38 protein-coding genes and 1 pseudogene (1 of these 39 running past the window's edge) are annotated in these 57,671 nt (G+C 67.9%); 26 read left to right on the plus strand and 13 right to left on the minus strand.

All coding sequences use genetic code 11. From position 1 onward, the window contains the following. The 6 genes and pseudogenes from BLW84_RS29495 to BLW84_RS29515 form a co-directional block, all read left to right on the plus strand. A partial coding sequence (locus tag BLW84_RS29495) for a zinc-binding dehydrogenase (protein ID WP_143061144.1) occupies positions 1–534 on the plus strand: 534 nt, incomplete at its 5' end. A 19-nt stretch (positions 535–553) separates the two neighbouring features. Next, positions 554–709 (plus strand): annotated as a pseudogene (locus BLW84_RS50400) (hypothetical protein); the annotation flags it as partial. Between the two features lie 222 nt (positions 710–931). Beyond that, complete coding sequence (locus BLW84_RS29500; protein ID WP_281247462.1) at positions 932–2,446, plus strand: Re/Si-specific NAD(P)(+) transhydrogenase subunit alpha; 1,515 nt, start codon at positions 932–934, stop codon at positions 2,444–2,446. Positions 2,447–2,451: 5 nt separating this feature from the next. Then, positions 2,452–3,867: a Re/Si-specific NAD(P)(+) transhydrogenase subunit beta gene (gene pntB, locus BLW84_RS29505; protein ID WP_093271826.1), complete on the plus strand. Its 1,416-nt coding sequence runs from the start codon at positions 2,452–2,454 to the stop codon at positions 3,865–3,867. Between the two features lie 359 nt (positions 3,868–4,226). Continuing rightward, positions 4,227–5,567, plus strand: coding sequence for a serine hydrolase domain-containing protein (locus BLW84_RS29510; protein WP_245761467.1), 1,341 nt, complete (start codon positions 4,227–4,229; stop codon positions 5,565–5,567). 46 nt (positions 5,568–5,613) lie between these two features. Further along, on the plus strand, positions 5,614–6,312 hold the full coding sequence (locus tag BLW84_RS29515) for a M15 family metallopeptidase (RefSeq protein WP_245761468.1): 699 nt from the start codon (positions 5,614–5,616) through the stop codon (positions 6,310–6,312). Positions 6,313–6,405: 93 nt separating this feature from the next. Here BLW84_RS29515 and BLW84_RS50405 read toward each other — a convergent pair whose 3' ends face one another. The 3 genes from BLW84_RS50405 to BLW84_RS29530 all read right to left on the minus strand — a co-directional run bounded on the left by BLW84_RS50405 (position 6,406) and on the right by BLW84_RS29530 (position 8,698). Next, positions 6,406–6,831 (minus strand): transposase, encoded by a 426-nt coding sequence (locus BLW84_RS50405; RefSeq protein ID WP_143061146.1) that lies wholly within the window; start codon positions 6,829–6,831, stop codon positions 6,406–6,408. Positions 6,832–6,888: 57 nt separating this feature from the next. Further along, a complete protein-coding gene (locus tag BLW84_RS29525) occupies positions 6,889–7,452 on the minus strand; it encodes a dihydrofolate reductase family protein (RefSeq protein WP_093271833.1) in 564 nt (187 codons plus the stop codon). Between the two features lie 529 nt (positions 7,453–7,981). Beyond that, positions 7,982–8,698, minus strand: coding sequence for a helix-turn-helix domain-containing protein (locus tag BLW84_RS29530; protein WP_245761469.1), 717 nt, complete (start codon positions 8,696–8,698; stop codon positions 7,982–7,984). A 112-nt stretch (positions 8,699–8,810) separates the two neighbouring features. Here BLW84_RS29530 and BLW84_RS29535 point away from each other — a divergent pair, with 112 nt between their 5' ends. Beyond that, complete coding sequence (locus BLW84_RS29535) at positions 8,811–9,158, plus strand: DUF4345 domain-containing protein (protein ID WP_281247463.1); 348 nt, start codon at positions 8,811–8,813, stop codon at positions 9,156–9,158. Between the two features lie 343 nt (positions 9,159–9,501). Here the strand turns inward: BLW84_RS29535 and BLW84_RS29540 are convergent, their stop codons facing one another. Next, entirely contained in the window at positions 9,502–10,425 is a 924-nt protein-coding gene (locus BLW84_RS29540) for a GbsR/MarR family transcriptional regulator (RefSeq protein WP_093271937.1), read from the minus strand. A gap of 189 nt (positions 10,426–10,614) precedes the next feature. Here BLW84_RS29540 and BLW84_RS29545 point away from each other — a divergent pair, with 189 nt between their 5' ends. Both BLW84_RS29545 and BLW84_RS29550 read left to right on the plus strand, forming a co-directional pair. Continuing rightward, positions 10,615–10,863 carry a hypothetical protein gene (locus BLW84_RS29545; RefSeq protein WP_245761470.1) on the plus strand — a complete coding sequence of 83 codons (249 nt, stop codon included), beginning with the start codon at positions 10,615–10,617 and terminating at the stop codon, positions 10,861–10,863. After that, on the plus strand, positions 10,860–12,236 hold the full coding sequence (locus BLW84_RS29550; RefSeq protein ID WP_093271842.1) for a serine hydrolase: 1,377 nt from the start codon (positions 10,860–10,862) through the stop codon (positions 12,234–12,236). The genes BLW84_RS29545 and BLW84_RS29550 overlap by 4 nt, the downstream gene beginning before the upstream one ends. Before the next feature lie 133 nt (positions 12,237–12,369). Here the strand turns inward: BLW84_RS29550 and BLW84_RS29555 are convergent, their stop codons facing one another. After that, positions 12,370–13,206 carry a helix-turn-helix domain-containing protein gene (locus tag BLW84_RS29555; RefSeq protein ID WP_245761471.1) on the minus strand — a complete coding sequence of 279 codons (837 nt, stop codon included), beginning with the start codon at positions 13,204–13,206 and terminating at the stop codon, positions 12,370–12,372. A gap of 598 nt (positions 13,207–13,804) precedes the next feature. Here BLW84_RS29555 and BLW84_RS29560 point away from each other — a divergent pair. From BLW84_RS29560 to BLW84_RS29585, 5 genes are all read left to right on the plus strand, one after another. Then, positions 13,805–15,058, plus strand: coding sequence for a DUF418 domain-containing protein (locus tag BLW84_RS29560; protein WP_245761472.1), 1,254 nt, complete (start codon positions 13,805–13,807; stop codon positions 15,056–15,058). 234 nt (positions 15,059–15,292) lie between these two features. Next, the gene (locus BLW84_RS29565; RefSeq protein ID WP_143061147.1) at positions 15,293–15,793 is read left to right on the plus strand and encodes a CPBP family intramembrane metalloprotease; all 501 of its coding nucleotides are present in this window, start codon (positions 15,293–15,295) and stop codon (positions 15,791–15,793) included. Positions 15,794–15,805: 12 nt separating this feature from the next. Then, positions 15,806–15,973: a CPBP family intramembrane glutamic endopeptidase gene (locus BLW84_RS50410; RefSeq protein ID WP_093271853.1), complete on the plus strand. Its 168-nt coding sequence runs from the start codon at positions 15,806–15,808 to the stop codon at positions 15,971–15,973. 104 nt (positions 15,974–16,077) lie between these two features. After that, positions 16,078–16,581 carry an HC3 family zinc finger protein gene (locus tag BLW84_RS50415; protein ID WP_425441774.1) on the plus strand — a complete coding sequence of 168 codons (504 nt, stop codon included), beginning with the start codon at positions 16,078–16,080 and terminating at the stop codon, positions 16,579–16,581. Between the two features lie 902 nt (positions 16,582–17,483). Then, positions 17,484–18,995: an alkaline phosphatase D family protein gene (locus BLW84_RS29585; protein WP_093271856.1), complete on the plus strand. Its 1,512-nt coding sequence runs from the start codon at positions 17,484–17,486 to the stop codon at positions 18,993–18,995. Positions 18,996–19,386: 391 nt separating this feature from the next. Here BLW84_RS29585 and BLW84_RS29595 read toward each other — a convergent pair whose 3' ends face one another. Both BLW84_RS29595 and BLW84_RS29600 read right to left on the minus strand, forming a co-directional pair. After that, positions 19,387–19,803, minus strand: coding sequence for a DUF6463 family protein (locus tag BLW84_RS29595; RefSeq protein ID WP_093271857.1), 417 nt, complete (start codon positions 19,801–19,803; stop codon positions 19,387–19,389). 72 nt (positions 19,804–19,875) lie between these two features. Then, positions 19,876–20,511, minus strand: a complete 636-nt coding sequence (locus tag BLW84_RS29600; RefSeq protein WP_093271860.1) for a DUF2867 domain-containing protein — start codon at positions 20,509–20,511, stop codon at positions 19,876–19,878. Between the two features lie 224 nt (positions 20,512–20,735). On the opposite strand from BLW84_RS29600, the gene BLW84_RS29605 reads away from it, so the two are divergent. Next, positions 20,736–21,371, plus strand: a complete 636-nt coding sequence (locus BLW84_RS29605) for a TetR/AcrR family transcriptional regulator (RefSeq protein ID WP_093271863.1) — start codon at positions 20,736–20,738, stop codon at positions 21,369–21,371. Between the two features lie 767 nt (positions 21,372–22,138). Here the strand turns inward: BLW84_RS29605 and BLW84_RS29615 are convergent. Then, positions 22,139–24,574, minus strand: a complete 2,436-nt coding sequence (locus BLW84_RS29615; protein ID WP_245761473.1) for an SdrD B-like domain-containing protein — start codon at positions 24,572–24,574, stop codon at positions 22,139–22,141. A gap of 251 nt (positions 24,575–24,825) precedes the next feature. Between BLW84_RS29615 and BLW84_RS29620 the strand changes: the two genes are divergently transcribed. Next, the gene (locus BLW84_RS29620; RefSeq protein WP_245761474.1) at positions 24,826–25,605 is read left to right on the plus strand and encodes a hypothetical protein; all 780 of its coding nucleotides are present in this window, start codon (positions 24,826–24,828) and stop codon (positions 25,603–25,605) included. A gap of 7 nt (positions 25,606–25,612) precedes the next feature. On the opposite strand, the gene BLW84_RS29625 is transcribed toward BLW84_RS29620, so the two are convergent. Next, positions 25,613–26,935, minus strand: a complete 1,323-nt coding sequence (locus tag BLW84_RS29625) for a right-handed parallel beta-helix repeat-containing protein (protein ID WP_245761475.1) — start codon at positions 26,933–26,935, stop codon at positions 25,613–25,615. Between the two features lie 81 nt (positions 26,936–27,016). Between BLW84_RS29625 and BLW84_RS29630 the strand changes: the two genes are divergently transcribed. The 10 genes from BLW84_RS29630 (at position 27,017) to BLW84_RS29685 (ending at position 39,206) form a co-directional block, all read left to right on the plus strand. Beyond that, positions 27,017–28,168, plus strand: a complete 1,152-nt coding sequence (locus BLW84_RS29630; protein WP_093271871.1) for a Dyp-type peroxidase — start codon at positions 27,017–27,019, stop codon at positions 28,166–28,168. A gap of 353 nt (positions 28,169–28,521) precedes the next feature. Further along, positions 28,522–29,061 carry a DUF2020 domain-containing protein gene (locus BLW84_RS29640; protein ID WP_245761476.1) on the plus strand — a complete coding sequence of 180 codons (540 nt, stop codon included), beginning with the start codon at positions 28,522–28,524 and terminating at the stop codon, positions 29,059–29,061. Between the two features lie 136 nt (positions 29,062–29,197). Beyond that, positions 29,198–30,028, plus strand: a complete 831-nt coding sequence (locus BLW84_RS29645) for a class E sortase (protein ID WP_093271878.1) — start codon at positions 29,198–29,200, stop codon at positions 30,026–30,028. Beyond that, complete coding sequence (locus tag BLW84_RS47810; RefSeq protein WP_010694616.1) at positions 30,029–30,187, plus strand: hypothetical protein; 159 nt, start codon at positions 30,029–30,031, stop codon at positions 30,185–30,187. Between the two features lie 20 nt (positions 30,188–30,207). After that, a complete protein-coding gene (locus BLW84_RS29655; protein WP_093271881.1) occupies positions 30,208–30,684 on the plus strand; it encodes a cytochrome P450 family protein in 477 nt (158 codons plus the stop codon). Between the two features lie 89 nt (positions 30,685–30,773). Beyond that, positions 30,774–31,010 carry a hypothetical protein gene (locus BLW84_RS29660; RefSeq protein WP_093271882.1) on the plus strand — a complete coding sequence of 79 codons (237 nt, stop codon included), beginning with the start codon at positions 30,774–30,776 and terminating at the stop codon, positions 31,008–31,010. A gap of 222 nt (positions 31,011–31,232) precedes the next feature. Further along, the gene (locus BLW84_RS29670; protein ID WP_177226761.1) at positions 31,233–32,042 is read left to right on the plus strand and encodes a methyltransferase domain-containing protein; all 810 of its coding nucleotides are present in this window, start codon (positions 31,233–31,235) and stop codon (positions 32,040–32,042) included. Positions 32,043–32,730: 688 nt separating this feature from the next. Continuing rightward, positions 32,731–33,357, plus strand: a complete 627-nt coding sequence (locus BLW84_RS29675; protein WP_177226762.1) for a response regulator transcription factor — start codon at positions 32,731–32,733, stop codon at positions 33,355–33,357. A 140-nt stretch (positions 33,358–33,497) separates the two neighbouring features. Continuing rightward, entirely contained in the window at positions 33,498–36,317 is a 2,820-nt protein-coding gene (locus BLW84_RS29680) for a helix-turn-helix transcriptional regulator (protein WP_143061148.1), read from the plus strand. A 99-nt stretch (positions 36,318–36,416) separates the two neighbouring features. Next, positions 36,417–39,206: a helix-turn-helix transcriptional regulator gene (locus BLW84_RS29685; protein WP_093271893.1), complete on the plus strand. Its 2,790-nt coding sequence runs from the start codon at positions 36,417–36,419 to the stop codon at positions 39,204–39,206. A 93-nt stretch (positions 39,207–39,299) separates the two neighbouring features. On the opposite strand, the gene BLW84_RS29690 is transcribed toward BLW84_RS29685, so the two are convergent. The 4 genes from BLW84_RS29690 to BLW84_RS29705 all read right to left on the minus strand — a co-directional run. Next, positions 39,300–42,701: a right-handed parallel beta-helix repeat-containing protein gene (locus BLW84_RS29690; RefSeq protein ID WP_245761477.1), complete on the minus strand. Its 3,402-nt coding sequence runs from the start codon at positions 42,699–42,701 to the stop codon at positions 39,300–39,302. Between the two features lie 11 nt (positions 42,702–42,712). After that, complete coding sequence (locus BLW84_RS29695; RefSeq protein WP_093271898.1) at positions 42,713–43,681, minus strand: hypothetical protein; 969 nt, start codon at positions 43,679–43,681, stop codon at positions 42,713–42,715. Then, positions 43,678–46,962 (minus strand): hypothetical protein, encoded by a 3,285-nt coding sequence (locus BLW84_RS29700; protein WP_093271901.1) that lies wholly within the window; start codon positions 46,960–46,962, stop codon positions 43,678–43,680. Before BLW84_RS29700 ends, BLW84_RS29695 begins: the two co-directional genes overlap by 4 nt. Before the next feature lie 1,191 nt (positions 46,963–48,153). After that, positions 48,154–57,671: the 3' end of a scabin-related ADP-ribosyltransferase gene (locus BLW84_RS29705; RefSeq protein WP_093271903.1), read on the minus strand. 25,933 nt of this gene lie beyond the right edge of the window; 9,518 of the gene's 35,451 nt are visible here — the last part of the coding sequence; its start codon lies beyond the right edge, outside the window; its stop codon occupies positions 48,154–48,156.

Raw genomic sequence — 57,671 nt, forward strand, 5'->3', positions numbered from 1 at the left:
GCCGCCGGCGGAATCGGAACGGCCTCCATCCAGACGGCCAAGGCATTCGGAGCCGGCCAGGTCATCGCGGTCACCTCGACCGACGAAAAAGGCCGCACCGCAATCGATGCCGGCGCCGACGAATACGTACTGGCAGACGGATTCAAAGACCCGGTCAAAGAACACACCAAGGGCCGCGGCGTCGACATCGTCGTCGACCCGGTCGGCGGTGACCGCTTCACCGATTCGCTGCGCTCACTCACAACCAACGGCCGATTGCTGGTGATCGGCTTCACCGCAGGCTCGATCCCCGAAGTCAAGGTCAACCGCCTGCTGCTGAACAACATCGACGTCATCGGCGTCGGCTGGGGCGCCTACGCCCGCCCACGCCCGGGCTACCTCCACTGGCAGTGGTCAGAGATCGAACCCCACATCACCTCCGGCACCATCACCGCACCCATCGGCGGCAGCTACCCCCTCGACGACGTCATCAGCGCACTCAAGGCAATCGACGACCGGCAAGCGACCGGCAAGTTGGTGCTGAAGATCCGCTGACCAAAAATGGCAGGCGAAGATACCCTGGCGCCATTCTTGTAAGCGATGCCGTGAGCAGCCGCGATTCGCCAATGCCCGCAGCGTCCGCAACGCCATAGAGCGCGCCCGGTATGCCAAGAGACTGGTCGATGACGGTGTCGGAGCGCTGTCGAGGGACGATCTCAAGCGGCTGGAGACCGAGGACTTCTTCGCCAGCCGAGTGTTCGCCCGAAATTCGTTCGCGTACACGACAGCGGTCCGCGCACGCAGTTGGCAAAAAGGGTTAGACATCCCTGCTGATCAAGCCTGCGTTTCCCGGGGTGGGCTGCCACGGCCGGGCGGCGACTTCCGCTTCTCCGGAGTACAAAGTCCCAAGGCCTTTGCGATCAAGGATGGAATCATCACCATGCTCATCGGAGTGACCAGGGAGACCACACCCGGGGAGACCCGGGTCGCGGCGACCCCCACCACGGTCGGCCAGCTGATCTCGCTCGGGTACGACGTCGTCATCGAAGCGGGTGCCGGGCATGCCTCGTCGTTCTCGGACGACGCCTACGTCGCCGCCGGCGCCAAGATCGGCACAGCCGAACACGCCTGGACGGCGGATGCCGTGTTCCGGGTCAACGCGCCGACGCTGGAGGAGGTCGGCTGGATCGGTACGGGCTCGACGCTGGTCAGCACGCTCGCCCCCGCTCTCAACCCCGAGCTGGTCGACGCGCTCGCCGCGCGGCCGATCACCGTGCTGGCGATGGACGCGGTGCCGCGGATCAGCCGGGCGCAGTCGCTCGACGTCCTCTCGTCGATGGCCAACATCGCCGGCTACCGCGCCGTCATCGAGGCCGCGCACGAGTTCGGCCGGTTCTTCACCGGCCAGGTCACCGCCGCGGGCAAGGTCCCGCCGGCGAAGGTGCTGGTCGCGGGTGCCGGTGTCGCCGGACTCGCCGCGGTCGGTGCGGCGTCGTCCCTCGGTGCGATCGTGCGGGCCACCGACCCGCGCCCCGAGGTCGCCGACCAGGTGAGGTCCCTCGGCGGTGAGTACCTTGCCGTGGACGTCGAGCAGGAGGCCTCGACCGACGGGTACGCCAAGGCCACCTCCGAGGCGTACGACAGGAGGGCCGCTGAGATCTACTCCGAGCAGGCCGCCGACGTCGACATCATCGTCACCACCGCGCTCATCCCGGGACGTGCGGCGCCGCGCCTGATCACGGCGGCGGACGTCGCCAGCATGAAGCCCGGCTCCGTCATCGTCGACATGGCCGCGGGGCAGGGCGGCAACGTCGAGGGAAGCGTTGCCGGCGAGCGGATCGTGACCGACAACGGCGTGGTCATCCTCGGCTACACCGACCTTGCGGGCCGGCTGCCCACCCAGGCCTCGCAGCTGTACGGCACCAACCTGGTCAACCTGATGAAGCTGCTCACCCCGGACAAGGACGGCCAGGTCGTCCTCGACCTGGACGACGTCGTGCAGCGCGGCATCACCGTCGTCCGCGGCGGCGAGAAGCTGTGGCCACCGCCGCCGGTGCAGGTCTCGGCCGCCCCTGCTGCCGCCGCCCCCGTCGTAGCGGCCAAGGAGGACAAGAAGCCGCTGCCGGCCACGGCCAAGCTCGCATTGGTCGGCCTCGGCGCGCTCGCGGTCTTCCTGGTCAATGCCTGCGCCCCGGACCCGCTGCCGCGGCATTTCACCGTACTGGCGCTGGCGATCGTGATCGGTTACTACGTCATCGGCAAGGTGCATCACGCGCTGCACACCCCGCTGATGTCGGTCACCAACGCGATCTCCGGCGTGATCGTCGTCGGCGCGCTCCTCCAGGTCGGCCAGCACGACACCATCATCCAGGCGCTCGCGGCCATCGCGATCCTACTGGCGGCTATCAACATCTTCGGCGGCTTCGCGGTGACGCGTCGCATGCTCGCCATGTTCACGAAGGGCTGACCGACATGACCGCCACCTCCATCGCGACTGCGGCGTACCTCGTCTCCTCGCTGCTGTTCATCCTGGCGCTGGCCGGACTCTCCCAGCACGTGACGGCCAAGCAGGGCTGGACGTGCGGCGTCGCCGGGATGGTCATAGCGCTGACCGCCACCGTCGGCCTGGTGATCGACGGCCACTCGAGTGTCGGGCTGCCGCTGCTGCTCGGCGCGGTCGCCATCGGCAGCCTGATCGGCCTGTGGCGCGCTCGCGTCGTCGAGATGACCGGGATGCCCGAGCTGATCGCGCTGCTGCACTCCTTCGTCGGCTTGGCTGCCGTGCTCGTCGGCTGGAACGGCTATCTCGAGGTCGAGGGCCAGGGTCACGGGCAGTTCGCGGGCGCGCTGCTGCGCATCCACCACGCGGAGGTCTTCATCGGCATCTTCATCGGTGCGGTGACCTTCACCGGCTCGGTCGTCGCGTTCCTCAAGCTCTCCGCGCGGATCAAGTCAGCCCCGCTGATGTTGCCTGGCAAGAACCTCATCAACGTCGGAGCCCTGGTCGCCTTCGCAGCCCTCACCGTGGCGTTCGTCGTCAGCCCCCAGCTGTGGGAGCTGGTCGCCGTCACCGCCCTAGCGCTCGCGCTCGGCTGGCACCTGGTCGCCTCCATCGGCGGCGGTGACATGCCGGTCGTGGTCTCCATGCTCAACAGCTACTCCGGCTGGGCGGCGGCCGCCTCGGGCTTCCTGCTCGACAACGACCTGCTCATCGTCACCGGCGCCTTGGTCGGCTCCTCGGGTGCGTACCTGTCGTACATCATGTGCAAGGCGATGAACCGGTCGTTCATCTCCGTCATCGCCGGCGGCTTCGGCATCGAGGCGAACAGCGGCGACGATACCGACTATGGCGAACACCGCGAGGTCTCCGCGCAAGACACCGCGGACCTGCTAGCCGGCGCCTCCTCGGTCACCATCACCCCCGGCTACGGCATGGCGGTGGCCCAGGCACAGTACCCGGTCGCCGAGCTGACCCGGATCCTGCGCGAACGCGGCGTGAACGTGCGCTTCGGCATCCACCCGGTCGCCGGCCGCCTACCCGGCCACATGAACGTGCTCTTGGCCGAGGCGAAGGTGCCCTACGACATCGTCCTGGAGATGGACGAGATCAACGACGACCTCGCCGACACCGACGTCGTCCTCGTCATCGGCGCCAACGACACCGTCAACCCCGCCGCCACAGAGGACCCGGACAGCCCGATCGCGGGCATGCCAGTGCTCCGCGTCTGGGAAGCCGCGAACGTCGTCATCTTCAAACGCTCCATGGCCGCGGGCTACGCCGGCGTGCAAAACCCGCTGTTCTTCCGGGACAACAGCCAAATGCTCTTCGGAGATGCCAAGCAGAAGGTCGAGGAAATCGTCCACATCCTCGCACCCGCCCGCGTGTGAACGCTGTCCCGCTCGGAACTACGATTCTGGGTCTGGCCTGTAGGTTCTCCACGCAGGGCAACGGCCTCCAGGAGGCGCCGGGGCCCGGGATGATCCTTCGATGCCGCTGTCGATCGTCACCGCACTGGTCCGAAATCTGATCAAGGTGCCCGCTGCTGTGCTTCGCAGGCGCGTGACCAAGGATGCTCGCCGTCCTCTCCCGAAGCGCTCAACGCCGCCGCCGACACCAGCCACCTCGGCGATAGCGACTTCGTGCACTACCGCCCCGGCGAGTTCCTCGGCAACGAACAGCGCTGACCTGCGGGTCGCGGGGGGATAATGGGTCTGAGTCCTGATCCTTCGACCGGCGCGGGGCGCGGATGCGTGGGAAATTGCGGCACGGCAACGTTCCGCTGCGGGGAATCGCCATCGTGGCCATCCTGCTCGTGATCGCCGGGGCGGCCACCGCCTCGGCGACCCTGCTGTTTCTCGGTGAGCAACCCTCGCCGCCGCAGCTGGCCGCCCCGCCTCCAATCCCCGCGCCGGGACCCGAGCCGGACCATGCGTTGCGCGACGGCCAGCCCGGCGAGGTGGGTCTGAACCCCGCGCCGATCGCGGCGGCACAAGGACAGCTCGCTGCGGGGACCCAGCCGTCGCCGGGGCATCCGCACCCGTCGTATGCCGGTGAGGTCAGCCTGCTGGCGCGCGACGGGGTGGTCGTCAGCCGGCAGGCCACCGGATTCGCGCTGCGCTACGCCGACGCGCAGGGACCTGAGCTGCCGGCCGAGCAGCAGGAAAAGACGCAGAACGACACGATCTTCGACCTGGCGTCGCTGACCAAGCTGTTCACCTCGATCGCCGTGCTGCAACTCGCCGACGACGGCCGTGTGAACCTGAACGCGCCCGTGGCGGACTACGTCCCGGAATTCGCCGCCAGCGGCAAGCAGAAGATCACTGTTCAGGAGTTGCTCACGCACACCTCCGGCCTGCAGGCCAAGATCGAACTCTGGCGGCTGCCCCCGCCCGCCCGCCTCCCCGCGGTTCTCAGCGCGACACCGCAGAACCCGCCCGGTGCGGTCTACCGCTACTCCGACCTGAACATGATCACGCTAGGTGTGCTGGTCGAACGCATGTCGGGCCGGCCGCTGGATGCGGTCGTGCACGACCGCATCACCGCGCCGCTGGGCATGACCGACACCGGGTACCGGCCGCCCCGGGACAAGCTGCACCGCATTGCCGCCACCGAGTTCGAAACCGACCCGCCGCGTGGCCTGGTGCGCGGCGAAGTTCAGGACGAAAACGCGTGGTCGCTGGGCGGTGTCGCGGGTCACGCGGGGATCTTCTCCACCGCCGACGACCTGGCAGTGCTCGGGCAGGCCCTCCTCGATGGCGGTACCTACCGCAACCAGCGCATTCTCCGGCCGGAGACCGTGCGTGCCATGCTCACCAACTACAACACCGCGTTCCCCCGCAACGCGCACGGACTCGGCTTCGAACTCGACCAGCCCTGGTACATGGCCGGCCTCAGCGGCCCGCACACCGCCGGGCACACCGGATTCACCGGCACCTCCCTGGTGATCGACCCGGGCTCCCGATCGATCGTGGTGCTGCTGACCAACGCCGTGCACCCCTCGCGCACGTGGGGCTCGATCGGGCCTGCACGGCTGGAAATCGCTCAGGGCATGGCCTTGGCATTGGGACCGCCGGGCCACGACGGCTAGGCCCGGGAAGCCACGGCACGAGGAGCCAGCGATGAAACGACGCCGCGTGGTGCTCGCCGCGGGTGCGGCGGCGATCGTGGCAGGCGTGCTCGCCTGCGGCGGACCGCCGTCGGCCAATGCACCGCGCCCAGCACTGCCGGTCGCCACGACGCCGGCCCCGCCGCCAGCAACCGCCCAGCCTCCGCCCGCCGCAGCCGCTGTTCACCTGGTCGCCGCCGGCGATCTGGGGGCAAGCTGGCATCCCGGCTGCCCAGTGCCGCCGGAAAACCTCCGCCTGGTCGACGTGCCGTATCTGGGCATGGACGGAAAGCCGCACATCGGGCAGCTGATCGTCAACCAAGACCGGGTCGAGCAGACGATCACTGCCTTCAATGAGCTCTTCCGCCTGCACTTCCCGATCCAGCGCATCCAGACCCCGGACCACTACCCCGGAGCCGAGGACGAGTTGTCGATGGAGGACAACAACACCTCCGCGTTCAACTGCCGGGGCATTCCCGGAAGCAGCGAGTGGTCCCAGCACGCCTTGGGCAGAGCCATTGACATCAACCCACTGCTCAATCCCTCGGTGTACAAGACCGGCCGCTTCGAACCGACAACGGCAGCACAATATCTGGATCGCACGCGCAAGGACGCCGGTCTGCTGCATGACGGCGACGCTGCGGTGCGCGTCTTCACCGACCGCGGCTGGACCTGGGGCGGCCACTGGGCGGACCCCAACGACTACCAGCACTTCGAGCTGCCGTGATCAGCAACCGCCTCACAGCAGCGCGAGTTGCCCTTCCTGCCACGGTCCACATCGGACTCCGCAGCGCCACCGCCGAGGATGCGGGAGTTCTGCTCACGCGCCTTGCGCTCGATCCCGTATCACTGCTTCGCCTCCGCTAGAAGTGAAAGCACACTGCCCTGATAGGACTGGGTCGGACACGGCTACGAGACACCCGATGTCGTAGCGCGTCGCGAGTCCGCGCCATTGTTTGGTCAGGGAGAAGGAACGTTCGACGACGTTGCGGCGCTTGTAGGTCGCGGCGTCCAGTGCATCCCCGGCGTAGCGGCGGTGCCGTTTCCGCACCGACTGCCACGGACCGAACGGCTCACGAGGCAGGTCCCGCCACGGGATCCCGGTCCGGTACCGGTAGACGATCCCCTCGACCACCCTCCGGTCATTATGAAACGGGCGACCACGACGACCCTCGTTCGAGGACAGCAACGACTCGATCCGCTCCCACTGCTCATCAGACAACGACCGAAACCGCGACGAACTCACCCGCGCATCATGCCGTGATTTCGCGGATGAGTTCTGACCCGCGCAACGGAATCGCCCTCAACGCCTCTCGTACCTGGTCAGGACCACCCCACCGGGAAACGCCCGCGTCTCCACCAGGTTCAGGTTCACCCAGCTGTCCAGCATGGTGAAGAACGGCGTGCCGCCGCCCACCAGGACCGGATGGGTGACGATCTCGTACTCATCGACCAGCCCAGCCCGCATGGCCGCCCCGGCCAGCATCGCACCACCGACCCTCATCGGCCCGCCGTCCCCGGCCTTGAGCCGGGTGATCTCGGCGATCGCGTCGCCAGTCACTATGCGGGTGTTCCAGTCGACCTTGTCGATCGTCGTGGAGGAGAACAGCACCTTCGGCGTGTCCCGCCAGTTCCGCGCGAACTCGATCTCCGCCGGAGTCGCACCCGGCTGCTGGTCACCTGTCGGCCAGTAGGAACTCATCGTCTCCCACAGCCTGCGCCCGTACAGGAACAGGTCGATCGCCTGCTCCTGCTCGAGCCACCACTGGAACAGCTCGTCACTCGGCCCGCCCCAGCCAAGGTCGCCGCCGGCCGCGGCGATGTAGCCGTCCAGGCTCAGGTTCATACCGTAGATCAGTTTCCGCATGGCACCATCCTTCCGTCAGTCGGTCTGAGGCGTATAGACAGGCGCGGCGCAGGGAACTCATCGGTGCGAGCTCTCGGCTCGCACAGGTAGTCCTCATGTTCCGGACGCGGCGTGGCGTACGCACTCGAATCCCCACGGATCACAACGAACAGCTCCACCTTGCTACGACGCAAGCTCTCCCTTCAACTACCACAGCACACGCGTCATCCTCCGATGCGTGGGGCCACAACACATCCGGTCAAGCCCCGACCAATGCCACGCACCCCAACAACAAATTAGGAGACACGCCTTAGCGGCGTTGTCCCGGCTGATCCCGCGTCGCCGCTGGGTCGAGGTGTTCGCCGCCAACTGCTCGACAGGTTCCTGATCGTCAACGAACGACACCTTCGCCACATCCTCACCGTGTACGTGCGGCGCTTCAATGCCGCACGTCCGCACCGAACCCTGGCACACGGCGAGTACCCGGGCCCGGGTGCGGCCCAGGAGCGCACCGAGGGGGTCCGAAGCCGTTCTCACGGGCTCCGGCCGTTCAGCGGGTCGGTACGCAGATCTCCACCGGGGTGGCCAGCAGCCGGGACGGGCTCAGCCCGAACATCGCGTGGAACGCCGCGCTGAAGTGCGAGGGGTTCGCGAACCCCGCCGCAGTCGCCGCGGCGGTCAGGTCGGCCCCGCCCGCGATGTGGCCGGCCGCGGCGAGCATCCGGGACCAGAGCCGGTAGCGGCGCAACGTCGTACCCGTGTCCCGCTTGAACAGCCGCAGGAAGTGCGAGGTCGACAGGTGGACGGCGGCGGCCAGCCGTTCTGCGGACAGGTCCGGGTCCGCGCGCAGCAGCTCCAGCGCTTCCCGAGACCGATCGTCCACAGTGGTCGGCTCACTCCCGGCGGCGCGCTCCACCCAGCGCCGCACCGCGTTCGGATCGGCCAGCCGTCGGCCCAGCTCGGCCAGTTCCCGCTCGCGCTCATGCCCGTTGTGGATCTTGGTGGCCGGCCGCATCCGCGCTCGGCAGGACCGCTCCCGGGCCGAGCCCGGTTCGACGAAGTAGAACGCCATCCGGCGACCGGGCGAGCTGATCCGGTTCGGCAGCCGGGGCGGGATGAAGGCGCTGAGAACGCGCGAGCTCGCGCCGTCGACCAGCACGTCCAGCGCCTCGTCGACCCCGACCGCCAGGCATGACACCGAACCGGAGTGCGCGTCCAGGCGCAGCGACGGCCCGGCGTAAAGCGCCTCGCCCGGCCACAGCCACACCACTCCGCGCTCAGGAGAGCACGTTTCTGAAAGCGCCCCACCTCCCGCCTCGCGCATCGTTGCCGTCGATCGAGTCGGGAGGAACGCAGTGGGAACAGCATCACTTGTCATCGTGGCAACCTTCTTCGCCGGCATGGGCCTGTTCGGGCTCATCGCGCCTGCGGCGCTGGTGCGGCCGTTCGGGATCCGGGCGAGCACCCCGGAAAGCCGATCCGAAGTGCGCGCGGTGTACGGCGGGTTCGGCATCGCGATCGCGGTGCTGTTGGCGGTGGCGGTGCCGGACGTCGCCGGGATGCGCCGCGGCATCGCGGTAGCCGTCGCCGCGGCGCTGCTCGGGATGGCCTTCGGGCGGGTGGTGTCCAGGGCCGTCGACCGGCCCACCCGGTTCTACCCGATCTGGTTCTACTGCTGCGTCGAGATCGTCGCCGCCGGGATGCTGCTCGGTGCGGCGGCGGGGTGAGCTCACGACAGCGAGGCGAGCATCGCATCGGTGTCGGCGAAGGCGGAGCCGAAGCCCCGGGCGTCGATCAGCGTCAGGTCGATGTCCCACAGCACGAGTCGCGTCACCGCACCATCCTGCCAGCCGAACGCCCGGAGCCGGCCATCCCAAGGGTTCAGGACGCGAGGTCGCTGCGGGCCGTTTCCTTGACGATCAACATGCCCACCACCGTCAGCGCGACGCAGCGTCCGGCGTTGGAAGCGGTCCGATCAGCGCGAGCCCGCGCGCACCTACCGGGAGGCGCTCCGCCTGGGCCGACCTGCGCATGCCACGCCGCGGCGCCCCAAATCGAGGATGCGCCGACTCACTTCTCGAGTGCTGCGCGTTGCGCCGGGCTCAGGCGGTCTGGTCTCGCGCTGAGGGCGTACGTCTCGGGCCCGGTGGCCCGCAGGGCGAGGGGATCGGCGATCGCCGGTTGATGCCGGATCGCATCCAGCGCGGCGGTGGCGCGCTCCCGGGGCCAGTCGAGTGCGGTGGCCAGCGCGTCCAGGGTGAGCGGCCGACCGGCGTGCGCGAGGGCGGCGAGCGCGGTCAGCGCGTCGTGCACGACGGCCTCGGCGAGGTTGCTGCCGCTCATCTGCTCGCTGAGCCGGGCGAAGAACCGGCCCATCTTGCCTAGCCGGGCGCCGGCGGTCGTGTCGGCGCCGAAGATCTCGATGCCCCGCTGTGCGGCGGTCGCGATCTCGCCGTGTGCTCCGGTGTCGGCCTGCCACGCCCGGAGCCAGACGCCGTCGTCGATGGCGTACCGCTCGCGGCGCCCCCCGGAATCCTGTTGGCGCACCACCAATTCCATGGCTTCGAGGTAGCCGATGGACTTGGACACCGACGCCGGGCTGACCTGCAGCCGGTGCACCAGGTCGGCTGCCGTCAGGCCGCCGGCGTCGGCGGTGAGCAGGCAGACGAACACCCGGGCGGTCATCCGGGGCAGGCCGGTCGCGGCCAGCCGGGCCGCGAACTGGTCCACGAAGTCGCGCACCACCTCGGTCGACTGCCCGTCGGTCGCCGGCTCGGCAGGCCGGGCCGGCTTGCGCCGGCGGGCGCGGTGGCCGGCGGCCTGCTGCGCGTGGTCGGCCAGGTAGTCGCCCCATGCGGCGTTTCGCGCCACCTCGCGGCTGATCGTGGACGTCGGTCGGCCGAGCCGCCGGCCGATCTCTGCGTAACCGAGCCCGTCGGCCAGCCATGCCGCGATCCGCCGGCGGTCCTCGTGGGTCAGCCTGCCTCCTGGCACCGGCACACCTCCTCTTGCATTCATCGACAGTACATTGCAACGGCCTCTCCGAACAGTTGCATTTGTTCTCAATTCTGTTGCAACGATTGGCTTCATAGCGTCATTCTGCGCGTTCATTTCGTTGACTAATCTGTAAACGCAACGTAGCTTTTTCTCATTCGGAAAGAGAGGGGCACAACGATGCACGTGATGGCCGTATCGACCGTCTCGGAGGACGGCAAGTTCTGGAGTGGCCTGAAGAAGGCGCACGCCAAGCTCCCCAAGGGCGCCAAATGGAAGCTGGCGGTCGCGAGCAAGGACGGGGCCAAGGCGGTCAACGTCATCGACCACGACTCCATCGACGCCGTTCGGGACTTCTTCGAGGCGCACACCGGCGCCTACGCCGCTACGGAGTACTTCGAAGCGGACGCCGCGAACGCGGTCGGTCTCCCGCGATGACGCTCGACGTGCCGCGGATTCGAGCCCGGGTCGCGGAACTCCTGGCGGAGTACGGAATCCCGAGCGCCTCGATCGGCGTGCTCCACGACGGAGAACTCGTCGAGCTCGCGATCGGCGTCAAGAACGTGGAAACGCGGGAGCCCGTTACGACGGACACCCTCTACCAGTGCGGCTCCATGACCAAGACGTGGACCGCGCTGGCCTTCATGCAGCTCGTCGACGAGGGGAAAGTCGATCTGGACGAGCCGGTGCGAACCTATCTGCCCGGCTTCAGGGTCGCCGATCCGGAGGCGAGCGCCACGGTCACCCCACGGCACCTGCTGTGCCACACCAACGGCATCGAGGAAACCTACGGCGATCCCGGGGAAGAAGACGACGTCTACGAGCGCATGGTCGAGAACATCGCCGACGCGCCCCAGGTTTTCCCGGTCGGCCACACCCACGGTTACAGCGCGGCGCTCGGTTACGCGATCCTCGCGCGGATCCTGGAGGTGCACGACGGCAAGCGCTGGGACGACGCCATGCGGGATCGCCTCTTCGATCCCATGGGCCTGACCAGCACGAGCAGCCGACGCGAGCAGGTGGACGAAACCCGCGCCGCGACCGGCCACCTGATCCGTTCCCCGGAAGAAGGCCCCATCGTCACCCCGGTGGACTACCTGCCGCGCGCCTTCGACCCCGGCGGGGGCATCACCTCGACGCCCCGGGAGGTGCTCGCGATGGCGCGCGTCCTGCTCGACGAAGGCATGGCGGCGAACGGAAAGCGGATCGTCTCAACCGAGGGCACCCGGGAGATGATGCGTTCGCGGGTGCCCGTACCGGATCCGCACATGTTCGGGCCGGAATGGGCGCTCGGTCTCATCGCGTGTGACTGGCACGGCGAAACCGTCTACGCGGCCGACGGGAGCACGATCGGCCAGAACGCCCGGCTACGGCTCCTGCCGGACTCGAACACCGCAATCGCGATGCTGACGAACTGCGGACCGCGGGAAAGCTTCTACCGCACGGTGTTCAACGAGATCCTGACCGACCTCGGCACGGTCACCATCCCGGACCTGCCCGCACCGGACGCGACGCGGAACCTCGACCTGTCCAGCTACGTCGGCGTCTACGAGCGCCCCGGCGCGCGCTACGAGGTGTCGGCCGAAGACGGAAAGCTGCACCTGGCCCTGGTCCTCGACCCGATGGAGGCGGAGTTCCTCCAAAAACCGGACCGCATCGGGTACGAGCTGCTCCCGGTGAGCGAGACGCATTTCCTGATGCGGCCGGCGGATTCCTCGGAAGACACCCAGACGGTAGCGATCTACGACTTCACGAACGGCGCTGCCGGATACCTCCACACCAACTGCCGGGTGAACCCGCGATCGGGTTGACCGGGTTCCTGCTGCGGCTGGGGATGCGGCGTTTTCGCGCGAAACCGGCGTTTCGCACGCGTGGCGGCGCCGTTTTCGCGCGAAAACGCCACCTTCACCCGGAGGGGTCAACACCCGGGCAGAAACGGCGCCGTCAACTCTCTGCCGGATCCTCGCCTCCGTCGGCACCCCCCTGTTCCTCGAGGATGGCGAACGCCCCCGCTAGCGCCTTCACCTGAGCAGGGTTGAACAGCTCGACTATCGCGGTCTGAAGTGCCATCGCGGCGAACCGCTTTCCGCGGGGCGCGGCGGACAGCGAATCCTTCATCCACGGGAAGCGCGCCTGGTGCTGCCGGATGTCGACTGCGAGGCGCCGGGCGAGCTCCTCGATGACTTCGTCGTCGGCGTCCTCGGGCAGGTTGTCGAAGCGGTCGTCGTTCTCGCTCGACTCGGATAGCAGCACCCGGAAGTCTTCGAGCGCGTAGGCGTCGAAGATGCGGGAGTACACCGTGATCAGCCCGCGATCGCGCTCCGACAACGAGTCCGCGACCGGCTGGAATGGGGTCGGAGTGTCGATCGGTGCGCGGAACTTGAGGACGAGCGCCAGCTCCGAGCGAATGCGCTGCAGCCGCTCGATGGTCGCGGCGAGATCTGCGTCCAGCACTCGGATCGCCGCCTCCGGGTCTTCGTCCGCCCTTCCCATCGTGCGGATCTGGGCGAGCGGAACCCCGAGTTCCTTCATCCGGATGATCTGCAGCACCCGGATCAGGTGCGCGGTCCCGTACTGCTTGTAGCCGTTCGACGTGCGTTCGGGCTCGTCGAGCAGACTGACCTGGTGGTAGTGGCGGATCGCCTTCACCGTGGTGCCGGCCAGCTCGGCGAGTTGCCGGGTGCTCCAGCCCATCGCGGCGCCCTCCTGCTCTCGAGCCCAACGGCGAAGACCGTCGTGGGAACAGCATAGAGAAGGCTCATGGTCGTCGGCATTTAGCACTGAGCGAGATGACGGCGAGGATCCAGATGGGCAGCACCGCCCACCATCTCCGATAGGAGAACTTCCCCACTGAAGCCTTTTCATCCTGGTGAGCCCGCAGCCGCGGGTCGCAAAGCTGCACGTCGATGGGGTGCCGCAGGCGCCGCAGGCGCATAACCCACCTACGACACCTGCACCGCCACGGGTTCACGGTGCCCACCCCTTCGGGGTTCCCTCGGCGAGGACGGCCCTGACGCCGTGTATTGGCATACATATTATAAGTCAGGGCACCCACAGACCAGGGAGCCTCTGAGGTTCCGCCACCCGCACCGCCACGCAAACTGAGGTTGGAGAAACCTCACTCGATACAACAACGACGCCATCGATTCCTCCGTACTTCTGGTGCGCTTCGCGATGAGCGATCAGCATTGGTCGGCGCCAGCAGAAACGATGCCGTTGGGCACGGTCGAGTCGCGTTTGACCGTGCCCTTGGGGCAGACCATAGATTCCCGGCATGAGTTCTTCACCACGACCGATTTCCGTGGACCGGCACGAGGTCGCGGCACCGACTCCGGTCCGCGGGCGGCGCAGTATCGCACCCGATCTCGCACGAGGCTTCATGCTCGTTCTCATCGCGGTCGCGAACGTGCCCTACTTCATCTGGGGTCGCCCGCACGGCATCGGCGCGCATGCCGCCGGCGGTTCGCCGGCCGATCTCGTGGCACAAACGATCGCCATCATCGGAATCGACAGCCGCGTGTACCCCATGTTCGCGTTCCTCTTCGGCTACGGCATCGTCCAGCTGTACGGTCGGCAGACCGCGGCGGGCACCGAACCGAAGGACGCCCGGAGACTGCTGCGGCGACGGCACTGGTGGATGCTGATCTTCGGTCTCGTCCACGCACTTCTGCTCTGGTACGCCGACATCCTCGGCACGTACGCCATCGCCGGACTCGTGTTGGTGTGGCTGTTCTTGAACCGCAAGGACCGGACCATCAAGGTCTGGGCCGGACTGTTCGTCGCGGTGCCCGCGCTGGCGTCGGTGGTGACGATCGTGGGCGCCGCGCTCGGCTCGGCATCCACCCCGAGCACCGGTGGGGTCGGCGCCGGCGGGCCGCTGGACGCGAACGGGATCCCGGGCTACTTCGACGCCATGGGCGCTCGCCTCGAAGGATGGGCGGTGTACACCATTCCCACCGCCCTGTTCGCGATGATCGTCCCGGCCTCCATCCTGCTAGGCATGGTCGCCGCCCGACACCGCGTGCTCGACAGCCCCGCCGACCACGTGCGGCTGCTGAAGCGGACGGCCGCCATCGGGCTGACCGTCGGCTGGGGATCCGGGCTGCTGCTGGCGCTGCAGAACCTGGGCGCCCTGGGCAGCCACCGCGAGCTGGACTGGGCGCTCCTCCCGATGCACATGCTGGGTGGCCTGTTCGGCGGGCTCGGCTATGTCGCGGTCTTCGGCCTGATCGCTGTGCGCCTTGAGCACACCCGTGATTCGCAGCGGACCGGATCGTTCCCCTGGGCCGTGCAGGCGCTCGGCAAGCGCTCGCTGAGCGGCTACCTGTTCCAGTCGCTGGTCTACTCACCCCTGCTCGCCGCGTGGGGCCTCGGCCTGGGCCAGCACCTGTCCAGCTGGTCCGCCGCGCTCCTGGCGGTCGGCGTGTGGCTGGGCAGCCTCCTGATCGCCGCGAGGCTGGAGCGAGACGGGCGGCGCGGCCCCGCCGAATGGTTGCTGCGGCGCCTCGCGTACCCAGGTGAGAACCCGAGCCGGCAGCCTGACCGCAACCTTGGCCGTGGATCCGCCAGTACGCCGGTTGGATGCACTCGCCAGGAGCCTGCGCCGGCAGCTACGGACGGCCGCGTCGTCTGATGGCTGATCGGATTGGATCGACCGTTTCGGAGTCCCGGGGGGGGAAGTCTCCTCGACCCACTCGCAATCCCGACTCAAATCAGCGCCGGGGTGTCGAAGTCGCGGATACTCCTGCGGCAGGCAACCGCGATCATCATCTGGACGACACTGACCACCAGCATCGCAACAGGCGCGATTGCCCTTCTCACTCACTGACGGCCCACCGCAGGCCATTGTTAAGAAAAAGAGAACTCAATGAACGATGAGCAGACATCAGCACGACCCGGGTGGCTGCACGTGACACCAGCCGCCGTGATTGCGGTGGTGCTCTACGTGGTCGGCGGTATCGTCGTCTTCGATCTGCCCGTCACCCCCGAGATCTCCGGACTCTGGCAGTTCGCACTCTCGGCTGTGGTCCCCATGGCGGCATTCTTCGTTGCCGTGCTCGCCATGAGAAAGGGGTTTGCCCCGTTCGGCTTCCGCAGGGTCCCAGCAGTTTGGCTGCTCGCGGCAGCAGGAGTCGGTTTAGCGGGGATGGGAGCCACCACTCTGCTGGAGATCTTCATCCTCCACCCGCTCTTCCCGGACGCAGAAGAGGTCCAGGTCGGCTATAACGCCGCAGCCACCGGCGGGCTGCTTTCGTTCCTCGGTGTCATTGCGCTGGGCGGAGTCATCGAGCCCTTCGGCGAAGAACTGCTGTTCCGCGGAGTGATCGCAAATTTCATGAAGAGGTGGGGCCCGTGGGTGATGATCTAGGGCAGCAGTGCCATCTTCGCCCTGGCACACGGGGTCAACCTGGTGACCCCATCGGCATTCATCATGGGGCTCGGGAGTTCGATCCTCTACTGGCGAACCGGGTCGATCTGGCCCAGCGTCGTCGTCCACATGGCCTTCAACACGTCCACCTTGATTCTGCTGTCGACCGGGTGGTCATAGACCCGGGGAACCTCGGATCCTAGCCGGAGTGGTGGACTGAACGGGTGAAATTCCGCTCGTTGTCGTCACGAGCCCGGCGGGAACACCTCGCGTCTGCGGAGGTGATGAACGTGATCCGATCCGATCACCATTGGCATCCTGCGGAATCCAGACGGCACGCCATCCCCGGAATGCTGCCACCGGGAGAGAAGCATGAGGGGGGCGAGACGATCAAGACGTTGTGCAAGCGGTCGGTGAGAGCTGCGCAGCGAACCGAGTCGACCCGGCAGTGGCCGGTCTGCGACGAGTGCATGCAGGCGGCAAAAGAACTGAGCGGTGTGGTCTTCACAGGCGGGACTGTTGCAGTCCGGTTCGCCGCTGGTGTCGTCAGTGATTCGAAGCGCCAATCCCACACGGCGACGGTGCCCGAGGGCGGCGAGGTGCCCGCGTCGTGGCTGACTTTCTGCGGCCTGGAGATTCCGGCGCACCAGGCCGAGGTATCGCAACGTCCGACAGGGATGCCCTGCGTATGTTGCTTGTTCGAGTGCAGGGCGCACACCAGGTGCTCGGATCCGGGAACCTGTGACGACTCCATGCAACAGACGGCCCAGTCGCGGGAAGGGGAGTAAAGATCATCCCCGCCGGGCTGCTGGACAGCGCCGCCGGAGCTCGGCAACTTGCGCCTCAGAAACCGCTACTGGGGGACGAGCGGAGAAGAGCTAGGGCCAGCTGGAGGCGCGACCTGGGTCCGACGCTGAACCGCAGGGCCTGACAGCACTGTGGTCCGTTACTGGGCAGGATCAATTTCACGGATGCGAGGTTCCTAGTTCCCACTCCAGGTCAAAAGCGCTTCTGACGAGCGAGGAAGCCGACGCGTCTCGCAACTCTCGCCAGAGGTCGCCTGGTACCTGGCCGATCGCGGCATCCCGTTGCCGGACTGCCTGCCGCAGATCAAGACCCCGAGCCTCGCGACGCACCGGGCGCGGTGTTCGATGCCGAGCGCGTCGACCGCGTGTTGAAGGCGTTCGGCGCGCTGGTGCACACCCAAGGCCAGTGGGCAGGGCGGTCGCTGCGCCCTGACCCGTGGCAGGTCGCCTACGTCCTGGCTCCGGTGTTCGGGTGGGTCCGCTACGACGAGGCCGCCGGCGGGTACGTGCGCATCGTCAACCACCCGCACCGTCGAAATCACATGGCAGGCAGCATGTCCCGCCTCTCACTACGCGACCCCTTTTCGACCGGGCCAAACCGATCCTCCCAAAATCCTCCCAAAATTCCGGAAAATCGAGACGGCACCCATCGGGACGGCCCGAGCGGCTCTTCACATGAGAACCTTTCGCAGTCCTGTTCAGGTTGTCCGCCGGAAGTGGCGCGTTGTTCTTCAAGACAACACCGGACTTTCATCGCGCCTGGATAAACCTTGAGCGACGAACGTCGATCTCGGGGAGCATCCTTGTCTGAGCCATCTTCTTCTGTCCCTCGTGGCCAGTCCGGCCGCCATTTGAGTCGCCGCGCGGTGCTTCTGGGCGCCGGGATGACCGGAGCATCGCTCCTGCTGCCGTCGCAGGGGTTCGCCGCGCCGGCCCTGGTGCGTTCCGGTCGTCCACAGATCAGCCACGGCGTCCAGACCGGTGACGTCTCGGCGTCAAGTGGGGTCGTGTGGGCCCGCGCCGACAAGCCGGCCCGGATGTTCGTCGAGGTCAGCCCGACCGAGAGTTTCCGCAGCGTAGAACGCGTGCGCGGGCCGATCCTGGACCCCAGCCGCGATCTGACCGGAAAGGTCCAGCTGCGCAAGCTTCCCGCTGGGCAGGACGTCTTCTACCGCGTCATCCTGGCCGACCCGGACGATGACTCACTCACCGGCGAGCCAGCGTTCGGCCGGCTTCGCACGGCGCCAACCGGAGCTTCCGACATTCGCTTCCTGTGGTCCGCCGACCTCGGTGGCCAGGGTTGGGGCATCGATCCGTCCCGCGGCGGCTACCGGATCTTCGAATCGATGCGCGCGCTGAACCCGGACTTCTTCATCTGCTCGGGAGACCTGATCTACGCCGACGGCGTCATCCCGGCCGAGAAGCCGCTCGCCGACGGCACCACGTGGCGCAACATCGTCACACCGGAGAAGTCCAAGGTCGCCGAAACGCTGGACGAGTACCGCGGCAACTACCGCTACAACCTGCTCGACGAGAACATGCGCCGGTTCAACGCCGAGGTAGCGCAGATCAACTCGTGGGACGATCACGAAGTCGTCAACAACTGGTATCCCGGCGAGATCCTCGACGACAGCCGGTACACCGAGAAGCGAGTCGACGTACTGGCCGCGCGGGCGCGCCAGGCCTTCCACGAATACCTGCCGACCACCATCCGCGGCGATGAGGAAGGCCGCGTCTACAAGGTCAAGCGGTACGGCGAACTGCTCGACGTGTTCGTCATCGACATGCGTTCCTACAAGGACTCGAATACGCCCGGCCTGGAAACCAAGAGCGACGGTGGCGTTTTCGGACGTCGGCAGCTCGACTGGCTCAAGGACGAACTGCGCGCCTCTCGTGCCACCTGGAAGGTCCTGGCCGCGGACCTGCCGATCAGCCTGGTCGTTCCGGACGGCGCCGCGGTCGAGGCGATCGGACAGGGCGACCCCGGGGCCCCGTTGGGCCGGGAACTGGAGATCGCCGAGCTCCTGTCCTTCGCCAAGCGCCACCACATCACCGGCATGGTGTGGGTCACCGGCGACGTGCACTACACCGCCGCGCACCACTACCACCCGTCCCGCGCGAGCTTCACAGACTTCGATCCGTTCTGGGAGTTCGTCTCCGGCCCGCTCAACGCGGCGGTCGGCGTGGCCCCGCAACCGAATCGGGTCGACCCCACGTTCGGCCCCGAGGTCGTCTACTCCAAGGCAGCGCCCTCACAGCAGGTCGGCAACCCCGGCTTCGGGTACCAGTTCTTCGGCGAGGTCGCCATCGACCACGCCACCCGTGCCATGACGGTCCGGCTCCGCGACATCGACGGGATCGTCCTCCACACGATCGAACTCGCGCCGCCGGAGTAGACCGCTCCGCAACAGGCGGGGCTCCCCCGAGCGGGTGCCCCGCCGGTTGCATCAGAGGTTCACGCGGCGATGGTCGTCCCCCCTGGCTCAGCAGTGGGGCGTCAACACTCACCGACCATCTGTTGATCTTTGGTGAACGACACCTGCGTACGGTGCTCGCGGACTACGTCCAGCACTACAACGGCCGCCGACCGCACCGCGCCCAGCGAACTCCGCCCACCACGACCAAGCCACCCCGCTGAAAACTCAGCCACGAGCGGATCAAGCGTCGACCAGCGCTTGGCGGCTTGATCAACGAATACGAGCGTGCAGCGCAAAGCTGCTGATCAGCGCCGGCGGCCGACTTCTGGAACCCCACAGGTGGGCTGGGGCCTGGTCACCACGCGGTTTCCTACGGCATCCGCGTCGCGTCGGCGTGAGGCGCGGGGTTGCCGCGACGGGCGGCGCGGCGGATTCCGACCAACAGCAGGATGTTCGCGAGCAGGGCGAGCGGCCAGGGCGTGGTGATGAGGATGACGGCGTCCACCACGCCCCAGATCCCCAGGGTCCACGCGATGAACTCCGGTGGAGTGATGCCGCGGCGGTCCAGCCACAGGACGATCAGGCCGACCACGATGAGCGGCGGGCCGAAGCTCTCCAGAGACAGCCAGAGCGCGCTGTTGGCCGGGCTCATATCGGAGAAATCTTCGTGCCACAGCGCCCCGCTGAACCACTCCCCGGCGTGGCGTGCTGCTCCCTCCAACGTCAGGGCGAGGAGCGTGTGCGCGGCTCCTAAGAACACAAGGAGCCAGCCGGCACATTTGATCATCTGAATCTTCCTTTCCGTTGCGGATGTGGAGTCGCGTGACTCCATGCGGTTGTCGTTCGGCCGTGGTTCGGGTCAATCCGGGCTGGCGGTTTCTCCGCGCGCGGCGTCTCCGGCGTGCCGCTGCGGGCGGCCGTGGTCGAGCCAGGCACGTTCCCATTGGCGGGTCAGTGCCGGGTAGACGATGAGGTACCGGAACGGTGCGATGGCGGCCATGTAGAGCCGTCCGAACAGTCCGTTGGGTTTGGCCAGGGCAGCCATGCGCAGTTCGTATCCGCCGTCGTTGGTCTGCACCCAGCCCAGGTGCATGACGGTGTGGACGGTTTTGTTGGCCAGTTCGCGGGCCGCTTCGTTGTCGAGCTGGTACACCTCGGAGAACGGGTCGGCACAGGGGGCGGCGTCGTTCGCGGTCGCGGCGAGGCCGAGTCGGAGGCGGTCGCGCAGCGAGGCGACCCGCCCACCCAGGCCCGCCCTGGGGGTGTCCCAGCCGAACAAGGCACCGAGCTTCCAACGCACCGCGAACAGGAACCGGACCGCGGCGGGAGCCTTTCGGGTGTCGTAAGCCGTCTTCAGCGCTTTGACCATCACGGGGAAGTCGTCGGGCCCGGCGTCGGGCGCGCGGAAGGACCACACGTCCTCGATCCGGAAGTCGTGGGTGAACTCGTGGATCCGCCACGGCTGTGCGGTGTGGGCGACTTTCGGGATTCGCATCGGTCATTCCTTCCGAGCCGGTGTGCCCTGTCGGTTGGGCCGGAACCCGGCGGTGGCGTCGCCGGCCAGCTGCGCATCGATGGTCGCGGCGGAGTCCGGCGCCGTCGGCGTAGACCACGCCATCAACGCGGACGGCGCGCCAGGTTGCGGCCGCACCAGAGAACGCGGAACCGCCAGTTATGGAACCATTGGTTTCGGTACTGCTGGTTCCGTATGATGCACCCATGTCTGCTCGAAAGCAAGCTCGCAACCAGGGGGGCCGCCCCCGAGACAGCCGCGTCGACGACGCCATCGCCTCCGCCGTTCGAGAGCTGCTGGCCGAGGTGGGATACACGCGGCTCACGATGGCCGAAGTGGCCGCGCGAGCCGGTGTGGGCAAGGCGGCGATCTACCGGCGCCACGCCACCAAACAAGAGATGATCTTTGACGTTCTTCTGCCGGATCAGTTCCTGGCCGCGGCACCCGACTGCGGATCGCTTCGCGCCGACCTGGCCGCCGTGCTCGCCGAGATCGCGGACAGCATGGCCTCCCTGCCGCAGGGGACGGTCCCCGGCCTGCTGGCCGATGTCCACGCCGACCCCGCACTACGTGTCCGGTTCGACGAGAAATACGGGGGAGTCCAGCGCCGGACCCTCACGGAGATCCTGGACCGCGCGACCGCACGCGGCGAACTCACCACCCGCCCCGACCCAGCCACCCTCAACGCCCTACTTGTCGGCCCCGTCTTCGCCTGGCTGTTCCTGCTGCCCGAATCCCCCGACCAACTCCCCGCCCTGACCTCCGCACTTCTCGACGCGACACTTGCCCTCACCAGCCCCGGACCTCCCGGCGCCCAGACGCCTCCGGCAGTGAGATCGTGACTCGTCCAGGTCCTCGAACATGAGCGCGGCTGCCCTGGCTACGCCCCTTTCAGGCTTTGGTGCTGCGCCTGGCCAAGGAGAACCCCGGCTGGGGAGACCGCCGACTCCACGGCGAACTTGCTCGTCCTGGGCGTGAAAGTGGCCCCTTCGACCGTCTGGGACATCCTGCAGGCAGCAGGGATAGACCCACCACCCGAACGGAACTCCAGCACATGGGCCAACTTCCTGCACTCGCAGGCCGACGCCTTCCGGCTTGCGACTTCTTCGGGACGATCAACGCCCGCCCGCCGAACCCCTTACCTACGCCCATCGCAGATCCCGACAAGATCGCTCGCCCGAACATACGCCGACGCGATCGACTCGGCGGCATCCTCCACGAGTACGAACATGCCTGCACGGATGCGGTTTTCGGCAAAGGCAAGGTCACTTGGGTTTTCGGCACCCTCAGCCTGACATGGTCCTTTGTGGACGCCCAGGCCCCTGCCATCCTGACTCCGCCAGAGCGTGAGACCGCGGCGAAGCGGATTATCGGTTGCCGGGACACCGCGTTCCCGAAGTTGGGCGCGGGTCGCGTGCAGTAACGGCAGCGGTCGCACAGGCCCGCTGTCCGAATGCCTTGAGCAGACCTGTGATCCGCACCAGGACGCAGGGTGGCCTACGAAGCCTGGCGCCTCTCGCCTCGCGGCTGCTCTCGTCGAGGGCATCCGACAGGCATGGCCTGCCCGCCCGCGCTATTCCGGATCACAGGCGGGCAGACCACCCGTTTTTCAGCGTTGCTTGGCGCGACGCTTCCGGCTCATGAACACGAATGCCGCGCCCGCACCGAGGAGCACTACACCGAGGAAGATCATCTCTGGCAGGCCGGAAATACCGGTGTCGGCCAGCGAGTCCGTCCGCGTGTTGGATGAGGGCGGCGTGACAGGCATCGGGGTCGTCGGAGGCGTAGACGTCGGCGGCGTAGATGTCGGCGGCGTCGTCGGCGGCGGCGGTTCCTGTGGGATGTACACGGCGGCGTCGATCGTGTGATCGACCCCTCCCGGGTTGGCGGGCGCCGTGACAGGTGCGTATCCGTTGCACAGCTGCCCGGTGGTCGGCGGGATCACGTTGGAGTCATGTGCCCGGTCCTCACCGGCCAATGGGAGTGTGAACCGCAGCTCGGTTGCCGGCGGCTGACTCGGCACCTTGCTGGTGTTCGCGGTGCACACGTCGAACTGCACCGTGTACTTCGCACCCGGCGTGAGCTCGTAGGCGGCGCCGACCCCACCGAAGTAGTACTCGCCGGCGGCATCGGTCTTGGTCGTGGCGACCTGCTTACCGCTGGCGTCCAACAGGTTGATCGTCGCACCCGGCAGCGGCACCTGTCCGGGGTCCTGGATCCCGTTGTGTTCGCCGTCGAACCACACCAGGTTGCCGATCTGGATCGGCGCATTCGCCGCCGCATACGCGATATCGCCGAGCCCACCGGCCTTGCCGAATCCGTTCGCCGCCTGACCGACGAACTCGTAGGCGTTGGCGCCCGGGTTGTTACCGGGACCCTCGCCGGTCCTGATGTTGTGGTAACCGGTTCCGCTGGTTTCGATGTTGACGGTCGGGTCGAACTCCGTGCTGATGACCCATTGCTGCTGTGGAATGTAGGCCACCGAGCCCAGCGCGGTTTCCTGGTGTCCGCCGGAAAAGAATTCACCCGGGAAGTATTCGACGACACCATCGCCCTGCCCGCCGTCGGTGGCGGTTTTCGCGTGGTTGGGGCAGTTTCCGGTGCCTTCCCACGAGTATCCACCGGCGGGATTGGCGCAGGCCATGTTGATGTCACCACCGGACATGCCGAGTTCCGGGGTGTTGTTGCCCGGCCGAGGGTCCAGCCCCCTCGCACTGAGAACGTCCATGAACCGGTCGCGGAAACCCAGGATCATCGAACCGTCACGGGCGAAGGCGAGGCTGGCCAACTCCGGCTGCGGATTGATGAAGGCGCCGCCCAGGCGGAATTCGTCCCAGGTAGACAGGTCGGTGTTCCACGGGTTCCAGTGGTTGTTCTGTCCCGCGCTCGGGTGACCGGCAAAGACGGCACCGCGCTCGGCAGTAAGCGGCTGGGTCAGCACCGTGGTGAATCGCTTGCCGTCGTAGGTGTAGACAACAGCCTTCAGGTCCGCCCGGTTCTGCGTGCTCTCCGCGGAACACACGCCACCAACGTAGAGCGTGTTGTTGTGCGTCTCGAGACCGAACGGCCGCCAGTCGGTGGGCGCCGCGCAGCCCGGGTCCGGAATCGGCACCATCGCTTCGGGTACTGATGCGGTGGCCCCGGTCGCATCGAAGCTCACCAGGGTCCGCGTCAGCAGGTTCACCGCGTACAGGGTCGAGCCGTCCTCCGACAGGGCCAGGCTGCCGATGCTCTCTTTACCCGGCGCGTTGGTGAACCCAGCGTCCTTGTTCATGTTGGCGGTGTCGTGCGGCGTCACCACGGCGCCCGGCACCTTCGCGAACAAGGTTGGCGCGCCCCCACCGTCGGCCGGCACGGTGTAGATCGCACCACCACCGTCCGGCCCGTATGGGGCGTGCCGCCGGGCGAACTCGCTCTGGAACAGCCGCTGCCGGTACCTGTCGTAGGCCAGCCCGAACGTCGTGCCCACCTGAGATTGCGTGGTGAGCGTGGTCGGACACGCTACCTCGCTGGGACACGTGCCCCGGCGGTTCGTCCCGAACGCCACCAATGACCGGGTGTCCGTCCCACCAGCGCCGTTCTGGATCGGCACGAAATACCGCGAATCCGGCAGCGCATAGTCGGCCGCGTTCCAGACCCCGGTAATTACCGAGGCGTTCTTGCCGGCCGACACGTCGACGAACGTGGTGAAGCTGTCAAAGTGGTTTGTCGCCGTCGAGGCCGGTGCCGCCTGCAGATAATCGCTGTACGGCGCAGGGATGGTGACGTCGACGCGGTACCGGCCGCCGGTCAGCACGGTCGACGGCGACACCACGACTTTTCCGGTGGAATCCGTGGTGCCGGAGACGCGATGGCCGGCCGGGTCGGCAACATCAACCTTCATGCCCTGCTGCGGCACGTCCATTGCCGTATTGATCACGCCTGTGCCGAAGAAATCTCGCAGAACCTGAACCGTCAGTGTGCCGTCATTTGCCGAATCATCGGCCGCCCAAGCCGTCCCCACAATCGGGCCCGCGGCGCTGCCTACCAGCAACAGAATGCTCAAACCCAACCGCACCAGCCGCTTCCCGGCTGTCCGGCTCGATCCTCTACCGGCTCGGCTCATAGCTATCGCTGCCCCCTTGTCATGATGAACAAGCCCTCTTCGGGCTGAACAACCGCTTCATAGCCCAGGTGACAGCTGACCCCGAAAGATCATCCCGAACTGCTATATATAACCAGAAAGCCGTGCGGCTGCCAAGATGGGTGATTTACGGACGCATCGCGGACCTGTTAGCGTCGCGCCGCGTGCGGAGCATGAGAATCCGGCAAGGTCTCCCGCGGCGCGCGGCCGGCCGACGCCAATGGCTGCGGCCACGCTGGGCGGCAGCCGTCATCGGCATTGCGGCTGCCGCAGTGGTCGCGTTTCTGGTCACTGGCACCGGCTCAGGCCCTACCGGCCCACGTGCATTGACCTCGGATGAGGCGAACCGGCTGGCGATCACGCGGTTTCGCAATTACCAAGCGGGGGGCCGCGCGGTGACGATCACCGTGCCGAGCACCGCTGGCGGGCTGGTCATCACAGGGTCCATCGACTACCGCGCCAAGCTCGGTTACGGCGTGGTGCACGGCACCGGGCGCGATACGTCCAGCGACGGGCTGATCGAATGGACGGCCGCCACCGTGCATGTCCACCCGATGGCGAACGCCCCGGCGGAAGCACCGGCATCGCCGCCCGGGTCGGATTGGTATAGCCGTCCGCTGCAAACGACCGGCAGTGCGCTGGACACCTCGTTGGCCATCGCGCTCAGTCTCGGCAACGACCGGCCTGACAACGCCGCGCTACTGCCGCAGAACGGCGCCACCTGGACTGGGCAGGACCAGTTGGACGGCCACCAGGTGGACGTCATGACCGGGCCGGACGCCGGTGCCAAACCCGGTACGGCGGGCACCGTGCGCTACTGGATCGGCTCGGACGGCACCATGTATCGGGTTCAGGTCAAGGTGGCTTCCGAACCGCAGCCAGTGATCATCGATTTCGACACCGAGAAATACGTTCCGGTTCAGCCGGTACCCGGAGTCAGCCCGCCGCCGTAGCCGCCGCTCAGGATGTCCGCACCAGCGCACTGCCGGCGAGCAGTGACGCTGACGGCAGCGGGATGCTTGCGGTGTCCGGTAGCGCCGGAACGGCCGGGACAGCCGTGGCGCCGGTGGTGGTGGCATTCGGGAACTGTGGCTGTGCGTCAGGCACAGCCACATCGGTGAACGGGATACCGCCGGGTGCCTTCGGCATCACCCACGTGCCGGACGGCGTGGGCGACTGGGCAGGAGCCGGGCAGGACGCGGTCGTCACGAGCTGAGCGGGCACCGTCGTTCGCAGATCATTGGCGTGCAGGCAGTTACCCCGTCCCTGCGTGGCGGTGGGAAACGTCCAGCCGACGTCAATGCCGTTGGCGGCGAAGGTGTTTTCCACGATCTGGTTTCCGTCCGGTGGCAGGTCGGCGGTTGCGGTGATCACCAGCCCAGCGTTGATGTTGCCGGCGATCCGGTTGCGGCTGAACTGGTTCTCGCTGCCGCCATCGATGCCGATGCCGATGCCCCACCCGCCGTCGGCCTGCTCGGGGGTCGGTGTCTGCTGGTTGCCCGCGATCAGGTTGCCAGCGACGACGGAACCCCGCTGCGGGAGCAGCTTCTCCTGGTGGTCGGAGTTGATGGTGAGTCCGACCCGGTTACCGACGAAGCGGTTACCGACCACGTACATCTCGCCACTGGCGTTGGTGCCTTCGTAACCGACCGCGTTGAGTTCGGCGATGTTGTCCCGCACCACGATATTGCACGGCTTGCACTGCCCGACATAGATCCCCGAGTCAGCCGAACCTGACGCGTACGAGTGCTCAATGACACCGTCCTGCGCGGAGAACGCGTAGATGCCGTACAGCCCGTTGCGGGTCGCGGTCACATGGGAAACCAAGAACGATTTCAGGAAAGTGACGGGCTCGTCGCCGGTGTCGTAGCCGCCGCTCGTCCCCGGCAATCCGGCAACCGCTTTCGCCGAACCGGTGACCAGAACCCCGTTCTGCGTGTTGTTCTCCACGGTCAGGTTCTCCACGGCCACCCCGGGTGCGGCGACGACGATGCCGTTCGGCTGCTGCAACCGCCCGTCGATGATGACCTTGTCCCGAGACTCGCCACGAAGAGTAATTCGAGCCGTGGCGATCTTCACGGACTCCTGGTACACGCCCGGCGCGACCAACACGAGGTCACCGGGCTGAGCGAGAGACACCGCAGCCGAGATCGTCGGGGCGTCAGCCGGCACTCGGATCGTCACGTTCGCACCGGTCGGTCGTCGGCCCTGGCCCGATCCGTCATCGCCGGCGCCGCAGCCGACCAATACGAGCATCAGCGTACCCAGCACCGCGACTGTCACGCGAAGACCGAAACGAGGCATGATCGCAGTTTGGCATGGACGATTCACCTGCGGGAGGGCGGATATGGCACTCTCCATACCGTGAGCCGAGCCGATCATCGCCCGTCACGCCGCGCGTTCCTCGGTGTCACCGGTACCGCAATGGCCGCCGGCCTCGTGGCCGGGTGCGAATCGGGCTCCCCTCAGCCGGGCCGACTCGATGCCCCCGTGTCAACCACGCCGGTGTCACCGACGGGCCAGCATCAGGCGGGCATCACGCTCCCGCAGCCAGCCCAGCCCAATCTGCTGGCCGTGGTGGCCGACCTCGGCGATGCCGTGGCTGTCGGCCCATTATTGGCCGACCTCGGCCAGGCCATCCTGACGCTCACCGCGGGAACCGATGCACGACTGCTGGGCCTACCGCCGGGCGATCTCACCGTGACGATCGGCGTGGGCCCCCGACTGGTGCGCATGGTCGATCCTTCCCTACCCGGCGCCGTGGATCTCCCACAGTTCTCCCGCGAGCAGATCGCCCCGCAGGCACGCGGCGGTGACCTGCTGATACAGATCTGCGCCAGCGACGCCTTGGTATTACCGATCCTCGCCGCCGCGCTCTTGGACCAGGCTGGTGACCGGATGCACGAACGCTGGCGGCAGTCCGGGCGCCGCGGCTCGAACATTCCCGTGGATCAGGGCCTTACCGCGCCACGAAACCTGTTCGGTTTCATCGACGGCATCGTGGGCCCGCACACCACCGTCCAAGAACAACGAGACCTGTGGCTGGCCGGGCCGGCTCCAGTCGCCGGCGGCACCATTGCCGTACTGCGACGCATGGAACTCGACCTGCCGCGGTTCGCCACGCTGTCCGTTGCCGACCAGGAGGCAGTCTTCGGTCGGTACCGAGCCACCGGCGTGCCTCTCTCCGGTGGCACCATCACCTCGGACCCGAACCTCGGCGCCAAAACGCCGGACGGACGCTACCTCATCCCGGCGGACGCCCACGTCCGCAGAGCGCACTCCAACGTCGTTGGCGTCGGCCTCATGCTCCGTCGTTCCTACAGCACCGACGAACCCGCCCCCGGCCTGCTTTTCATCAGCTTCCAGAACGACATACGAACGTTCACCAACACCCTGACCCGAATGGATCATTCCGACGCACTGCTGGAATTCACCACCACTACCGCCAGCGCGACCTTCCTGGTACTCCCCGGTTTCGACCAGCAACACCCGCTTGGTGCCACGCTGTTCCACTGAACAGGTTCGACCACAGTAGACAGTGGTGCGCGTTCGGCCGAGATGCTGATGCCGTTGCTGCGCCAGCTTGGCCGCACCTTCGGGTGCGCACCAGAGCCACTTCAACGATCATCGGCCCCGACAAGGCCGAGAGCACCCCGCTCACCCAACCACGACCCCGCCGCCATCATTCCGCTCGATGCCCCGATCCGCCGCCATCGAGTCCTCGGCGGCGCGATCAATGGATACCGGCCTGAAACAAACCACAAAACACCAGCCCACAGGCAGAGTCGCGAAAATTGGCACGGTACAAGTCCCAGCCTGCTAGCGGGGTCACACCCGACAACCCGTCTTTGGTCGGGAGAATGCGGGCCATGCGACGAGCCATGCTTGCCCTCGGGATCACCGCCGCCCTCACAACGGCCTGCTCGCAGACAAGCCAGTCCGCGCCCACCAGCACGCCGCCCACCAGCACTACGCCGATCACCACGACCACACCGGTCCAACTCCCGCCCGATCCGCAACCCACCGGCGCCGGGCCGTGCCCCTACCTGACCAACACCTTCGTGGCCGACGCGAACGGGCAGCGCGTGTCGAAGGTCCAGATCTCGGCGGACAAGCCACACCCGGCGTGCTTCTTCTATGCGCTCACCGGGGAGCTCCAACTCACCGTTCGGGCGTATTCCGGCGACCCGGCCGTGGCGAAGGCACTCGTCGACAAGGCGGCGCCGGTGGACACGAGCAACCCCGCGACCGACGAGGCAGGCTGGCAGGGCGGCTACCAGTCAACGGAAGGCGGCGCGGTGTACGCCGTGGCCAAAGACGGTGCCGCGATCATCGTGACGACCAACCAGAAGCTGACCGTGAAGGCGAGAACCGTTGCCAAGCAAGCGATTGCCGCTCTCGCACTCTAGGCAAGCCGGGAGGACCAGCACCCGGGTCCGGTGCCGCAGAAAATTCGTGTCCCTCGAAGTAAAGAAAAACAACTATCCGTGGCTGACACCCCACACCTGACACGTTAACGTAAGCGAGTTCCAGAAAGGAGCACGCGTGGCGATTCTGGAAGTGCCGAAGTCATCGGGGGGACTCGGCGCTAAGATCGTGCGAACCTTCGGCGAGCTGCTGATCACCGCTGGGCTGATCGTCTTGCTGTTCGTCGTCTACGAGCTGTACGTGACCGACTTCTTCTCGGCGAAGAAACAGGCCGGCGCGACGACGACGCTCAACGAGGACTGGGCACAAGGCCGGCAGCCGCATCCCGAACTGATCGACGGCAAAGCGTTCGCCAAGCTGTACATCCCGGGCTTCGGCGCCGACTACCACTTCACCATCCAGGAAGGCACCGAAGCGGCGGCACTGGAGGTCGGGCCGGGGCACTACAAGGGCACCGCGCTGCCCGGCGAACCAGGCAACTTCGCGGTCGCCGGGCACCGGGTCGGCAAGGGTGCGCCCTTCAACGACCTGGACCTGCTGAGCTCCTGCGACGCGATCGTGGTGGAGACGCAGACCGACTTCTTCGTCTACCGCGTACTGCCGCACTCCGACGAGATCGCGAACTGGTCGACCGGGAAGGGCGCGCAACCGCAGTGCTCGCCTATCGGGACGCTGCGGACGAACGCGGCCGACGGCGGCCCATACGGCGAGACCTATGGCCGCGAGATCGTCAACCCGAACGAGGGCGATGTCGTGGCGCCGGTGCCACACAAACCGTCCGACGTCCTGCCGCCCGCACAGCAGGTCGCACTGCTCACGCTGACCACGTGCCACCCGCAGTTCTCCGACCGGCAACGGCTGATCGTGCACGCGGTGCTGACCAACCAGTTCCCGAAGATGGCCGACGCCACGTATGCCCAGTTGTTGCAGTCGATCGGGGAGGCATAGATGTACGGCTGGATCTGGCGTCACCTCCCCGGGCCGCTGGGCGCGAAGCTGGTGCTCGCGCTGCTACTGGCCCTGGGAGTGATCGCGCTACTGCTGTTCGTGGTCTTCCCCTGGCTGGAACCGATGCTCCCGTTCAACCAGGTCTCGGTCCCGAACTAGGGCGTGTAAGTCGAAACACCATGATCCGCAATCATGGCCTGATCACAGTAGATGTCCGAGAGCTCTTCCTCCGCGTCTCGCTGGTGCCGGAGAGCACGGCGAACTCCAACCGCGCGGGCATCGCCAGTCCGGAGATGGATGAGTGGCGGCGGTACCTCGCGGAGGCGGTGCGTTCCCGCCGCGCCGCAGGTCCGGGAAGCGACGACCTGATGACGGCGTTGTGCTTCGCAGAGGAGGACGGCTACCGGTTCGACGAGAACGAGATCGGCCTCGTCATGATGGGGCTTATCGGGGGTGGTGCCTCAGCCGGGCCCGCCATCGGCAACATCGCCTACGCCGTGGAGCAGCACCCGGAGCAGAAGGCCAAGTACCTCACCGACATCGAAGGCCTGACCCCGGCAGTGGTGGAAGAGGGGCTTCGCTTCGACGGGCCGATCTTGGGGCTGTACCGCAGAACACTGCAGGAAGCAACGATCCCGGGCGGCGTCCGCGCCTGACCCGGAGACAGGATCTACTTCTCGCTCGGTGCCGCCAACCACGACCCGGGCGCCTTCGACCGACCGGACGAGTTCATCATCGATCGCGATTGGAAGAAGCTGCCCAGCACGTGGCGTTCGGCTACGGCCCCCACCACTGCATCGGCGTGAACCTGGGACGCCTGCAGGCGGAGGTCTCCTTCGCCACGCCGTACAGCCGACTCCCCAACCTGAGGCTGCGGCCCTCCTTCCAGCCGCACCAGGTCCCGGGCCCGACGTTCCGAGCTTGGACCTCGTTGGAGATGGTCTACGACGGCCCGGCCCTGCCGCGGACGGACATCTCATGACCGGCACCGAACTGACCGGTGGCGGCAGTTACCTGGCAGTGGACCACTCCTTGTGCAGCGGGACGGGGCACTGCCGGGACATGGCGCCGGACGTCTTCCTGCTCGATCGGCAGGCGTGGTTGATCGACGACCTCGACCTCGCCTCAGTCGACGCAGAGCGCCTGACCCGCGCTGAGGCCAGTTGCCCGTGGTTCGCCATCACCTTCGACGAGAGGAGGAGGCGTGACCTACATCCTCGATCCGGCATGGCACGCCGAACAGGCCCGGCTGGAAAATCTCGCCGACCTCTACGACCAGGGCACGGCTGCGATCTGCGACCAGCTCGGGCTCACCTCCGGGTGGCGTTGCGTGGACGTCGGAGCCGGAACGGGCAGCGTGGTGAAGATCTTCGCCGAGCGCGTCGGTTCGGAGGGGCATGTCCTGGCGGTCGACACCGACCCCCGCTTCCTCGAACCTCTTGCGGGCGAACCGATCTCGGTTCTCACCTCGGACGTGACCTCGAACCCGCTGCCGACGGGCTTCGACCTCGCGCACGCCCGGCTGTTGCTCGAGCACCTCCCGGTCGCCGAGGCCGTGATCGGATCGATGGTCGAGGCGGTGCGCCCGGGCGGTTGGGTCGTGGTGGAGGACCTCGACTGGGCCACCGCACTGGTCGTGGATCCGCCGTCCGAAGCCCACGAGCGAGTCATCCGGGCGTGCCAGGAACTGTTCACGAGCACCCCGTACGACGCCAATTGCGGGCGCAAGCTGCCCCGAATGCTGCGCCGTGCCGGCCTGATCGACATCGGCGTGCGGACCACCGCGATGCCGCTGCCGGCCGATGCCGAGTTGGGGCAACCGGCTTGGGAGATGCTGATCGATCAGCTCGCTCCCCGGTTGCTCTCGCTGGGGTTGTTGAACCAGGCGGACCTCGATGCTTTCCACCGCCTCTGGCACGACGGCGATTCGATCTGCTTGGGACCGCTGATGGTCAGCGCTTGGGGCCGCCGTCCAGCCGAGGTCGCTCGCCCAGCGCAAGCCCGAATCCGGTAGCCACCGGCTGACCAACGGGAAACGGCACTCGCCGTGGAGGTGCGGTTACCACCTCGTGATCGTGAACGGTTGGAGGACTGTTCGAGATCGCGAGGTGGTCCCGACCCGCGGACGGCCAGACGAGGACTCCCCCGCACCCTCCCGCACATCCCTGCGCCAGGGCGACGTCGGCGACGACGCCGTTCCGGGAAGCCACGGGAGCAATGGGTGCGCGTCACCCTGGTGGCGATCCGCAAGCAACACGCCGTCACCACGACGCACGGCGCCGACGGTCTCCGCCTCATCCACGCCTTCTGCCGCTGGCGAGCCATAGCTCGACGCGCAGTAGGTCCGGTCGAACTGCATGCCTGAACGCCTTCGCCACACCACCTTCGACGACCCGGGACGATGCTGCGAGACGAATCGTTCGCCGCAATTCGGCTCGGCTGACAACGCTCCGGCGGACCGTCCGGTCGCGCGGGCCGGCCGAGCTTCTCCGCCAGGTGGCGGATGAAAAACCCGGCCGCCCCGCCAGCACCCGGCCCGGTCCCGCAGATCCTGGGTTTTGCGCCTTTCATCCCATTTCGCCGACCACGCATCGACCGCCCGGTTGCCGGTGAACGGAAGTTTCCCGGCCAGCCAGCGGATGTGTACCGACGAGCGGACCGGCACATTCAGCCCAGCTCGTTACTCCAACTGGAGGTGGCCCGTGGACCGGCTACGCGTCGCGATTCGCACGGACGACGATCCGATCACCATGCACGGCGTGACCGCCTGCCTCCGCGGTCATTCGCAGATCCAACTCGTGCCCGCCGACCAGCTCGCCCCTTCCGACGTGCTGATCGTCGCGGTCGACCGGGTCGGCCGGGACACCATGACGTACCTGCGGGCCATGGAGAAGAGCAAGTCGGTCCGGGTTCTCCTGCTGACCGACGGCTTCGACGCCCAGAGCGTCCTGGCAGCCGTCGAATACGGAGTCGTCGGCGTGCTTCCCAGAACCGGGACGACCCCCGCGCAGCTGATCAACGCGATCACGGCGGCGAACGCGGACCAGGCGATCCTCTCGACCGCGTTGCAGGGGGAGCTGCTTCGGCAGGTCAAGCGGCTGCAGCGCAAGACCCTCCAGCCGCTGGGACTCGGCATCACCGGCCTGGACGACCGCGAGCTCGAAATCCTCCGATTGCTGGCCGACGGACTCCTGACCAAAGCGATCGCGACGAAGCTCAACTACTCCGACCGGACCGTGAAGAACGTCGTGCAACGCCTCATCGACAAGGTGGACGCTTCGAACCGGACGCACGCCGTCGCCATCGCGCTGCGTGCCGGCGTGATCTGAGCATTGTGGGTCAGGGAATTTAGCACCCTGACCGAGCTTGCCGGAGCAACGCCCATCGCCATGCTCCACCGGCACGCGCCATAGCATCTACTCACGGCCCGAGATCTTCGGCCACTGATCGGGAGCCAAGGGACGCCGCAGTGACGAATCTCGTGGGGCGCGGAACCGAGCTCGATGCCGTGCGCGCGGAAATGGCCCGGGTGCTGGCGGGGCGTGGCCGGACGGTTCTCGTCGAGGGGCCTCCCGGCATCGGCAAGACCTCCCTGCTCGACGTGATCGCCGAGCTCTGCGAGCTGGCCGGATTCCGGGTACTTCGTGGTGCGGCCGAGCAGTTGGAGCACCGGCTGCACTTCGCGGCGGTGGGCTCCTGCCTGGGACTGGACGCCGAGGACCGCCCGGCGGAAGTCGAATCGGTCGCGCGCCTCCTGCGCCCGGCGCGCGGTGCCGAAACGCCTACGGCGTCCAAGCTGAACCGCATGGTGACCGCCGCGATCCTCGACGCCGTCCAGCAGTGGTGCGCCAAGACTCCGGTGGCCTTGCTGATCGACGACATCCAGTGGAGCGACTCCGCGACCAAGATCGTCCTGCACCGGCTCGGTGCGTTGGCCGCGGATCTGCCACTGCTGCTGGTCTGCACGCGGCGCCCGTTGCCCTGCGGCGAGGATCTCACCCGGCTGCTGGCGAGCCTGCAATCCCGCGATACCAAGACCATCGCGCTAGGCGAGCTGGACGCGGACGCGGCCCACCGACTGGTGGAGCGGCTGGTCGGCGGGCCACCGGGCGCCACGCTGACGCCCGTGATCGCCTCCGCGGCCGGGAACCCGTTCTACCTCCACGAAGTGGTCGCGGCGCTGGACCGGGACCAGATGGTGACGCTGTCCTCCGGAATGGCCGAACTCACCGACGGCGTCGCCTGGTCGAGGTTGCCGCACTCCCTCAACAGCGCGATCTTCCAACGGCTGGACGGCGTCTCCGACGCGACCAAGGACGTGCTCCGCATGGCCGCCGTACTCAGCGGCTCGTTCACCGGGGCCGAGCTTGCGGCCGTCACCGACCGGCCGATGCTGGAACTGTGCGGTCTGGTCCAGGACGCCGTGGCGGTCGGCCTGCTCCGGGAGAGCGCAGGCCGCCTGGATTTCCGGCACGAGCTGATCCGCGAAGCCTTGCTCGAAGACCTGCCCAACGGAGTCCGGAAGGCGCTGTACTCATACGTCGGCGAGCGGCTGGCGACCGCGGGCCTGCCGGCCGAGCGGGTCGCACCGCACCTCATCGCCGGCGGCTCGCTGAACAACGCCATCATTCGCTGGTTGCAGGATTGCGCCGACGACCTGATCACGCGCGCGCCGGAAGAGGCGACCGATCTGCTGGACGCGGCGGCCCGTCAGGTCGGCTCGGCCGAGCCGATCGGGAGTTCGCTGCGCTTCCATCACACCAGTGCGCTGTTGCGGTCGGGCCGGGCGGAACAAGCGCAGAAGAGCGCTAAGCACGCGCTTCGCGCCAACCGCGTGCCGGAGTTGACCGGGTCGCTGTGGTGGCTGCTCACCCAGGCATACGCCCGGGCGAGCCAGATGGAGGCCGCAGTGGCCAACGCGCAGCGCGCTCTCGCCACCGTGGCGTTGTCATCAGTGGAACAGAGCCGATTCCACGGCCTGATCGCGCAGATTTCGATCCTGCGCGGGGACGCCGAGACCGCCGAGGCGCACTCGCTGCGAGCGATCCACATCGGTGGGACCGTCCAGGACGCCTACGCATTGGCCAGCGGGAGCGTCGCACTCAGCTCGGTCCGGTTCATCGAGGCCCGGTTCGAGGAGGCTTGGCGGCTGAGCCGCCGGTCGCTGGCTTCGTGGAGCGACGAGGAGTCGAAGACCGACCTGACGCTGGACTGTCGGATAGCCGAGGCCATGGCGCTCCACGAGCTCGACCGCCTGGCCGAAGCGGAGGAGACCCTGGCGGCGGGATTGCGGTCCACCGAGCGGCACGGGAGCATCAACCAGGGCTGGTACCGTCTCGTGCGCGCCCGGGTGCGCTTCGCGCAGGGCAGGTGGGAGGACTCGCTGACCGAGGCGCGCGCCGGACTGTCCATAGTGGATGATCCGGGATCGCCGCCGGTACTGCGGTGCCTGGAAGCGATCATCGCGGTGCACCGCGACGATCCGGCCCCGGCTATGCCGCCTGAAACCCCTTTCCAAAAGGGTGTTTCACCGTACTACGACTGGCTGCGTAGCTGGGCTCGCGCGCTGATGTTGGAGCGCGGCAACGACCGCGACGGCGCGATCGAGGCGTGCTCCGCGGCCTTCGCGCGACGTGACTGGGCGAATCGCGTGCTGACGCACCACCTCTACCCGGACTTCGTGCGGCTCGCCCACGACGCCGCGCGGCCCGACCTCATCGAGCAGGTACGAGGCAATGCCGAACGGCGCGCGGCGGCGACTCCGACACCGTGGACGACCGGAATCAGGGATCTCATCCACGGCACGGCCGAAGGCTCCACCGAGTGCCTACAGGCCGCCGCCAGTGCGTTCCGGGCCGGCGAGCACACGTTGTTGCACGGCTATGCGATGGAGCAGACCGCGGTGTTCCTGGCCCAGCGTGGCGATGTGGCTGCCGCCTCCGACGCACTCGGCCAGGCCATCGACGCGTATCGACGCGTGGGCGCCGGCTGGGACATCGACCGCGCCGACGGCCGATTGCGCCCGCTCGGCGTCCGGCGCGCGCGAGGCAAACGACGCGGAGCCGATCGCCCGCTGACCGGCTGGTCGGCGCTGACGCCGGCCGAGCAGCGCGTCGCGGCGTTGGTGCTCAAGGGGCTCGGAAACGCGGAGATCGCCAAGCGCCTCTACATTTCCCCGCGGACTGTGCAGACGCACGTTTCCAATATTCTGCACAAACTCGGCGTCCGCTCCCGGGTCGAGATCGCCGTCCTGGCCGTGACGCAGAACACCGGTGAACAGCGCGAGTAACGGCGACCGGCGTCGAAAAGCAGCCCGCCAGCGCGTTGCTCGCCCCTCCGACCTCGGCCAGTCGATCAGTTTGCGGCATGGTTCAGGTAAGTTGCTTCGGTGGCTCTGACCAATGCGGTGATACTCGGGCGCGACGAGGAAATTCGCGCATTGGACAGCTTGATCAATGCGGTGGCCGGTGGAAACGGAAGCGCCGCGCAGTTGTCCGGCGAGCCCGGCATCGGCAAATCGACGTTGCTGCAACGCGCCGCCGATGAGTGCCGGCAGCGCGGCTTCCTGGTCCTGCACGGCAGCCCGGAAGCGATGGAGTCCGATACCCCGTTCGCCGCGTTGGCCGGCTATTTCGGTCTCGACCGCATCCGGCCGGCCCCTGAACTGGCCGACCTGGCGGAACTGCTGTCCGCCGGTGAGCGGCACGGCCGGATTCCCGGCGCCGCGCGCTGGGAGTACGTGGTCACCGAGTCCGCGGTCGAGCTGATCGAGAAGCAGGCGGCCCGGCAACCCGTCGCATTGCTGCTGGACGACATGCATTGGGCCGATTCGGCGAGCCTGGTGGTGGTGCACCGGATCGCCCGCCTGCTCAGGCAGCTGCCGGTGCTGCTGGTTTGTGCTCATCGCCCCGTCCCGGCCGGCCCCGAACTGGGCCGGCTGTTGCACGGACTGGCCCGCGACGGCGCGTTGACGATGCGGTTGGAGCCGCTTTCGCCAGGGACAGCGGCGGAGCTCACCGAACGCATCTTGGCCGAGCCCGCCACCGAAGCCGTGCTCGAATTGGTGGCCGGCGCGGCCGGAAACCCGTTTTACATCGAGGAACTGGTGTCGTCGCTGAACGAAACCGGCGGTTGGGCCACCGGTGCCGCACCGCCCTCGTTCACGGAGGCGGTGCACCGCAAGCTCGACTTCCTGTCGTCGCGCTCCCGCGATGTGCTGCGCATGATGGCGGTGCTCGGCGGCCGGGTGCCGATCCAGGAGCTTTCGGCGGCCTCCGGGCACTCCCCCCTCGAGCTGTGGAACCTGGTTCGCGACGCCGTCGACAACGGGTTGCTGGTCGAGGACGGCGACCGGATCGCCTTCCGGCACGACCTGATCCGCCAGGCGATGATGGCGGCGCTGTCGGAGACGCTGCGGCAGCCAATGTTGCTGGAGGCCGGTCGCGCGCTGGCGGAGACCGGCGCACCGGCCCACCGGGTGGCCCAGTACCTACTGGCCGGGGGCACGCTGGATTCCGCTTCGATCGACTGGCTTATCGAATCCGCGATCACCCTGATCCGGCGCTCCTCAGAGACCGCGATCGGGCTCCTCACCATGGCACGGGCGCAGCTCGGCGCGACCAGCGCCCGGGCCGACATGCTGCGCTTCCTGCACGTGATCGCACTGCAGTGGGCGGGGCACGGCGCCGATGCCGAGGCTGCGGCCCGCTCGGCGTTGGCCCAGAACCGCACCCCCGCCCTCACCGCCCAGCTGCGCTGGTCGATCGCCCGCGGCTGCATCCTGCAAGGAAACGTGCGCGGCGCGACCGAAGCGACGGAAGCAACCATCTCCGCTGGTGCGCTCGACCCGGTCGAACTCGGCAGAATGCACGCGGCACTCGCGCAGTACTCCTACCTCCTGGGAAATGCCGAAGACTCGACGCGCAACGCCGAGGCAGCCCTTCGGCTCGGCGAGCAGACCGGTGACTCCTACACCGTGGCGGCAGGTCAGCACCTGCTCGGCTCCAGAAAACTGGAGACCGGGGATCCGGCGGGCGCCCTCACACTCGTGACCGCGGCCCGCTCGTCTTGGGGCGATCAGGAATTCGGCCCGGACAGCGACGACCTCGGAATCCAGCTGCTGCAGGCGAACTGCCTGCTGGAGCTGGACCAACTGGACGCGGCCGAGCAATGCCTGCGCGAGGGATTGCCGGCCTCCGAGGCCTGCGGTAGTCCGGCCTTGCCGTGGTACTCCGCCGTCTCCGCGCGAATCGCCTACGAACAGGGTAGCTGGGAGGACGGGCTCGCCGAGATCCAGGCCGGCCACGAGCCGGCTGATCCGTTCGGCCAACAGGCCGCGCTGCGCATGCAGGAGGCGCTGATCCGGATCCACCGGGACGAACCGCTTGCACCGCTGCGCTTCCCCGAAGTCGCCGGCCCGGCCTACCTTTACGAGTACCTCTACCGGTGGGCGCTGGCGCTGGACGCGGAGCGGGCCGGCAGTCCGGAGACCGCGCTGGCGCTGCATCTCGCCCACACCAGGCAGGCGACGGACAAACGAGGCCAGGCCGCACTGGTCCACCACACCTGGGTCGATTTGGCCCGGGTCGCGATCACCGTGGACGATCGCGGGGTGCTCGACGAGTTGGTGCCGCCCGCACGGGACTGGCAGCGGCGGTGCCCGACGCCGGTGAAAAGCGGCCTGGTGGCCGTGCTGCGCGGCGGCGCAGCAGGCGATCCGGAGCTGCTGGCGGCGGGAGCGCGTGACTTCCAGGACGGAGGCCGCCCGCTGCTGGCCGGGCAGGCTTGGGAAATCACGGCGTATGTCGCCGCGGCGGCGGATGTCAAGGCCGACGCGTTGGCAGCGCTCGAAAAAGCGGTCAGCGCCTTCCAGGAGCTCGATGCGCGTTGGGATCTGCGTCGCGTCGAGCAGTGGGCGCGGAGTTCGGGCCTTCGGCGCAAGCGGCGGTCGGCGAACCGGCCGACCACCGGTTGGGACTCGTTGACACCAACGGAAGTTCGCGTCGCGCTGCTGGTGGCCGAGGGGCTGTCCAATCCGGACATCGCGAGCAGGCTGAAGGTGTCCCGCCGGACGATCCAGTCCCACGTCTCCAGCGTGCTGGCCAAACTCGACTGCCGGTCCAGGGTGGAACTGGCCGTCATCGCCAGCAAGCACCGCCCGCAGCAGGCGGAGGGCTGACACCGGCCGTGGGCTCGGCCGCGAACAAAGCAGTGCAATGCGCGCGACAACGAAACGAGCCGTTCCTCCGGGGGTTCCGGCAGCTCTGAGGCGTCACGCGCTGGCGACCTCGCCCGCGCCGGGCACGTCTTCCGGCAGTAGCAGGCACAGGTCTTCCAGTGTCGGCGAGGCGGTCAACCGCAGCCGCTTCGCGTGGCGGGTCACCGCCGCGTCCATCACCTGCCGCGCATACCGGCCGTTGCCGAACGACGGACCACGCTGCGCGGCCACGAAATGCGAACGCAACGCCGCGACCGTCGGCCCGGTGCACTCATAACCCGCCGACGCGGCATGCTGGGTGACGATCGTGACCAGCTCATCATTGCTGTAGTCAGCGAACCTGACACGCTGGGAAAACCTGGACGACAAACCCGGGTTCGCCGCCAGGAACTCCTCCATCTGCTCCTCATACCCGGCTGCGACGACCACCACCTCGTCGCGGTGGTCCTCCATCAGCTTCACGAGGGTGTCGATGGCTTCCTGCCCGAAATCCCCACCCGTGGATCGCTTCACCGACAGCGTGTACGCCTCGTCGATGAACAGCACCCCGCCACGCGCCCGATCGAACGCCTCGGTCGTCCGATGCGCCGTGTGACCGATGTACTCACCCACCAGATCCGCCCGGCCCACCTCGACCACCTGCCCACGCGCCAGAATCCCCAACGCAGCCAGAATCTCGCCATAAAGCCGCGCGATGGTCGTCTTACCCGTACCAGGCGGCCCACCGAAGATCAGATGCCTACTCAACGACGGCACCGGCAGCCCCGCCGCCTGACGCTGCCGGGCCGAAGCGAGCAAGTCGACCATGTTGCCGACCTCCTGCTTGACATCACCAAGCCCCACCATCTGGTGCAACTTGTTCAACAGCAGATCCACCTTCGCCATGTCGGTGTTCGCCGCACCCGCCCCGACACCACTGCCGGGCAGCGCACCGATATCCTCCGGCAGCAACCGCGTCATCGCCACCGGATTCAGATCAGGGTCATCGGCCAGCCGGTACGCCTGACGCCCGATCATCTCCTCGAACACCTTCCTCGCGGTACGCCCATTACCGAAGGACTCATCGCGCGGCAGCTTGTCGAAATAGGACAGCACCGCCTCCTTCGTCTCGAACTCCAAGCGGTAGTCGTTGGCCCGGCACATGCCCTCGACGATCGTGACCAACTCCGCCGAGGAGTAATCGGCGAACTCGATCGTCCGGGAGAACCGGGAACCAAGACCCGGGTTGGTCGCCAGGAACTTGCGCATCTCAAGGGTGTAGCCCGCAACGATCACCACAACATCGTCCCGGTGGTCCTCCATCAGCTTGACCAGGGTGTCCACCGCCTCCTGCCCGAAATCCGGGCCACTGCCACCAGAAGCCGACAGCGTGTAAGCCTCGTCGATGAACAGCACCCCACCCAACGCCTTCTCAAAGCACTCCGACGTCTTCAACGCCGTGCCACCGACGACACTGGCCACCAGATCAGCGCGCCCCACCTCGATCAACTGCCCAGAGCGCAACACCCCCAGCTCCGCCAGAATCTTGCCGTACAGCCGGGCAACCGTCGTCTTACCCGTACCAGGAGCACCGGCGAACACCAGATGCCTGCTCATCGGCGGCATCGGCAAACCGACCGCCGCCCGCTTCTCAGCCATCTGCTCCAACCGCGTCAACACCTCCACCTCACGCTTCACATCAGTGAGCCCGACCAACACATCCAGCTCACCCAACAGCTCGCCGAGCCGCCCCTCGGACCTGCGTTTGACCGGCGGTTCCGAGCCGGCGTCCGCCTTCGGCGGGGCCACCGGCGGGGTGGAGGGCGTCCGCGAGCTGCCGAACCGCTGCGGTTCGGCAGCGATGTCGGCGGCGTCGGCGGACGAATCGCTTTCCGGATCGCCGTTCTGCCTGCTGGTGATCCCGCTGACCCGCAGGTTGTCGCGCCGGACGAGCACTTGGATGCCGGCGCCGCGGTTTTCGCGAGTGATGCAGTTGCGGATGGTGATGGACTCGGTGGAGCCGACTGTGATGCCGTCGCCGCCGTTGCCGAAGATCTCGCAGCTGTCCAGGACGCCGGAGGAGCCCTCAGCCCATTCCAGGCCGGAATCTTCGCAGTCCCGGATCCTGGTCTGCTCCAGAGCCACCGAGGAGGCGCTGGCAGCCAGCAGGCCCCGCTGCCCCGCGGCGGAAAGCTCGCAGCCGCGCAGCACCGCTTGGCTCCCCGACACCAGCACGTTCGACTCGCCGCTGTCCGAGATGGTGACGCTGCGCAGGTCCGCGGACCCCTGCTCGGTGACCCTGAGCCCGGCGCCGCCCGCACCGGACACCACCACGTCTTCGGCCTCCAGGCTCGCCTTCCCGGTCAGCAGCATGCCGTCGGTGGCCGGTTTCGTCACGGTGCCGCCGACGATGGACACCGCCGCGGACCGGATCTCGATCGCGGATCCACCGGCTCGCTGCACGCTCAGGTCGCGGAAGGACGCGCTGCCGTTCTCGGTCACCACCACCGCCGTGGCGCCGGAGCCGTCCACCAGCAATTCGGCGAAGGACGGCGACGAGCCGGAGATCCACACACCTGCATCCCCGGATTCCACGACCGAGCAGTCGGTGAAGGTGCCACCGGAACCTTCCAGCACGTGCATGCCGTATCCGGCGGGCTGCCGGATACGGAGGCCCCGCACCTCGGGCGCGGCCTGCTGCATCAGCACCAGTCCCTGCGCTGCGGGGGATTCGACGACGCAGTTCTCCACCAGCGGCGCCGAACCCGACGCGATCAGCAGCCCGGCGCCGGCGGCCTCGGCGATCGTGGTCCCGATGAGACGCACCGCGCTGTGCCCCTCGACGACAACGGCGGGATTGCCGGTCCGCGCGATCCGGCAATCGCGCACCTCGCCCCGCGCGCGCTCGGCGGCCAGCACGGCGCTGCCCCCGGCATCGGTGATCGTGCAGTCGACGAACTGCGGGTTGGCGCCGGTGCGGATCACCACGGCGGCGGCATTGAACCCGCTGAGCTTGCATCCGCCGAAGCGGCCCTCCGCGCCGTCGACCGCGATCACGCCGGCCCCGGTCGGGTTGCTGAATTCGGTGCCGTTGGCACTGGCCTCGGCCTGACCGTGCACGTAGAGCGCGGCGGCGGAGGATGCCTGGACCCGGCATTCCTCGAGCCGCAGGCGGCCCGTCGGCACGTCGATCGCCGAGGTTTCTGATCCACTGTGGACGACCGTGATGCCCGACAGGACGACGCTTTCCGCGGCCATCACGATCGCCGGATCGCCGCTGGACTCGATGCGGACCCCGCCGGGCGCGCCGGCCGCGGACAGCGTCACGTCCTGGCTCAGCTCGACCGACTCGGCGTACGTGCCGGGCTGGATCGAGATGACGTCGCCACTGGTCGCCGCCGCCACCGCGTCACCAATGGTGCGGAAGGAGTCCGGGTCCGTCGCCGAGACCGAAAGCATCGTCCTGGTGTGGCTCATCTTCGCCCCAGTCATTCTTCAGTCGCGGTCAGGGACAAAGCATCGCGCACGCAATGCAGATCGAGCTTGCTCAGCCCGGATGGCGGCGCCCCGGCGGCGGCCACGTGCGCGACGAGATCGGGATCGGGCTCCAGCCAGTGCCGTTCGAGGTAGTGGCAGACCGCGTCGTTCCAGATCCAGGTGCCATCGGACCGGAAGTTCAGCGCTACCACGGCACCCTGGTCCGGGTCGAGCACGTCGTCCATCCGGCCGTCGGTGGCGAGCACCACCGGCCCGGCCCGCAGGTAGGCCAGCAGCCGATCCCGTTCCGCCTGGTCCAGGCGGTGGTGATCGGGGCGGAAGAACGGGGTGCCCGCCGTGTCGGTGCCGTCGAAGACCCTCGCGAGATGTGCTCGCGGCGGCGCCGCGGTCCAGGTCAGCTCGGCGACCGCCAGGGCCGCCTCGTGGTAACCGGTCAGCTCCGCACCTTCCGCGAACACCTCGACCCGCGGCGTCTGCCCGGCCTCGGCCAGGCGGTGCTGGATCTCGGCGGTCAGCTCGACGACGTCGGCGTCCGCAGCGGCCTCGCCCAGATAGACCACATCGCCCGCGGCCCGGGCGGGTGCATCGATGTCCTTCGAGAGCCGAATGGCCCGCCACAGGGCTCGAAGGCCGCCAACGCCGTCCGCGGCCCGGACCGCAGCAGCGTCCCCGGCAGGACTGTCCACTGTGGTGTTCCTGACGAACCGCCATGTCACGGGGTTCTCCGGTCTCGGGGTGCTCGCCAACGGCCCCGGATCGACTCCGTGCTCGGCGGCCAACCCGGCGAGCATTTCCTGCTCCCATTCGGACAGTGCGAATCCGCCCGCGATCAGCACATCGGCGATCTCGTCCAGCTCGTCATCTGCGAGGCAGGTCCGCAAGCCCGCCAGTTCGGCGTCGGGAACCCTCCCGGCGAGATTCAGCAGCAGCCGATGCACCTCCGACCGCTCGACGCTCACCGCGCGCTCCCCGGTTCCGGGATTTCGAAGGGATTGGACGGTTCTCCCGGCAAGAAGGCGAACCGCGACCTGTCCGCATCGGAGAACACCGCCGCGGGCAGGCCGTCACGGGCCTTCGCCGCCGCGGTCAGCCGCGCCAGGATCCGGTCGTCGTGGCGTTGCCGCGCCTCCTCCGAACGCTGCTTCCCCGTCTCGGCGAGCAACACCCGGGGACATTCGGCATCGACGTCCACCGCGAGCACCCGGAACACCGTCGCGGGCAGGAACATGACGTCCGCGACGGCTGTTTCCTCGGTGAGCCCGCCGAGCCGTCGCGCGGTGACCGACCAGATCAGCACCTCGACCGCGCCAGGAACGGCCGCAGTGGGATCGGATGCGCCCGCCATCGGCGCGGGCTCGAACAATTCGGTGCCGACCACGTAATCCCCGGCCCCGGTCGCGATGTCCGGGCCACCGCGGACCACGACCCCCTGCAGAGACGGAAGCCGGCGTAGACCACCGACCAGGCAGGAGATGTACGGGAAGTGGACCGACGCGTCGCCGGCGCGGATCGCCTCGACCACCTCGACCTGGTCCGACGTCGCGAACACGCGGATGGCTGCGAGTTCCGTCATCATCGCGTCGTCGACCGATCCCCCGCCGCGCAGCCCGGGTCGCTCGGCCAGCAGTCGCGATACCGCCCTGGTCGCCGCGTCGTAGCGCCAGCCCAGCGACTTCCGGAACTGCTGGCGCTCCGCATCCGTGCCGACGTGGTCGGCCAGCATGAGCGGTCGAGCGGGCCCGGAGTCGTGTTGCGGCTCCGCCTCGGCTGCCTGTTCCGCTGCGGCGATACCAGGGGCCGGCGCGGGGTCGGGAACCTGATCGGCGACGGCGTCGGCAGGTTCCGTTGCGGCAGCAGATTCCTGGGCGACGGTGGGGTCTGCGGCGACGACGGCAGTGCCCGGTGTGGCGGCAGTGCCCGAGATCGCGACAGGGCGCGGCGTGGCCTCGGGTTCGGCTGTGGCGGGCTTCGGCGCCAACGTCGCGTAAACATCGGCGGCGGTGGACGTCGGCACCACCGCAGGCGGACCGGGAGCGGCCGCGGCCGGCCGGTGTTCCGCGACCGCCGGTTCCGCTACGCGGGATCGTTCGCGCTCCACCGCAGAGCCCAGAGCGGAAAGCCCCCGGTCGGCCGGCTGGTCGACGAGGGACTGGCGCGAGCTCCCGATCGGCGCCCGCACAGCCGTTGCGACAGGACCCGCCGAAGCGGCTGCGGGGTTGGCTGCTGCGAGGTTGGCGGCGGCCGGTTCGGACGGTTCCGGGGCGCCCGTGGTCTGGTCGGCCGATTCCGCAGCCTCCGCAACGGGTTTCGCCGGCGGCTCGGCGGATTTCGGCCCCATACGTGGGGGCACTGCCGGCGCGAAGATCGGCACTTGCACCGAGGCGGTCGTGACGGGCAGCGCGGCCAGTCCCCCGCCTGCTGCGGGCGCGGTCGCCGGAGTGCTGAGCTCGGTAGCCGGTTCATCCTCCGCCGGCGCATTGCCGCGCGGAGAGCCCGGTCCCGCCGAATCCGGCTCGCCCTCGGGATCCCGCGTGGTCGCAGCGCCACCGTCGCGCCATCCGTCTCCCGACGGCCGCATCCGGCCGTCGGCATCGATCGCGACGTGCACCGACGGCCGGAACCGGACATCGGGATGCGCCGGAGGTTCCGGTGCGGGCCCGGCAGCGACCGGCTCGGGGGGGTTTCCGGTCGCTGCCGGGCCATGACCGGCAGCGACCGGAAGAGGTCTGATCGCTGCCGGAGCGGGTTCGGCAGCGACCAGACGGGGGTTGGCCGCAGCCGGGATGGGTCCGGCAGCGACCGCAGGGGGGTCGATCGCTGCCGAGTCGGGGGGAACAACAGAAGCCGAAGCCACCGGCAGATCTGTCACTACCGGCAGCACCTCGGTGGCCGATGAGTCCCACGGGTGCGCCTCACCGCCGGTGACCGAGGCGGCTGGGATGACCGCTGGGCCGGGGCCCGACGCGGTGAGCACGTGCACCCCGAGGCTCAGCGCGCGGCCGAGCCCGGCGAGATAGCCCGGGGCGGCGTGCGGGGTGGCGACCAGCCGCAGCCGTGCGCGGGTTTCCGCGGGCAGCAGCCGAACCATGCGCTCGACCGTCGTCAGCACTCGGCCGGGCGGCGGGCCCGCCGCTGCGGTGACCACCAGGTTCACCACTTCCGGATCGGTCGCTAGGCGCGAGGCGACCGGATCCACCGGGGTGCGCACGGGCCGCACCAGCAACCCGGACGGCAGCACGTCGACCAACCAGCCGTCCTGCAGCCAGTACGCGCCGACTCCCGCGCCGACCATTCCCGGCAGGGGCTGGACCCAATTGCGCGGGAGCGGCGGAACGCCCGGCCGGTGCAGGCTCTCAAGGACGAACGGCAGCCAGGCCCGTTGCCCGGCCGCGTCCAGCGACTTCCACGTCTTCGCGCCGTCCGGGAGGTACTGCGGGACGGCGTGGCAGCAGTGGACCGGGATGCCGAGCAGGTCGGCGAGCCGCTGCGCCAGCGGCCGGGCGGGGTCCGGTTCGGGGCCGTAGCAGATCAGCCCGAGCGTCTGGCGCAACTTGCCGGGCAGGGCCGCGACCAGCCCCGCGAGCGCCTCCAGGCCGGGCTGTTCCTCACCGGGAGCCCCCACCACGATGGCGAGCCGGGCGCCGGACACCGGCACGCCGTAAGCCATGTCGGACATCGGTCGCATGACCGCGCCGGCGGCCCGGACCCACAGCCCGGCGGGGATCGAGGTGATGCTGATGCGGGGATCGGCGGCACGGCTGCGCAGCGTCTCGGACAGCGGGCCCTGCCAGGAGGGGATGGGATGGCGCGGGCCGGTGTGGGTCTTGTGCTTGCCCGGCCGGAAACCGACCCAGCCGGTGGCCTCGCCGACCGAGAACAACTCCCCGCCGGGCAGCATGAGGAGGTTCCCGTCCGGGGCCACGACCTCGACGTTCAGCCGCTCGGAAAGGCGCGCGGCCAACGGAGCCCGGCCGTCGGGGCCGGCCAGGCCGGAGCGACCGACCAGCAGCCGAATTCCCGGCATCGGGCCGGAGTCACCGGGGCGCAACTGTGTCTGGAGGTCGGCCAGCACCTCGTGTTCGAGCTGGTCGAAGGCTTCGAGCGCGGTGTGGTCGATGAAAACTCGGGCACGACTGTCGTCGGCCGCGTGCCTGGCGGCCATGCCCGCGCCGGCGACCTGCGTGTCCGCGGATCGCACCACAACGCCCGCGCCGTTCCGTTCGACGACCAACGCGCCCATCGGCTTCCTCCTTCCGGAACGCCCTAAATCTCTTACGTCTGCCGAACCAGATCCGGTTCAATGCATCCGACAGCGACGGCGCGCTGCACCGCGGCGCGACCCGATACTCGGCCCGGATCCACGCGACGCCGTTCCCCGAAACACGCCGTGCGGGAACGTGCCGGCTCGGCGTGCGCGGCGTTGGACGAGGTGTACGGCGGAGGAACAGGATTTCCCTCATCCGCCGGATGGATGATCGAGTCACTCGTGTGACAACCAGGGAGCCCTCGCTCTCCCAGTTCCGCGCCTGCCTAAGCACATCGGCTGGCTGTGCCGAGCCACGTCATGCTCGTCCGGCGTCGTCTCCGAAGCCCGAACTCGGCCGCCATGCAATGCGCACCGCCAGCATCCACCGGGTTCCGGCACCGGTTCAAGCAGCCGAGACCGGGATAGTCCTCAAGCCACCGCGCTTGCGAGAGCACCGGCGAGCAATCGCATGGAAGCGTCCGAGCTGGGTTGAAAACCTCGGCGCTTGCGTCACGAGACACCTCAGGGAGTTCCACGGAGGTCCTTACCGGCAACGCGCGCCACGAACTCTATTCCGGTGCACCCGGGCCGTCGTCACCAGCACCGGTACCACACCGTCCGAGAACGGCTCGACGATCGCACTTCTCGCCGTTCCCGTCAGCCGTTCCCCACACGTGCGAACAGGCTTTCCCGGATCAACGCCAAGCGGCACTTTCGCTGCATACGGAATTTTCCGCCCGCTCAGCCCGGCATCGACTATTCCATGCCCGATACCCGAGTATCAGATTTCCCGATCACCCAGCCGATCGTCGAAGACGAGCAACCGACCATCCCCGGCAAAAAATCGTACGTGTACAAGCCGCGCTCGTTCAACACCTTGAGCACACGACCAAGAGCCACCCGCTCGTAGCTTCGATACAACTCAGCGAGCCTGCCAGCAAGAACTTCCCGAACAGCACCGTCATCCCGAACACGAAGTAGGAGATCACCCGGCGCCGACTCCACGACATCCCAACTGGCCTCCCGCACCCACGAAACCAGCTCGGACGTCTCTGTTCCGGGGCCACCGACCTCGGTCGTAGCCGACTGCGGCGATCACTCCCCCTGCCGGTTCTCAGTCCGCGCGTCATCATCAGGGGACCGGTCGCGCTCCCGCACCTCACGGCCGGTGCGCACATCGCCGCGTTACTCCGCCTCTTCGCTCGACTCCGCGATCGGCTCGTCCGTCAGCGGCCCCGCACCGAATCCATGCGATGCCTCCCCGCCCACCACGACCGGCTCCTCGGCCACGACGTTTGCCGCATCACTCGATCCCAGGGGAGACAGCTCCTCCAGCACCTCCGTGTCGGACCTGGCCCCGCTGGGAAGACCGCCGGGGGCCTGGAGACCGTACTCGGCGGCGAGAGCGTGGGCTCTGTCGGTAGCGGCTTGCTCACCACTCGTGTACAGGCTGTCGGTAACCAGAACGACGATATCGTTGATCAACGCCATTCGCGCGGCTTGCACCGGGGTGGGATCGCCGATGTAGAGCGGCTGGCCGGCCACACCGGCGGTGATCTGCCGAGCCCGGGTGGTGAGCTCGCGGAACTTGCGCTGGGCCAACTTGTCGAGCCGCTTGCGGGCGGAGATGACGTCGAACTTGCGCTGGGCCAACCTGCCGAGCCCATTGTCGGCGGGGTCCGCCTCGTGCACCAAATCCGCTCCGGCCTCATGCCCGGGGACCGCCAACGTCCCGGCAGACACGTCGGCCCCGGTAGCCGTGCCACTGCCGGACTCGCCATCCGACTCACCGATCAACCGGTCATCCGCGCCATGCTCCGGCGAGTCCGGACCCGCCGGGTCCTCTACGGCCTGCTGCGCGCTCGATGACGCCTCGCCGGCAGATTCATCAGCCGACATGTCGCGACCGCTGCGGCCTCCCTGGTCGCGTGTGTCATCCCCTCGCGCGTCCGAGCCTTCGGATGCCTGCGAGTCCTGCGACCGACCAGCGCCATCGGGTCGTTCGGGTGCGGGGTAGACCTTCTTACCCGGGTTTGTCTCGTAGTCGGTGACGCTCAGGATGTCCCCCGCCGGGATCGTGCCTATATAGGCGATCTCCTTTTCCCATGAGAACGAGTAACGTTCCTCCCATTTCTTGAAGGTCTCACCTACGTCGATTCCCGGCTTCGAGGTCCTGACCTCGTACACGTACCGGCGTTTATTGTGCCGATACGTGGCGTCATAGGTGGTCGACACGAATTGTGAACGACCGGACGTCTTGACGTGAGACGTCAGCGAACTGATGTTTTCGGGAGACTTCGGGCGCAGGCCATGCTGCAGCACAAGCTCGGGGCCTTCGTCCAGCGCGCGATAGACGACCGTGCCGGGCTTCGCCAACACGAACCCGCGCTCGCGGTCCTCCTCCACGACCAAGTCCCAATCCAGGCCGCCGTCCGGTGGCGTCACCACCGGACGCTCCTCTGACGAGTCATTCCCAGAGGACGGTGTTCCGCCGAGGAGACCGGTCCCACCGGTGAAGCGCTTCCCCCGCAACGCCGCGCGCAGCTCAGTGATTATCCGCCTTTCAGTCTCGGCATCATCTTGGGTCAGCGCGGCTGCAAGGCGCTCGTGGAAGGAGCTCAGCCTCGAACGGTCCACAATGTACACGGAGTTCGTCGCCCGACGCTCTGCGACGTACGCTTCGACCTCAGCCTCCACCTGGGCAGCCGCACGCGCACCCGGCGTCTCGGACGTGTCTGTCCCGGGGCCACCGATCTCGGTCGTAGCCGACTGCGACGGTCGCTTCCCCTGCCGGACCTCGTCCCGCCTATCGACTTCAGCGGCGTCGGAGTCATCCGACTGTGGATGACCAGACGACGGCTCCCGGTTCTCAGCCTGCGCGTCATCGTCAACGGACCTGTCGCGCTCCCGCACCTCACGGCCGGTGCGCTCATCGCCGCGGTACTCCGCCTCTTCGCTCGACTCCGCGATCGGCTCGTCCGTCAGCGGCCCCGCACCGAATCCATGCGACGACGCGAACTCCTGACTGCCGCGGCGCGATTGCCAAGCACCGGATCCGGGCAGCAGCGCGGACAGGATGCTACTGCGACGCGACGGCACGGCAAGCCCGAACGACGACATCGACGACGCACTGCCCCGACGCGAGTTCCCATCGCCAGATCCGGACGACGACTTCGACCACACACTACTGCGACGCGACGACCCGGCACCGGTTCCGAACGACGACATCGACGACGCACTACCCCGGCGCGAGTTCCCATCGCCAAATCCGGACGACGACGAAGAGCCCTGGCTACCACGACGTTGCGGGATCGTCAGCTCCGGCGAGGAGTGACTCACGGGCCGGACCACCGCGTTGACCTCGACCGCGAGCCTCGTGACGCGCTCCTGGAGTTCCGCTGCGGTCTGGATACCGTTCGCCATCTCCCGCATCAGAGCGACTGCCGCACGGCCTCGCTGCTCGTCCGACATCTGCTTGTACGGCGCCGCCTTGCCCTTGCGAATTGCGAGCAGACCCGGGTCCGCGCCGGTCAGCTCGCGCAACTGGCTCATCAGCGCCCGCATCTCCGGAGCCAACCTCGTGTCCTGGGCTACTTCGTACGCTCCATCCGGATTGCTCCGGCTCGCGCTGAGGGCGCCCTCGGCCGCGGAGATCAGGCGGTTGAGGTACTTCGAGGATCGGTAGATCGCTACGCCGTCGTTGTCCGCGTAGTGCTTCAGGTCCTTGAGGAAGTCGCCGAACTGCTCGTTCATCGACTGCAGGTACTGGCTGTCCGTCAGCTTCAAGGAGCCGCCCGCCTGCTGGTTGGCGACGACGTCGCGGAGGGCGCCCGCCGAATGGTATGCCTCCGCGGCGTGCGTGAGAGCAGAGCTGACCAGTCTTTGCGCGTTCTGCGCCAGGCGATCCAGCAGCGGGGCGATCTCGATCTGCAAGCTCATCCTGCGTCGAGCTCGGTACTTGGCCTCGACCTTCCGGGCCTCGGCCATCTGCTGCGGGTAGAGGGAGTTCTTGACCCGGATATCGCTGCTGTTCGGCATGAGAAGCCTCGTCCGCCGCCTGCTGGCCTCCGACTGCCTGTTCAGTGCAGCGGCGGCGTCATGGCGCTGCCGGGCTTCCGACCAGATCTCGTGGCGCCGCGCGATCTCTGCGCGGTTCCCGTCCGGTGCGGCCGCCATGATCCGTTCACGCAGCTTCTCCAGGTAGCCTGCCCACTCGGACTGGGTCATGTACAGGTTCAGCTTGGAGAGCGCGGCGACGTCCTGGTCCCGGGCTACCTTCTGACGACCCTCCAGCGTGACGGCCGACATCGGCAGACGGCGGGCGCCCTTCTCGGGCAGGAAGGCGTTCGCGTAGACGTTCGTGTCGAAGACGGTCGCCGATTCCTTGCCCCACGCCCTGCGGAAGCGACTGTTGAACTCCTCGACCACCTGCGCATCGCCCGGCCCCGCGACGGTCACGTCGTAGTCGGAGGTGAGATCGGTACTACCGACCGCGCTGGAAGTCGCACCGAGGTAGCCGCGCAGGACCTCTTCGAGAAGGTTGTCGACGTACCGCTTGCGGTACTCGACCAGCTGACGCATCTTCTCGCGCCCCAGGGCACCCTCGCCGAGGTACTTGCGCTTGGCCTCCTCCCAGTCCACATCGGCGTTCCTCAGCAGCGACAAGGCGTCCGCATCCGCGGAGTCCTCACCGGCAGCGGTCCCGTCGTCCCGCCAGGCGGAGTGGTCCTCGCCGTCCGGATTGCCGATCGCCTCGTTGCCCTCGTCCCCGGCTGGTTCTTCCAACTCGGGAATCGTTTCCAGGCGCCCTGAGGATTCCGACGCCGCACGGCGCTGCTCGTCATTCCGCCGATTTGAAGCACCGCCGGGACTCACAGTGCTGTTCTGGCTCTGAGCACTGGACGAGCTCTCGTCACCGACATGACTCTGATCGGAGTCGGCCGGCGACTCCGGGCTGCCTCCGCGCAGGCCGTGAACGGGGTAGAACTCCGTGTACTTCACCAGACCGCGAGCGAAATCCAACGCCTCCGCACGGCCCTCCTGCCGCAGCACGTGCGCGATCAGTTCCACGTGTTCGCGGAACCGGCGCCGGTCGCCTTCGGTGACGTCGAGGCTCAGCGGCGGCTGAGCATCCGCCTCCCGGGCGATCGCCAATACTTCCTCGGACGGCTGCACATCGGCGCTCCACTTGCCCTTTTCCAGCCATGCGAGCAACTCCGCGAACCGCAGCCCCCACTCGGCCCGAGGCGTCACCCGCGCCGCGCGTTCCAGGACGCCATCGGCGTTGCGCGTCGACGAGGACCCGTCGGCTCCTAGTTCGTCCTGCGCCCGCCGGGAACCACCGCGCAGACGCCCACGACTGTCGCGGCGGGAACCACCGGAATTGCCATCCAGGTCTTGCTGCTGCCTGCGACGCTTGGCCGGCGGGGCGTCCTGGCCATCGGAGAACGGGCGGTAGTGCGTCGGCAGTTCCTCGTAGACGATGCGCGTGACCGGATGGCCGTCCGGTCCGAGCCGGTTGGTCGGCTCCACCGAGACGACGCGGAACATCGCGTTCGGCGGCAACCCGACCAGGTAGTTCGTGCCGTCCGCACGTAGCTGCCGGGCGGCGGCCCATCGATGCCCCGGGGCCGGGCGGTAGACGATCTCCTCTGCGCCCACCCCGGTCTCGCGCGGCGCGGACTCGGCAAAGACGAACTCACGTGTCGGGACGATCAAGCCCACCGCCGACGGGTTGGCCTGACGCACCGCACGCCAGGTGCGCACCTCTCCCCCCTGGTACTGCGGGAACGCGGACAGGCCGCGGGCCGCCGCCCCTGCGACGATCGCTGCCCGCTGACGCTCCTCGATCGAGCCGGAGTGGAGATCCGGCTGCTGCATCCGGCCGGAGTAGATCGACTCCAGCGTTAACGTCGCGACGAGACCGAGATGGGAGATCTGCCCAGCCATCGCGCTCGCCTGACGCGACTCGTAGGCATCGAGGACGCCGGGGTCTCCCCAGTGGCTCACGGTGGCGTAGACGTCCAACGCCGTCAGGGGCGCGCCGCCGAACGGCCCGTGCAGATTCTCTTGTGCGAACCGGGCGGCCGACCACCCCGGGAACTCGCTCAGAATCCAGCCAAGAGACGACCAAGGCGCCTGGCTTCGCGGGTCCAGGAGCAGGAAAGCCGCTATATCAACGAGACTCGCGACGTCCAGTCCGCTGCTCCGCGCATCCTCGACTCGGTCGGCGAGGGCGCTGGGCCAGAAGCGACCGGTAGCAGCGAGCTCGCGGAACCGCTCGGCCGAAAGGCCCAGGGGTGCCCGGCGCTGCTCGACCCAATCCTGCAGGACCTTGCCCGGGGAGACGCGTTCGCTGTGCGTCCTGGCGAAGAACTCGGCCGGGGTACTCGCCCACGGGGCTGTGGTGGCGCGTTGTTCGGCGAGGTACGCGAGGAGCAGCGGCCGGTTTCGAACACCCATGCCGTGGTCTTCGAGCAGGCGCGTCACCTGGGCGAACCCGCCCCAGTCCCGGATCATCCGCCGGTAGTCGTCGCCGAAGGTGGCCGGCCGCAGGCCGAGCCGGCTCACCCGCCAGTTCTCAACCCACCTGCTCGCCGAGTCCGGGCTCCGGTTGATGAGATCCACCAGCGACTCGCCGCGTGCGCCGAGGTAGGCGTTGAGCTCGCCCAGGTCGCGCACCTGCACCATGCCGGGCTGCAGCCTCCTGAGCAGCCTGTTCAGCAGCCCCACGGCGGGCACTCCGGCCTGGCCGAGCCGGTCCTGGACTCGCCGCGCCCAGTCTTCGAGCGGCATGCCGCGCTGCACGAGTTCGCCGACTTCCGTCTCGAAGAACGGCAAGGCGCTGGGATCAACACCCAGCTGGGTCGCGGCGCTGAACAGCAGCGATCCGCGATCTTGCGGGAGCCCGACCGCGTCGGCCAAGCCGACCAGCCCGTCCGGGATCTGCCCGGTGGCCTCGATGTGGTTCCGCAGCTGGTGGGTCGAGTCCAAGCCCAGCCGGTGCTGCAGGCGCGCGAACCGGGCGATCGGCGATTCCCCGTTCAGGACCGATTCGCCGAACGCCCGATCGCGGACGACGTCGAAGCCCCTCTCCCGCAGGTAGATGTCGACGAGGTCGTGCAGGTCGCGGCGGAAATCCGCAGCGGTTGGCGGATCGTTCGCGTAGTCGGAAACGTCCTCGGTGCCCGCGTCCGGATGTTGCGCGGCATCCATCTGCTCGAGTCGCTCGACCGCCCCGAACCAGTCGCGTTCGGCGTAGAGCTCGCCCAGATCGCTGGGATCCCGGCTCAACAACGCGTTCAGCATGCGCAACGCCGTCCGCCGGGACTCGCCCGACGCCGTGGCCTCATCGATGGCACCGAACAGGGTGTTGCGCTGCTGCTGACCGAATGCGCCCATGATGAGGGCGAAGTTGCGGAGATCAGCGCCCACCTGCCTGATCTCCGCCTCGCTGGCACCGTGCAGTGCACGGCTGAACGCGACCAGCTGCCGCCCGTCGACTCCCACCATTTCGCCCAGCCGACGAATCTCGTCGGACACCGGGTCGTCCACCGGTTGCAGCGTGTGCTCCGGATCGGATTCCACGAACGCCGGCAGCAGCTCCTCCGGCGTCTGCGATGGTGCCTCGCCATCCCCGGCCGGCAGGTCGTACGGTGGCGGGTCCGGCTCGGGGTAGCGGGGTGCTAGCAGGGAATTCTCCGCAGAAGTCTCCTCGAAGAACCTCTCGAGTTGTTCTTCGACGTCCGCCGGATCCGCCTGAGTCAGGTCATCTTCGATGCCCTGCTCCAGCAAGTAGTCGTGGAAGTCGTTCAGCTGGTCAGGTAGTGAGTCGCCGGGAACGCGGCTCATCCGCCCGAAGATGCTTCCGACCGACTGCCGCATCGACTCGGTCCCGGCCAGCAAGGCGGGAACCGAGCTGCCGAACTCGGTCATGAGCAGTTGCAGCCGGTCCAGCGCCACCGTGCGGGAGATATCTCCCACTCCCACGTCCTGCAAGAAGTCGCTCAGGGCGGCGAGCTCGGCCTCGTGCCGCAGGCCGACAGCGCCGAGCACGGCCTCCACGCGGGCGCCGAACTGGTCCACCAGTCGCGTGAGAGCCTGACCCCGCCCGCTGATCAGGCCCTGCATCACCCGCAGGTCCGCGGCGAACAGGTCGGCGAGGCGACCGGGTTCCAGGTGCAGGTCCTGCAGTCTGATAGCGCTCCGGAGGAGCAGCTCGGGGTCGATGCGCAAGACGCGAGCAGCTGCCGCGATCTCGACGGGCACTCGCCCCAAGGCCTTGGTCACCTCGACCACGGCGTCGGGCAGGTCCGGCGTGTGCACCAGTTGCTTCAGCCGGGGGATGTCGCGGTCGGGCCGGAACCACTCGGTGCCCGCGAACTTGTCCACCCAGAGCAAGTCGTCATCGGTCAACTGAATCGGCGCCGCCCGATCGGCTGCCCACTCCGCCACGACCTGCGTGCGCTCCTGCTGGTCGTTCCGGAGGCCGTCCACGGTCATCCCACGATCGGCCACGAACTGCTGGAAGTCGGCCAGTTCGGAGATGTTCACGATGCCAGTTCCGCCGAACCAGGACAGCTCGTCATCTTGCAGGTCCGCGAAGCTCAACCAGTCGGAGATGACGCCGGCGATGTGCTCCCGCCGCTGCGTGCTCTCGTCGAGCCACGACAGGTCCAGCTCGACGGCCTGCGCATGCGGTAGCCCGCTCAGCAGCAGCGCCATCCGCTCTGAGATGTGCCTCTCCCGGGCGTACTCGCTGATCGCATCCCACCGGTGTGCCGGGTCCGGGTTCTGCTGAAAGACCTCTACCGCTAGCGGGAAGTCCTGCGGTTTGAGGCCGTGCTCGTGCATTTCCTCGACGACTTCGACGACGTCCAAGTCTCCTGGACCATCGTCGTGCGGCCCGAGGTCGACGAGCCACCGGGCAGCTATTTCCCGCATTCGCAGCGGATCGTTCCGCAACTCCACCAAGGACAGCTCGTTCTCATCCAGGTATCGCAGGAAAGCTCGGAGTTCACCCGCCTTCGCGGCGAACGGCGTGCTTCGGTTGGACATCCAGCTCATCAAGCCGGGCAAGGTCAGCCCTCTGGAGTAACGCAGACCCGCGATTCGCACGCCGAGCTCGTCCCCCCGCGGATCGACCGCGGCCAAGCCGAAGTGTCCGAGCATCTGCGCGAGGTTCAAGCCGCGGTCCCTGAGCAGGCCGACGAACACGCCGAGCTGCTGAGAGTCCATTTCGGACCAGGCCAGCTGCAGACCCGCGATGGCCTCGCGGTCATCGGAGGTGATACGGCTCTGGTGGTCCTCGAGCTGTTCGCTGAGCTGCTCGGCGTTCATCCCGGAAAGCTCGGCGCGGTGGCGCAGGATGGTCATCAAACCACCCACATCCAGCCTCGGGTCCACGGCATCCAGGCTCCTGACGAACTCGCTGAGGCTGCCGACTCCGATCCCGGTCGTCAGGCCCCGGAATGCGGCCAAGTCGTTCGGGATCATGCCGACGGCGCTGAGCGCGCCCTCGATCAGGTAGGCATCGGCTCCGACCACCAGCGCGTCCACGTCGGCGACATGGATCCCCAGGGATTCCGCGACTTCCTCGCGCCGCTGGCGCTCTTCGTGCTCGCGCCATTGCGAGACGACCTGCCGGCGCTGATCTTCCGGTGCGACACTCCAGCTTTCCAAAGGAGCACCTTCGACGAAGTCGCCCTGGTCCGCGAGGTAGTCGTTGAGACTCTCCCAGTCGTGGCGTTCCAGGCGGTGCTGCAGCGCGGCCGCGAGGAACCGGTTGCGCTGCCGGGAGTCGGTCAGCTGAACATTGTCCAGATCGCTTCGCAAGATTTCGAGGGAGTCGTCGTGGCCCTGGGCGAACCTCTGGAGGTCCGGCAGGACGGATGCCAGCAGCTCGGGCCGGATCCCCAGCTCTTTGCTCAGCTCGGCCACGCTCTGGACCGGCACATCCCACCGCGCGGCGAGGGCGGTGATGTCCCGCGGCACGTGCTCGATTTCGCCGAACCACCGCAAGAGATCGGCAGCCTGGTGAGAGCCGGCGGGCACACCTAGTCCACGCAGCACGTCCAGCGCCGCCGGAAGGCGGAACCAGTCACTGCCGTCGGGCATGTGCCCGCGCCACCCCGCCCCGAAAACGGCCGCTGCCAGATCATCTGGCCCGGAGTTCGCCGCCGACACGAGGTAGCCGATCCGATTCGCCAGTCCTGGGATGCTCAGGTCAGCCGGCCGGAGGCCCAGGCGGACCAAGTCCGGGATCTGCGAATACGAGAGTCCGGCGTTCGCCAACGACTGCCGCAGCTCCCGACCGGCTTGATCGAACCACTCCTGGTTGAACTGCGACAAACCCGTCGGGGACAGCTCCATCAGCCGCAGCCGATGCCGGATCTGGCCGCTGACGAGGTCCGCGCTGTCACCGTTGTCGCGCATCCGGGCGATGCTCGATGCCGCCGGTGCCAGCACGGACAGCGGCACCGACAGCCGGAGGGCCACTTGGAGCAGATCGCGACGCGGCAACCCGGTTTCACCGCTGACCTGAGCCAGCTCCGCCTCGAGCCGATCGACCCGCGAGCCCGCTCCGAGGTAGCGCACCAGTGCGGGCAGTTCGTTGCTGGAAAGCCCCGCATTCTGCGCTGAAGCGACGACGGCCTGCGGTCTGAAGCCTGCACGTTGCAGTTCCGCCAGCTCGTTCGCCGACA

It is taken from the genome of Saccharopolyspora shandongensis (assembly GCF_900106995.1).
Taxonomy (GTDB): Bacteria; Actinomycetota; Actinomycetes; order Mycobacteriales; family Pseudonocardiaceae; genus Saccharopolyspora; species Saccharopolyspora shandongensis.

Excerpts from the sequence above, each read along its gene's own strand:
- BLW84_RS29595 (WP_093271857.1), bottom strand. The coding sequence starts at position 19,803 with ATGATCAAATGTGCCGGCTGGCTCCTTGTGTTCTTAGGAGCCGCGCAC.
- BLW84_RS29700 (WP_093271901.1), bottom strand. The coding sequence starts at position 46,962 with ATGGGCGCGTTGGTCGTCGAACGGAACGGCGCGGGCGTTGTGGTGCGA.
- BLW84_RS29600 (WP_093271860.1), bottom strand. The coding sequence starts at position 20,511 with ATGCGAATCCCGAAAGTCGCCCACACCGCACAGCCGTGGCGGATCCAC.
- BLW84_RS29560 (WP_245761472.1), top strand. The coding sequence starts at position 13,805 with ATGCTCGTTCTCATCGCGGTCGCGAACGTGCCCTACTTCATCTGGGGT.
- BLW84_RS29545 (WP_245761470.1), top strand. The coding sequence starts at position 10,615 with ATGGCCGTATCGACCGTCTCGGAGGACGGCAAGTTCTGGAGTGGCCTG.
- BLW84_RS29640 (WP_245761476.1), top strand. The coding sequence starts at position 28,522 with ATGCGACGAGCCATGCTTGCCCTCGGGATCACCGCCGCCCTCACAACG.
- pntB (WP_093271826.1), top strand. The coding sequence starts at position 2,452 with ATGACCGCCACCTCCATCGCGACTGCGGCGTACCTCGTCTCCTCGCTG.
- BLW84_RS29510 (WP_245761467.1), top strand. The coding sequence starts at position 4,227 with ATGCGTGGGAAATTGCGGCACGGCAACGTTCCGCTGCGGGGAATCGCC.
- BLW84_RS29655 (WP_093271881.1), top strand. The coding sequence starts at position 30,208 with ATGATCCGCAATCATGGCCTGATCACAGTAGATGTCCGAGAGCTCTTC.
- BLW84_RS29585 (WP_093271856.1), top strand. The coding sequence starts at position 17,484 with ATGACCGGAGCATCGCTCCTGCTGCCGTCGCAGGGGTTCGCCGCGCCG.
- BLW84_RS29565 (WP_143061147.1), top strand. The coding sequence starts at position 15,293 with ATGAACGATGAGCAGACATCAGCACGACCCGGGTGGCTGCACGTGACA.
- BLW84_RS29525 (WP_093271833.1), bottom strand. The coding sequence starts at position 7,452 with ATGCGGAAACTGATCTACGGTATGAACCTGAGCCTGGACGGCTACATC.
- BLW84_RS29620 (WP_245761474.1), top strand. The coding sequence starts at position 24,826 with ATGAGAATCCGGCAAGGTCTCCCGCGGCGCGCGGCCGGCCGACGCCAA.
- BLW84_RS29690 (WP_245761477.1), bottom strand. The coding sequence starts at position 42,701 with ATGAGCCACACCAGGACGATGCTTTCGGTCTCGGCGACGGACCCGGAC.
- BLW84_RS29550 (WP_093271842.1), top strand. The coding sequence starts at position 10,860 with ATGACGCTCGACGTGCCGCGGATTCGAGCCCGGGTCGCGGAACTCCTG.
- BLW84_RS50415 (WP_425441774.1), top strand. The coding sequence starts at position 16,078 with ATGAACGTGATCCGATCCGATCACCATTGGCATCCTGCGGAATCCAGA.
- BLW84_RS29605 (WP_093271863.1), top strand. The coding sequence starts at position 20,736 with ATGTCTGCTCGAAAGCAAGCTCGCAACCAGGGGGGCCGCCCCCGAGAC.
- BLW84_RS47810 (WP_010694616.1), top strand. The coding sequence starts at position 30,029 with ATGTACGGCTGGATCTGGCGTCACCTCCCCGGGCCGCTGGGCGCGAAG.